Source organism: Bacteroides sp. L10-4 (genome assembly GCF_013373675.1).
GTDB classification, from domain to species: Bacteria; Bacteroidota; Bacteroidia; order Bacteroidales; family Bacteroidaceae; genus Bacteroides; species Bacteroides muris.
This window is the reverse complement of sequence record NZ_JABXJH010000013.1, coordinates 1-57,671: the sequence shown is the minus strand read 5'-3', so window position 1 is coordinate 57,671 and position 57,671 is coordinate 1. Positions and strand designations below refer to the sequence as shown.

Here is a 57,671-nt window from a genome sequence, read left to right as displayed (position 1 = left end):
CCGATGCCTACCGTGAGCAGATAGAAGCACTGCTCGAAGGTGGTGTGGATGCCTTGTTGATAGAAACTATTTTTGATACGCTGAATGCGAAGGCTGCTATTTTTGCCGCCGGTCAGGCAATGGAAACTGTAGGAGTTCATGTACCCTTGATGCTTTCTGTGACTGTTTCTGATATTGGAGGGCGTACTTTGTCGGGACAAACTTTGGATGCTTTTCTCGCCTCCGTGCAGCATGCCGATATTTTTTCCATTGGGCTGAACTGCTCTTTCGGAGCCCGCCAACTGAAGCCTTTCTTGGAGCAACTTGCCGCCCGTGCACCCTATTATATCAGTGCTTATCCCAATGCCGGACTGCCTAACAGTCTGGGAGAATACGACCAGACACCTGCCGACATGGCACTGGAAGTGAAAGAATACATTCACGAAGGACTGGTGAATATTATCGGTGGTTGTTGCGGAACGACAGATGCCTACATTGCCGAGTACTCCTCACTGATTGCCGGTGCAACGCCCCATCAGCCGGCTTCCCGGCCGGAAAATCTTTGGCTTTCCGGGCTTGAACTTCTGGAAGTGAAACCGGAAAATAACTTCGTGAATGTGGGTGAACGTTGCAATGTGGCGGGTTCGCGCAAATTCTTGCGTCTGATTAATGAAAAGAAATATGACGAGGCGCTTAGTATTGCCCGCCAGCAGGTGGAGGATGGTGCGCAGGTCATCGATATAAATATGGACGACGGACTGCTGGATGCTCAAGTGGAGATGACGACTTTTCTCCATCTGATAGCTTCGGAACCGGAGATTGCCCGCGTGCCTGTGATGATTGATTCTTCCAAATGGGGAGTTATCGTTGTCGGATTGAAATGTCTGCAAGGCAAGTCCATCGTCAACTCCATCTCTTTGAAGGAGGGAGAAGATAAATTCCTGGAGCATGCGCGTACCATCAAGCAATATGGTGCGGCAACTGTGGTGATGGCTTTTGATGAAAAAGGGCAGGCAGACACGTACGAACGTAAGATTGAGGTTTGTGAACGGGCATACCGTCTTTTGGTGGACAAGATAGGATTCAATCCCCATGATATAATTTTCGACCCCAATGTACTGGCTGTTGCCACGGGTATGGACGAGCACAATAACTATGCGGTGGACTTTATCCGTGCCACCGGATGGATACGCAAAAATCTGCCCGGTGCGCATGTCAGTGGGGGAGTGAGTAACCTTTCCTTCTCTTTCCGCGGCAATAATTACATTCGCGAGGCAATGCATGCCGTATTCCTTTACTATGCCATCCGCGAGGGCATGGATATGGGTATCGTCAATCCGGCTACTTCTGTTCTTTACACCGATATTCCCGCTGATATATTGGAACGCATAGAGGATGTGGTCTTGAACCGTCGTCCCGATGCTGCCGAGCGCCTGATAGAAACTGCCGAGCGCTTGAAAGCGGAAGCAGAGGCGGCAAAAACTTCCGGAGGAGAGCGGCAGGCTGCCGCTCATTCCCAACTTGCCTGGAGAGAGGGGACTTCTGTGGAAGAGCGGTTGAAGTATGCCTTGACAAAGGGTATTGGCGATTATCTGGAAGAAGACCTTGCCGAAGCGTTGAAACTGTATCCCAAAGCTGTTTCTATCATTGAAGGTCCGTTGATGGCGGGCATGAATCATGTCGGCGACTTGTTTGGGGCAGGCAAAATGTTCCTGCCGCAAGTAGTGAAGACGGCACGCACCATGAAGAAAGCGGTTGCCATCCTCCAGCCCGTAATCGAGTCGGAGAAAGAAGAGGGTACAACTGCTGCCGGGAAGGTGCTGTTGGCTACGGTAAAAGGTGATGTGCACGACATTGGCAAAAATATAGTCTCGGTAGTAATGGCCTGCAACGGGTACGATATAGTGGACCTTGGCGTCATGGTGTCTGCCGAAACCATTGTGCGGCATGCCATAGAGGAAAAGGTAGACATGATAGGATTGAGTGGTCTGATAACTCCTTCGCTGGATGAAATGGTGCATGTAGCCATTGAGCTGGAAAAGGCAGGTCTGGACATTCCTCTGCTGATAGGTGGTGCCACGACTTCACCGCTTCACACTGCTCTGAAGATTGCTCCGGTCTATCATGCTCCCGTAATCCATCTGAAGGACGCTTCGCAAAATGCTACAGTAGCAGCCAAACTGATGAATCCTAAGACAAAGGAGGAGCTGGAAGAAGAACTGCATGAGAAGTATCGGCAGTTGTGCGAGAAGAACTGGGGAACACAACTGCAAACAGTTTCTCTGGAAGAGGCGAGAAAAAATAAACTGAGGCTGTTTTAAGAATAAAAAATGAAGGATTAAGGATTAACCTGCGGTATATATTCCTAATATTATGCGCAATTCATTAATCCCTAATCCTTATTTTCTTCTTGTATTGTTCAAATCGTGAGGTAATATCCCTTACAAAATTATAAGTTTCGATGCCACGGAAATAACCGTTTTTGCAGACGGGGTCTGTGAAGTATTCCTCGTTGCTTTTTAGCAGAATGAAGTTTTCTACATTATCACGCCAGACATATTTGTTTTTGCCGTATTTTTCGGCCAGTGCCATGGCATCCAGCACATGGCCGATTCCGGAATTATAAGATGCCAGCACAAAGTTGATACGTTCTTCTTGGGGTATCTTGGAAAAACTTTTGGCTGTGGCGCCTATGTATTTCACGGCAGCCTTTATATTCTCTTCAGGATTCTGTTCCTTTCCTTCGGGCACCCCCATGGCTCTGGCTGTGGCGGGCATCAGCTGCATAAGTCCTTTGGCACCTGCCCAAGATACTGCGGTAGAGTCGAAGTTGGATTCTGTATATGCCAAGGATGCCAGCAGACGCCAGTCCCAATTTATCTCGGGAGCATATTTCTTGAACAAATCGTCGTAAAGGGAGATTTTCCCTTCTCGCAGGGAGAGGATGGGGGAGTGGGGAACGGCCTTGCCGATTTCAAAATATCGTTTCATGCTTGCCGTGTAGGCAGGCGAAGTCATATTCACCTCATGCCATTTGTTGGCGGCTGCTGCTAATTGCGGACAGTCTTTCCTGACTGCCCATGAGGCACGCTGGTCAAAGCTGATGGAAAGCTTGATATTCAGATTGGAATAATAAGTGGTATTGAGCTGTGCCACGTCATTGTCTGCTACGGTATAGGAGATTTTCCCTTGCGCCACTTGAGTGATGAGGTCTTCTGCACTGATACTGTCGTTGGTCACTTTATGAATGTGGATACCTCCTCCGAGTTCCTCGTCCAGATTGACTAGCCGTTCATAATATTTTCCGGGCTTCACATACACATCTTTCCCGATAAGTTCCGTCACGTCCTTCAGTGGTTTGGTACGTCCGCCGTTACGTTGCACGATGACTTGGTGGGTGATGACTTCCTCACCGCAATAAAGCAGGCTATCTTTCCACTCTTTGGTGATGGGCAGGTTGTAGGCAATGAGATCTCCTTTGCCTGCCAACAACTTCTCTATGAGCTCGTGTACATTCCGGGCCACCTCTATTCTCAGCTTCACTCCTAGGCTCCTGGCAAATTGTTCGCTGAGTTCGTACTGGAATCCCATGTCTTGGCCACGGTAGATGAAGTAGGAAGTGGAACTGTACAGTGTCAATACAACCAGTTCTCCGCTGTCCTTTATCTGTTGCAGGTCGTCCGCTTCTTCTTTTTCGGCAGGATGTCCTCCTCGGCATCCTGCCATGCAACACAACGACACCAGTAGAATCATTGATAACGGATTATTGATAATGGATAATGTATGCTTGGCGAGAGAAAATAGGTTGTTCATATTTCATAGGTTTAGTGCGTTCTTAATTATCCGTTATCAACTCTCCGTTATAAATTAATTCCCCAAATGCTTCTTGATATACATGGTCAATATATCAATAGCCACTTGGTTGTTTCCGCCTTCCGGTACAATGAGGTCGGCGTATCGTTTGCACGGCTCTATGAATTGCTGGTGCATGGGTTTCAGTATGCGAGTATAGCGCTCCATGACGGCTTCGGCTGTACGTCCGCGTTCCACCACATCGCGCTGGATTACACGAATCAGTCGTTCGTCGGGGTCAGCGTCTACAAATATCTTTAAATCCATCATGTTTCGTAGTTTCTTGTCGCACAAGGCAAGGATACCCTCGATGATGATGACTTCCCGAGGTTCGATATGGATGGTTTCGGGCTGGCGTGTACATGTCAGGTATGAATAGGTGGGCTGTTCTATACTTTTTCCTTCGCGCAGCATGGCGGCATGCCTGGAAAGAAGGCTCCACTCAAAAGCGTCGGGGTGATCAAAGTTAATGTTCTGCCGTTCTTCCACGGGCACATGGCTACTGTCCTTGTAGTAAGAGTCTTGTGGCAATAATACCACTTCACCAGCCGGTAGGCTTTCGATAATTTTACGTACGACGGTGGTCTTTCCCGAGCCGGTTCCACCTGCAATTCCTATTATTAACATCCGTTTAAGTGTATATTTGAAACAAAACCAGTATTTTTGCAGTTGTTAAGACAGCTGCTTAGGCTGACAAATATAAGGATAAATCATTTAAATAGCAAAGTTATGGTAAAGCACATTGTATTATTTAAGTTAAAAGATGAGGCACTGGCTGACGAGAAGTTAGCTGCAATGAACAGTTTCAAGTCGGCTATTGAAGCGCTTCCTGCTAAAATATCCGTTATCCGCAAGATTGAAGTCGGACTGAACGTCAATCCTGCCGAAACTTGGAGCATCGCTCTTTACAGTGAGTTTGATACGTTGGATGACGTGAAATACTATGCTACCCATCCCGATCATGTGGCTGCCGGTAAGCTCATCGCTGCTGTGAAAGAGAGCCGTGCCTGTGTGGATTATGAGATAATCGAAAATTAAAATCAGAGAACATGAAAAAATTACTGTTCCCTTTCGTTCTGTTGCTCTTCGCTGTGGCGGTGCAGGCACAGATACAAGACCCCGTCAAGTTCAATTCCGAACTGAAGATTTTGGCTGCCGATGAAGCGGAGGTCGTTTTTACGGCTGCTATTGACAAGGGCTGGCATGTCTATTCCACTAATCTGGGTGATGGTGGTCCTATCTCGGCGACTTTCAATGTGGAGAAAATTTCCGGAGCGGAAGTAGTGGGTAAACTAAAGCCCATGGGCAAGGAAATTTCTACTTTCGACAAGCTGTTCGAAATGAAGGTGCGTTATTTTGAGAATACAGCCCAATTTGTGCAGAAGCTGAAATTGACGGGTGGTGCCTATCAGCTGGAAGGGTATCTGGAATATGGTGCCTGCAACGATGAAAATTGTCTGCCGCCCACACAAGTGCCTTTCCAATTCTTTGGTAAGGCAGAAGGGGCTGCAAAAGAAGCTGTCGTTGCTGGGGCTGAAACGAAAGTCGAAGAGCAGCCAGCAAAGCAGGAAGCTGACACCGATGCAGCTTCTGGGGTTGCCATCGCCAGTGTGGACGGTCCGACAGAGATTAATGTAACGGACAAGGTAGACCTCTGGAAGCCGGTCGTCAATGAACTGCAATCTTTGGGCGAAACTACTTCGCAGGAAGATATGTCCTGGATTTATATCTTTATTACCGGATTTGTCGGTGGATTGCTGGCGCTCTTCACTCCTTGTGTATGGCCCATTATCCCGATGACTGTCAGCTTCTTCCTGAAGCGTAGTAAGGATAAGAAGAAGGGTATTCGTGATGCATGGACGTATGGTGCTTCCATCGTAGTGATTTATGTGACGCTCGGACTGGCCATTACGCTGATTTTCGGAGCCAGCGCACTGAACGCACTCTCTACGAATGCAGTATTCAATATTCTTTTCTGTTTGATGCTGGTTGTATTTGCGGCTTCTTTCTTCGGAGCGTTTGAAATAACATTGCCCTCCAAATGGAGTACGGCTGTAGACAGTAAAGCCGAGGCGACAAGTGGTTTGCTCAGTATCTTCTTGATGGCGTTTACCTTGTCGCTGGTATCTTTCTCCTGCACGGGACCTATTATCGGATTCTTGCTGGTACAGGTTTCCACAACGGGTAGTGTGGTGGCTCCCGCCATCGGCATGCTGGGCTTTGCCATAGCTTTGGCATTGCCTTTCACGCTGTTTGCTTTATTCCCGTCTTGGTTGAAGTCCATGCCCAAATCCGGCGGATGGATGAATATCATCAAGGTGACGCTTGGTTTCTTGGAGCTGGCCTTTGCCCTGAAGTTCCTTTCAGTAGCCGATTTGGCTTATGGTTGGCGTATCCTCGACCGTGAAACGTTCCTTGCCTTGTGGATTGTACTTTTTGCGCTGCTTGGTTTCTACTTGTTGGGCAAAATCAAGTTCCCGCACGATGATGACGATACGAAGGTCAGCGTACCCCGTTTCTTCATGGCGTTGGCCTCACTGGCATTTGCGGTGTATATGATTCCCGGTTTGTGGGGAGCTCCGTTGAAGGCAGTCAGTGCTTTTGCGCCGCCCATGCAGACGCAGGATTTCAATCTTTACAATAATGAGGTACATGCCAAGTTTGATGATTACGACCTCGGTATGGAGTATGCCCGCCAGCATGGCAAGCCCGTGATGCTCGACTTCACCGGCTACGGCTGCGTGAACTGCCGTAAGATGGAGCTTGCCGTATGGACCAACCCGAAGGTGAGCGATATTATCAATAACGACTATGTGCTTATCACGCTCTACGTGGACAACAAGACCCCGCTTCCTTCTCCCGTGAAGATTGTGGAGAACGGCACGGAACGCACGCTGCGCACCGTAGGCGACAAATGGAGCTATCTGCAGCGTGTCAAGTTCGGCGCCAATGCGCAGCCCTTCTACGTGCTGATTGACAACGAAGGCAAGCCGCTCAACAAGTCCTACTCCTACGACGAGGATATACCTAAGTATATCGAGTTCCTGCAGACCGGACTGGAGAATTATAAGAAAGAGAAATAAATAGAATTGGAAAAAGGATGCTTGTAAAAAGGCATCCTTTTTTCACTAAATCCCCTTTTTGTATGAAACACATTATAGACATTGATGCTTGGGAACGCCGGGATAACTACGGCTTTTTCCGTGGATTTGCAAACTCTTGGTATTCTGTCACCACTGAGATTGATTGCACAGAAGCCAGCGCTTCCGCCCGAGCGATGAAGCGTTCCTTTTTCCTTTATTATCTTTACGCAGTGTTGCGTTCGGCCAATGAAGTTGATGAGCTGCGTTACCGTACAGACAAGGAAGGCCGGGTAGTTTTTCACGACCGTGTGGACATCATCTCTCCGATAGCCGTTCCTGGAAAGACCTTCTATACTGTGCGCATTCCCTATCACGAGGATTTTGAGCGTTTTTATGCCGAGGCCTTTGCTCTGATAACGAATATACCTGAAGACGGTGATCCGTATGGAGCTGAAAAAGTGCTGGCAAGTCAGGGTGATTACGATGTAGTCCATCTGAGTGCGGTTCCAAAAATGTATTTCACCTCCATTAGTTACACGATTGCCGAAGTCGGTAATGGTTGCAGTTATCCTCTGATGACTGCCGGAAAAGTTGTGACTCGCGAAGGACGTCTGGTATTGCCGCTTTCCATCTACGTCAACCATGCTTTTGTAGACGGTTCGCATCTTACCTCCTTCTTCGGAAAGGTAGAGAAGTATTTGAAGGAAATTAATTCTCCTATGCCAAGATTATTTAATTAATTACTAACTTGTCCCGATTTTAGTGGGACACTAATGCCTATCGTGCCGTACATTGGGACACAAAACATCATCTGGGCCAGCTATAGGAATAGATAGAATAACGTTTTCTGTTTGAAGCGAGTAACGTGTTTTTTCTTCCTTGATTTATATCTGAAAAGTAAGCGTATATTAAATTCTTCATTGAAATTTAATATGCGCTTTTTGGTGTATGAGAAAAGAAAAATCTATCTTTGTCCATAGTCGTTAATTTGAATGCAAACAGAAGATTTTGTATAATTGAACAAACTTCGACAGCATTATAATCCAATTATCAGAGATATGGGAAAGAACCTCTTTGTGCACATAAAGGTATTTGTTTTGCCGGTTTTTCTGCTGTTTGTTTCGTCTTTTCTCCTACATGCACAGAAAAAAGATTTTACTACTTGGACGAATCTCGGTTTTGAATATAAATTGCGTTCGGCATTTGCTGTTTCCGCTGCTCTGGAGTGGCGCACGAAGGATGATTTTGGGAAAACAGACCGATGGGGATTGCAGGTGGGAGGAAGCTACAAGCCGCTGTCCTTCTTGAAGCTCGGAGCAGGATATGAGACACATTATCGTAACCGGGGAACGGATGGATGGAAGTTTCGGCATCGCTACCATGTAGACGGAACCTTGTCTGCTCGTGTGCAAAGGGTAAAACTGTCCTTGCGTGAGCGCTTTCAGCATACGTTCGATGGATATGAGGACGAGTTCCGCATGCGCTCGTGTGCGAAGGTGGCATATGACATTCCGAAGTGTAAGTTGGAGCCGTATGCTTCGGTCGAAATGTATAATGGTTTGAATAGGACAGAGCATTTTGGAGTAAAGCGGATGCGTTATCGCGGGGGAATCACGTTGCCTTTGTCCGAGCGCTGGGAGGCGGACCTCTTTTATTGCAGGCAGTGGGAGCAGGATAAGCGGAAGAATATAGTAGGAGTGGAGTGTGCTTATAGCTTCTGAGAGTGGAGCCTGTCAGTATCGACAGCCCATCCCAGGAATATCCAACGCCATCCGAAGTAAGCGCCTGTCTTGTTGTGCGGGTTGGGCGAGAAACGGAGCCGCTGGTCGTCATTACCTACGGAGTAGTATTCGTAATTGGTGAAATGGTCGAGCATCAGGGCGTAATTGTATTGGTTGGGGCTGATATAGGTGGTGTCGAAGTCGCTGAAATTGAGGAATTTCTTCAGTGATTTTCCGAAGGTGTTCTTATGCACGACGCTGTCGTACGCAATAGGATTGTTCTCCTTGTTTTGTGCAAACAATGAGAATGTAAATAATATCCATAAGCAGAAAAAGCCTCCTCTTTGCATCTTGTTGTTCTCTCTCATCTATACAAAGCTAAATAAAATAACCGGTTTTAAACAGTATCTCGCTAATTTTTCTCTGAAAAAGGTATTAATAATTTGTAGTTTTCAATCGGAATGACTAATATTGAACGTTTTATTAAGCGAATTTATGAGTCAGAACCAGATAAAGGAGAATACTATATGAAGAAGATTATCAATCCGTGGAAAGATATGGAGGGGTACAACTGTTTCGGTTGCTCTCCCGACAATGAAGCAGGTGTGAGAATGGAGTTTTATGAGGACGGCGACGAGGTGGTGAGTATCTGGAAGCCGCGTCCGGAGTATCAAGGATGGCTGAATACGTTGCATGGAGGCATTCAATCCGTATTGCTGGATGAAATCTGTGGCTGGGTAGTGTTCCGCAAGTTGCAGACCGGTGGGGTAACATCGAAAATGGAGACCCGATTCCGCAAATCCATATCAACCAACGACGCGCACGTGGTACTGCGGGCTTCGCTTCGGGAGCAGAAACGGAATATTGCCATTATAGAAGCGCATCTGTACAATAGCATGGGAGAGCTTTGTACGGAAGCTACATGCACCTACTTCACCTTTCCGAAGGAGAAAGCGGAAGCGGAAATGCATTTTCATAGCTGCGAAGTGGAGCAGGAGGAAATATTGCCGTTGATTTGATTGATTCACCACATATTATTCTTGTTTTAACCTGTGGCAATTGGTGTAATTCGTGGTGGATAAGATGAATTTGAAAGAGAAATCAAACTTTTTGTGATAAATCTTTTGGAGTTTCAAACTTTTAGTTTACTTTTGTCGCATTAAAATCCAAAAAATATGAAGAATATCGTTGCACATCATCACCATCATCATCCTAACGAATAACTCGGTGGGCGTATGAGTGTATATGTACAACAGATGACATAACAGACGAGGCTTGCCGAATATTGGTAAGCCTCGTTTTGTTTTCTGTCATCTCATTCAAAATAGTAAATCGTGAAATAGTAAATAACCTTATGTTAAGAATTGCAGTACAAGCTAAGGGTCGTCTGTATGACGAGACCATGTCGTTTTTGGGAGAATCGGATATAAAGTTGAGTGCCATGAAGCGCTCGTTGTTGGTTCAGTCGTCAAACTTTCCTCTTGAAGTGTTGTTTCTGAGGGATGACGACATTCCGCAGTCTGTGGCTACCGGAGTGGCTGATATAGGAATTGTGGGTGAGAATGAATTTGTTGAGAAGAATGAGGATGCAGAGATAATCAAGCGTCTGGGATTTAGTAAGTGTCGTTTGTCTCTCGCCATGCCGAAGGATATTGAGTATCCGGGGGTGAAGTGGTTTCACGGAAAGAAGATTGCGACATCTTATCCGGGTATCCTTTCCGGCTTTTTGAAAGAGAATGGGGTGAATGCGGAGATACACGTCATTACGGGGTCGGTAGAAGTGGCGCCGGGCATCGGTCTGGCAGATGCCATTTTCGATATTGTAAGTTCCGGTTCTACGCTGGTGAGCAACCGCCTGAAGGAAGTGGAGGTTGTGATGAAGTCCGAAGCCCTGCTGATTGGTAACAGGAACCTGAGCGAGGAAAAGCAAGAGATATTGAGGGAGCTGTTGTTCCGTATGGATGCTGTGAAGACAGCCGAAGATAAGAAGTATGTGCTGATGAATGCCCCGAAAGAGAAACTGGATGAGATTGTCTCTGTACTTCCGGGCATGAAGAGCCCCACGGTGATGCCTTTGGCACAAGAAGGCTGGTGCTCGGTACATACCGTACTCGACGAGAAGTGTTTCTGGGAGATTATCGGAAAGTTGAAGGCATTGGGGGCGGAAGGCATTCTGGTGCTGCCGATTGAGAAAATGATAATTTAAAGCCTCGAGGATGTGTCAAAAGTATATAAACGCTTTCTTTATGTTACGACATTAGGTACGAATTACGCGAAATAGCGCGGAATCGGTAAAATGAATCCGTGAAATCCGCGCCTAATAGAAAGTCTTCAGAGAGTTTTGACACACCTCCAATAATATCATGGTTTATGCATAAATCTTTAAAAACATGTCATTATGATATTGATTAGTAATCCCGATAAATCCCAGTGGCAAGAGATCCTGAAACGTCCGGTGATGAATACGGAGAATCTGTTTGATACGGTACGGAGCGTTATTGACCGTGTGAAGGCAGAGGGAGACCGTGCTGTACTGGATTATGAAGAAAAATTTGATAAAGTGGTACTGGCCTCGCTGGCAGTGTTGGAAGAGGAACAGCAGGAAGCGGAAAACCTGGTGAGTGAAGACTTGAAAGCGGCCATTCGCTTGGCAAAGCAGAACATCGAGACTTTCCACGCCGCACAACGTTTTGAGGGCAAGAAGGTGCAGACCCAACCGGGAGTGACCTGCTGGCAGAAAGCGGTTGCCATAGAAAAAGTGGGATTGTATATTCCCGGAGGAACTGCTCCGCTGTTCTCTACGGTACTGATGCTAGCTGTTCCTGCCAAGATTGCCGGATGCAAGGAGATTGTTCTCTGCACCCCTCCGGGACGTGACGGAAAGGTACATCCCGCTGTGCTGTTTGCCGCAAAAGTGGCAGGTGTCAACCGGATTTTCAAGGCTGGCGGCATACAAGCCATTGCCGCTATGGCATACGGAACGGAGAGTGTACCTAAGGTTTACAAGATATTCGGTCCGGGAAATCAGTATGTTACGGCTGCCAAACAGCTTGTGAGCTTGCGTGATGTGGCGATAGATATGCCGGCAGGACCTTCGGAAGTAGAAGTATTGGCTGACGAAACTGCTAATCCGGTTTTTGTTGCTGCCGACTTATTGAGCCAGGCGGAGCACGGAGTGGACAGCCAGGCTATATTAATCACTACCTCTGTCGAATTGCAACAAGCTGTAAAGGTGGAAGTAGAACGCCAACTAGCCTTACTGCCACGTAAAGAGATTGCCGAAAAGTCTCTTGCCAACAGCAAACTGATTGTTGTGGACAGTATGAAAGAAGCCATCGAACTGACCAACGCATATGCTCCCGAGCATCTTATCATAGAAACCAAAGATTACCTTTCCTTGGCAGAACGTATTGTGAATGCCGGTTCCGTATTCTTGGGTTCCCTCACTCCAGAGAGTGCGGGAGATTATGCTTCGGGCACAAACCACACCTTGCCGACAAACGGCTATGCCAAAGCATACAGCGGTGTCAGCCTCGACAGCTTTATCCGCAAGATAACCTTCCAGGAGATAAAGCCGGAAGGGCTGAATAGCATCGGTCCTGCTATTGAGTTGATGGCTGCCAATGAACAGCTGGATGCGCATAAGAATGCCGTGAGTGTGAGACTTCTTTAATTGATAGTTGATAATGGATAATTATTGTTGTCATTATCTATTATCAATCGTCAATTATCAATCGTTAATTATCCATTATCAACTAATAAAGTGAAAACATTACAAGAACTTACCCGTCCGAATATCTGGCGTCTGAAGCCTTATTCTTCAGCACGTGACGAATATAATGGTGTTGCAGCATCCGTTTTTCTTGATGCAAACGAGAATCCTTATAATATGCCGCACAACCGTTATCCCGATCCTATGCAGCGGGAACTAAAGACAGAATTGTCTAAAATTAAAAAGGTGAGTCCCGATTCCATCTTCTTGGGGAATGGCAGTGACGAAGCTATCGATTTGGTGTTTCGTGCTTTTTGTGAACCCCGTGTGGACAATGTAGTAGCTATAGACCCTACCTATGGCATGTATCAAGTCTGTGCAGATGTCAATGATGTGGAGTATCGTAAGGTGCTGCTTGATGAGGATTTCCAGTTCTCTGCCGACAAGCTTCTGACAGCTGTGGATGAGCATACCAAACTGATTTTTATCTGCTCCCCCAACAATCCCACCGGAAATGATTTGCTCCGTAGCGAGATTGAAACGCTAATCCGTCAGTTTGACGGGCTGGTGATACTGGATGAGGCATACAATGACTTCTCCGAGGCACCTTCCTTGCTCGAAGAATTGGTCAATTATCCAAACCTCATTGTGCTGCAAACCTTCTCCAAAGCATGGGGATGCGCTGCCATCCGTCTGGGTATGGCATTTGCTTCACCGGAGATTATCGGCATCCTCAATAAAATAAAGTATCCCTATAACGTGAACCAGTTGACGCAGAAGCAGGCGATGGAAATGCTTTACCGTTATTATGAAATAGAACGTTGGGTGAAGACGTTGAAGGAAGAACGGGAAATCTTGGAAGCGGAGTTTGCCGTATTGCCATGTACGGTGAAGATGTTCCCCTCTCATGCCAATTTTTTCTTGGCCCGTGTAACGGATGCTGTGAAAATTTACAATTATTTGGTAGGCAAGGGCATTATTGTCCGCAACCGTAATTCTGTTTCACTCTGTGGAAATTGCCTGCGGGTGACAGTAGGAACGAGAGGTGAGAATGAAAAGTTGATTGAAGCGCTGAAAGCATTTACGATTTGAGCATTTATCATTTATGAAGAAAAAAGTTCTTTTTATAGACCGTGACGGAACATTAGTCATTGAGCCGCCGATTGATTATCAGTTAGACTCTCTGGAAAAGTTGGAGTTTTATCCGAAAGTGATGCGTAATCTTGGTTTTATCCGCAGCAAGCTGGATTTTGATTTTGTGATGGTGACCAATCAAGACGGGCTCGGTACAGTTTCCTTTCCGGAAGAGACCTTTTGGCCGGCACACAACCTGATGATGAAGACATTGGAAGGCGAAGGCATCACCTTCGACGATATCTGCATAGATCGAAGCATGCCTGACGACAATGCACCGACCCGCAAGCCGCGTACCGGAATGCTTACCAAGTATCTCGATAACCCGGACTACGATTTGTCCCACAGCTTCGTCATCGGCGACCGATCTACGGATGTGGAACTGGCAAAGAATTTAGGCTGCCGCGCCATTCTTCTGCAAGATGACACGGCATCATTGAAACCCGTTTCCGAAGGTGATGGTGCTGCTTGTGACGGGCTTGAAGATTACTGTGCCCTCGCCACCAAGGATTGGGATAAGGTGGCCGAATTCCTCTTTGCCGGTGAGCGTACAGCGGAAGTACGTCGCGCTACCAAGGAGACAGATATATACGTATTCTTGAATCTGGATGGCGATGGGCATTGCGACATCGCGACCGGACTGGGATTCTTTGACCACATGCTGGAACAGATAGGCAAGCACGGTGGCATAGACCTTACTATCCGTGTGAAAGGTGACCTCGAAGTGGACGAGCATCACACCATTGAAGATACTGCCCTTGCTCTGGGTGAGTGTCTATACCAAGCCTTAGGCAATAAGCGGGGCATTGAACGCTATGGTTATGCCCTTCCTATGGACGACTGCCTTTGCCAGGTGTGTCTTGACTTTGGTGGACGCCCGTGGCTGGTATGGGATGCCGAGTTCAAGCGCGAGAAGGTAGGAGACATGCCTACAGAAATGTTCCTGCACTTCTTCAAATCCTTGAGCGATGCTGCCCGGATGAATCTTAATGTAAAAGCTGAAGGACAGAACGAACATCATAAGATAGAGGGTATTTTCAAGGCGCTGGCACGTGCATTGAAGATGGCGGTGAAGAGGGATATTTATCACTTTGAACTGCCAAGCTCGAAAGGAGTGCTGTAAAAAGGAGATAGAGGATGAACTGTTCCTCCATCTTCTACATCTTATTAAACTTTTCCGTATCTTTGCCAACGAAAAGGTATACAGACGAAGAATTATGTCACACTTGGCTCCCCTCATAGCTGATTTAGCTCTGATATTGATTTGTGCGGGGATTATGACCCTGCTTTTTAAGAAGTTGAAGCAACCGCTGGTATTAGGATATGTAGTTGCAGGATTCCTTGCCAGCCCTCACATGGCCTATACACCGTCGGTGATTGACACGGCTAATATACAGACTTGGGCGGATATAGGTGTTATTTTCCTGCTGTTTGCACTGGGATTGGAATTCAGTTTCAAGAAGATTGTGAAAGTGGGAGGGGCAGCGATTATTGCTGCGTGTACTATCATCTTTTGTATGATATTGTTGGGTGTGGCTGTAGGTACCGGTTTTGGCTGGAAACGGATGGACTGTATCTTTCTGGGTGGTATGATTGCCATGTCGTCCACCACCATTATCTATAAGGCGTTTGATGATTTAGGGATGCGCAAGAAGCAGTTCACGGGATTGGTGCTCAGTGTGCTTATTCTAGAGGATATTCTTGCCATCGTATTGATGGTGATGCTCTCCACGATGGCAGTCAGTCATAACTTCGAGGGTATGGAGATGTTGGAGAGTATTGCCAAATTGCTGTTCTTTTTGATACTTTGGTTCGTGGTGGGTATTTATCTCATTCCCGGATTGCTGAAGCGGTGCCGGAAGCTGATGAGTGAGGAAACCTTGCTGATTGTATCTCTCGGACTCTGTTTCGGTGTGGTGGTGATGGCTGCTCGTACGGGGTTCTCGGCTGCTTTCGGCGCATTTATTATGGGCTCCATTCTTGCCGAAACAGTAGAGGCGGAGAGCATAGAGCGGTTGGTGAAGCCGGTCAAGGACTTGTTCGGTGCCATCTTCTTCGTATCTGTCGGCATGATGGTAGATCCGGCTATGATTACAGAGTATGCTGGACCTATTATCGTGATTACTTTGGCGGTCATTCTCGGGCAATCCCTCTTCGGTACATTGGGTATGTTGCTGGCAGGGCAACCGCTGAAGACGGCCATGCAGTGCGGTTTCAGTCTGACGCAAATAGGTGAGTTTGCCTTTATCATAGCTTCCCTGGGTGTATCGTTGCGCGTCACCAGTCATTTCTTGTATCCTATCGTGGTGGCGGTGTCTGTCATCACTACTTTCCTAACTCCTTATATGATTCGTTTGGCAGATCCAGCTTCCAATCTTGTGGATACGCATTTACCGGAAAAATGGAGAAAGTTCTTGACCCGCTATGCTTCTGGTTCTCAGACCATGAATCATGAAAGTCTGTGGAGGAAGTTGATTTTTGCATTGGTCAGGATTACGGTTGTATATTCCATCATTTGTGTGGCGGTGATAGCTTTGGCATTCCGTTTTTTGGTGCCTTTTGTACATGAGGGTCTGCCCGGTGGATGGGGCTCTTTGCTGGCTGCCTTTATCATCATTCTGTGTATAGCTCCGTTTCTGCGTGCTATCATGCTTAAAAAGAATCACTCGGAAGAGTTCATGACTTTATGGAGGGATAACCGTGGGAATCGGGCACCGTTGGTGGCTACCATTGTACTGCGTTTACTGCTGGGTGTCTCGTTTGTCATGTTCGTTATAGCTGGTTTATTCAAGATGTCTGTGGGGTTGGTATTTGGAGTGGCGGTGTTATTGGTGACTTTGATGATACTCTCCCGTCAGTTGAAGAAGCAGTCTATCATGATAGAGAGGACATTCTTCCAGAATCTGCGGTACCGCGACATGCGTGCCGAGTATATGGGAGAGAAGAAACCGGAGTATGCGGGGCGTCTGCTTTCACGCGACCTGCACTTGACGGATTTTGAGATTTCCGGTGAGTCGGAATGGGCAGGCAGGACATTGGCAGAGCTGAATTTTGGAAAGAAATACGGCATCCATGTGGTCTCCATTCTTCGGGGCAAGAAACGGATTAATATTCCCGGGGCGTCTGTCCGTCTTTTCCCGCAGGACAAGATACAGGTTATTGCTACGGATGAGGAATTGAACACCTTCGGTCTAGAGATGGATAAAGTATCTGCCATGAATGCGGATGTGATAGAGAAGAGTGAAATGATTCTACGACAGTTCTATGTGGACGGGCAATCTCCTTTCTTGAACAAGACCTTGAAAGAGGCAGGAATACGGGAGAAATATCACTGCTTGATTGCCGGTGTGGAACGGGGAGGGGAGACCTTGCATGCTCCCGACCCGCATGAACCTTTTGTAGAGGGGGATGTGGTATGGATTGTAGGCGAGAGTGCCGATGTGTACAAACTGGTTGGCCTGAAATGTGAAGGTTTCGACATGGGGTAAGGTGTGCCTCATGAACACTAATCAGAGTTTGTTCAATATTTTGTCCATTACCCAGTTGGTAAGAGTAGCGCTTTCGCCGTCACAGTTGCAGATTGACTTGCCCAGTAGGTGGTCTACCACTGCTTGAATAAGCGGTTGTTGGACGTAGGTGGGATTTTCGACAATGATTTCTTCACGTCCTCTTTCTGTGTGTAGCGCAATGGGGGCATAAGTAAACACGGAGAAACAAATCATGCCTTTGTCTCCAATGATTTCTATACGATCTTCGCGGGCAGATTCGTGGGCGACAAAACACCAAGAACCGCTGCCCACCAGTCCGTTGTCAAACTGGAAACATGCGCTTAGGGTGTCCTCGGCAGGATATAGTCCGCCACGGTTGCTCTTGTATCCGCTGGCTTCGAGGATGCATCCGAAGATTTCCTGTAACAAATCTATCTGGTGGGGTGCAAGATCATAAAAGTATCCTCCACCGGCAATGTCCGGTTGCACACGCCACGGTAGGTTTTCCTTGTTATGGTCGAGGTCGCGGGGAGGCTGGGCAAAACGGATTTGAATGTTGATGACGTTGCCAATGTGCCCCTCCTCGACCAGTGACTTTACCTTTAGGAAGTAGGGCAGATAGCGGCGGTAATATGCAACAAAACATGGAACACCCGTTTCTTTGGAAATGCGGTTGATGCGGCAGCATTCTTCGTAGGTAACGGCCATCGGCTTCTCTATGTAGACTGGTTTTCCTGCCTTCATGGACATGATGGCGTACGTAGCATGTGAAGAAGGAGGAGTGGCAATGTACACAGCGTTCACCTCATCGTCATCAATCAGCTCCTGGGCATCGTCATACCATTTGGGAATTCCTCTTTCTTTGGCATAGGTCTTGGCCTTGTCGCCATTTCGGCTCATGACGGCTACTACTTCAGAGTTCTCTATTTTCTGAAATGCCGGTCCACTTTTGTATTTGGTCACTTCTCCGCAACCGATGAATCCCCATTTTATTATTCTCTCGCTCATAATCTTTCTCTTATTTTACTCTTCCTCAAAATCGAATTCAAAGTCGAAATCATCCAGAAATTCCGGCTCCGTAAATTCTTCCAGACTCCGGCGGTCTTTTTTCGTTGGCCGTCCAGTACCTTTGGCGCGGTTGACAAAACCGCTGACACGGCTCATCTCCAGCAGTTCATATTGTTCCGGAGTCGTTACATTCTCCATCATTTCGGCCACTAATTTTGCGCCGACACGCTTTTCGATGGGTTGCAGTACTTTGAAAGAGTAGGTGACGGGGGGCTTGCGCACCTGGATGATGTCTCCCGGTTTCACTGTACGGGCAGCCTTTGCCAGTGCGCCATTGATGCTGATGCGTCCTTTTTTGCAAGCTTCGGCGGCTATGGTACGCGTCTTGAAGATGCGTACGGCCCACATCCATTTGTCAATTCTGGCTTCGTTCATTTCTTGTTATATTGATTCATGGTGATATCTATGCCCGCCAAGCAGAAACTTTTGATGATTTCTCCGGCTGTTTCCAGTCTCTCGTCCATTGTTTTCCAATCTTCATCGGTAAAATGTCCCAACACATAGTCAATCTGTCCGCCACGGGGAAAGTCATTGCCGATGCCGAAACGCAGGCGTGCATAATTCTGGGTTCCCAGAGTTGCTGCAATATGTTTAAGGCCGTTATGTCCCGCATCGCTTCCCTTACTTTTTAGGCGCAGTGTGCCGAAAGGTAGTGCAAGGTCATCTACTACTATCAATACATTCTCCAATGGAATGTTTTCCTTTTGCATCCAGTAGCGTACGGCGTTGCCGCTGAGGTTCATAAAGGTAGAAGGCTTCAGCAGTAACAGTTGGCGTCCTTTGACTGACAGTGTTGCGGTGAAGCCATAACGTCCGTCGGTAAAAGTGGCACCTGCTGCTTTGGCTAGAGTATCTGCTACCATGAATCCGATGTTGTGGCGGGTCTCATGATATTCGGGGCCGATATTGCCCAATCCTACAATTAAATATTTCATTATCAGTGATTCAAGTCAATTATCTTTCTTCCTTAAGAGGGAAATGAGCAGTAAAAAAAGAACGCGGACTATCGCAACTTTCCGCGGAAATCAGTATGAAATCTGCGTTGGCTGCGTTAATCCGCGTTCCCGAATATTTAGTCTTTTTTGGAAAGAATCGATTAGTTACCTGCAGCAGCGGCGGCACCTCTTGCAGCACGAGTCAGCTTAACGGCGCATACAACAGCCTCTTTGGCATTCAGCAATTCCAATCCTTCGTATTGCAATTCGCCAACTTTGACAGTCTTACCAAGTCCCAAGTGAGCAACGTTAATAGTCAGTCTTTCAGGAATTACGTTATACAAAGCTTTTACTTTCAGCTTGCGCATCTGGAGTACCAGCTTACCACCGGCCTTAACACCTTCTGCCAAACCTTCCATCTGCACTGGAACTTCCATGACAATGGGCTTAGCCTCGTCGATTTGATAAAAGTCAACGTGCAGGATAGTGTCCTTTACGGGGTGGAATTGGATATCTTTCATAATGGCATTTACTTTTTTGCCATCAATCACCAAGTCTACTACGTAGATGTGCGGAGTGTAAACCAAGTTACGCAGACCTTCTGCAGGTACAGTAAAGTGAACATTTTCACCTGCACCATAAAGTACACAAGGTACACCGTTGTTTTTACGGATAGCTTTCAAAGCTCTTGCTTGTTCCGAAGAACGTTCTGCAATTGTTCTTGCAGTTCCTTTTACTTCAATTGATCTCATTTTTTAATTGTGTTACTCTAAATTAAGTATTATTTTTGCTTAATTCACCATCACACGATGTGGCTTGCCACACGATGTTGCAAAAAAGCGGTGCAAAATTACAGCTTCTTTTTGAATTTTCAAAAGTTTATAACTTAAAATTCAATGTCTATTTTGATTTCTTCGTCCAGAGGATAGGTTTTTTCTTCTTGCGGCACTTCTTCTTTGGACGTTTCGGGAGCTTCTATCTCGTCGTCAGCGGCATGTCTTGTGTAGCAACCCTGCTGTTCCTGGATAAAGCCGATGGCCTGCTGGAGTCCGTTCATGAACTTTTCAAAATCTTCTTTGTATAGAAAGATTTTGTGCTTTTCGAAACTTACTTGCGAGTCGTCTCCCTCGCCCATCACAATTTTTTTGCTTTCCGTAATGGCGAGAAACATTTCGTCTTTTCTGTTTTTCTTGACGTCTAAATAGTAGATGCGCTTACCTGCTTTGATGGATTGGGAGAATACGATCTCCTTGTCGTTCATGTCCGGTGCGTTTTTCTTCTTAAAGTCTTCCATATTATAATAGGTCTCAAATTTGATATTATCACCTTAAAACTTGTATCTCGTAGCTTTTAGCTCTTTATCGGGCTCAAAATTGACGATTTTTTTTAAACTGTCAAAAGAAAAAGGCCGGATATTCAATATCTGCATTAAAAAATGTGATTTATTTATGTAAACTCATTAAAATTGTCTACTTTTGCACCTTGTTAAAACACTAGTATTTACTTTAGAATTATGATCAACAGAGTTCTTATTCGTCTTAAGATTATACAGATTGTATATGCTTATTATCAGAATGGCAGTAAAAATTTAGACTCAGCGGAGAAAGAATTGTTCTTTAGCCTTTCAAAGGCATACGACCTCTACAACTACCTGCTGATGCTGATGATAGCTTTGACGAACTACGCACAAAAACGTATTGATGCGGCAAAAGCTAAGCTGGCTCCTACTGCCGAGGAGTTGTATCCCAACATGAAATTTGTGGAAAACAAGTTCATAGCCCAGTTGGAAGTGAACAAACAGTTGACGGAATTCATCGCCAACCAAAAACGTACATGGGCCAATGATGAGGATTTCGTTAAGGGATTGTATGAGAAAATTGTGGAATCTGATATATATAAGGAATATATGGCTTCTTCGGACGATTCTTACGAATGCGACCGTGAATTGTGGAGAAAGCTGTATAAGACTTTTGTCTTCAACAACGAAGCTTTGGACAATGTGCTCGAAGACCAGAGTCTCTACTGGAATGACGACAAGGAGATTGTGGATACTTTCGTGCTGAAAACTGTCAAGCGTTTCGAAGAGAAGAATGGTGCCAACCAGGAGCTTCTGCCAGAGTTCAAGGATGAGGAAGACCAGGAATTTGCACGTCGTTTGTTCCGCCGTACTATTTTGAACTGTGACTATTACCGTCACCTTATCAGCGAGAATACCCGTAATTGGGACTTGGACCGTGTAGCCTTTATGGATGTTGTAATCATGCAGAGTGCCTTGGCCGAAATATTAAGTTTCCCGAACATTCCGGTGAGTGTTTCGTTAAACGAATATGTGGATATTGCCAAAGTTTACAGCACGGCCAAAAGCGGTAGTTTTGTAAACGGTACATTGGACGGAATAGTTAATCAATTGAAAAAAGAAGGTAAGTTGACGAAAAACTAATACCTTTGTTTAATAATAGAAACCAAAACTGAGTATTTATGAACTTAATGACTGTATTTTTCCTGCAAGCTCCCGTTGCAGGCCCAGCTGCTAATGGTAGCATGATGTGGATTATGCTGATAGCCATGTTCGTTATAATGTATTTCTTTATGATTCGTCCTCAAAACAAGAAGCAAAAGGAAATAGCAAACTTCCGTAAATCGCTTCAAGTGAATCAGAAAGTAATCACAGCCGGTGGTATCCATGGTGTTATCAAGGAAATCAACGACAATGACGTGGTGCTTGAAATCGCTTCTAACGTTAAGATTCGTATAGACAAGAATTCTATTTTTGCTGCAGCTGCTGATGCGAACAGCAGTCAGGCATCTAAATAATGGAATGTGAGCCTATGTTTGAACGTAGGAACATACAACGTACATATCTGAGGATATCAAGAGAAGTGAAGGACTTTCTGCTTAGCGATAAAAGCAGAGAGTTCTTCATTTTTTTGTTTTTCTTCTTTGTAGCCGGTGGTTTCTGGCTTTTGCAGACCCTGAACAACGATTATGAGGCAGACTTTTCCATACCGGTGCGGCTGAAGGGAGTACCCAATAATGTAGTGATTACTTCTGAACCTGCTTCAGAACTCCGCATCAAGGTAAAAGATAAGGGAACGGTACTGCTCAACTACATGTTGGGAAAGAGCTTTTATCCCGTGATTCTCGATTATGCCGATTATAAGGGCGTGGATAATCAAGTAAGGATATATCCCCCGCAGTTTGAAAAGAAAGTGCTGAACCAGTTGAATGCCTCTACCCGCTTGCTTTCCATGAAGCCGGACACATTGGAGTACATCTACTCGACGGGAGCTTCCAAACTGGTTCCGGTGAAGTTGCGCGGCACATTGAGTGCTGGGCGTGAGTATTACCTTTCGGATACGATATTCAGTCCCGATTCCGTATTGGTGTATGCACCGCAAGGCGTGTTGGATACGATTACTGTTGCTTGTACGCAACCGGTGAAGCTGGAAGATATATCGGATACCTTGAGGCAGCAAGTCTCTCTGCGTATTCAGAAAGGTGTGAAGTTTGTGCCTTCTTCCATCGAGATGATGCTTCCGGTGGATATTTATACGGAAAAGACAGTGGAGGTGCCGTTGCGTGGCGTTAACTTTCCTGCCGACAAGGTGCTACGTGCTTTCCCTTCCAAGGTACAGGTTACGTTTCAGGTCGGTCTGAGTCATTTCAGGCAGATTAACGCTGATGATTTTCATATTTACGTGTCTTATGAGGAACTGCTTCACCTGGGGTCCGACAAGTATACGGTAAAGATTAAGAATCTGCCGAAAGGGGTGAGTCAGGTGCGCTTCAATCCGGCACAGGTGGATTTCCTGATAGAGCAAGTTTCTCCTGATTATGGCGATTAAAATAGGTATAACCGGTGGTATCGGTAGCGGAAAAAGTATGGTATCCCGGCTGCTGGAAGTACTGGGTGTTCCCGTCTATATCTCGGACTTGGAGACGAAAAGGCTGATGGCATCCGATTTATTTATCCGTGAGGAGTTATCTGCCTTGCTTGGTGCGGAAGTGTATGCCGGTGGCACGCTGAACAAGCCTTTGTTGGCGTCTTATCTTTTCAGCAGTCCGGAGCATGCCAAAGAAATCAACGGTATCGTTCATCCTCGTGTAAAGGAGGATTTCAGGCGGTGGGCACAATGCCACGCTGCTTCTGCCATTGTCGGCATAGAATCGGCCATCCTGGTTGAAGCGGGTTTTACGGGTGAAGTGGATGCCATTGTCATGGTCTATGCACCCGAAGAGGTGCGCATTTCACGCGCCGTCCGGCGGGATGCTTCCTCGCGTGAGTTGATAGAAAAGCGTGTCCGTAGCCAGATGGACGACGAAGAAAAGCGTAAATATGCAGATTTCGTCATTGTAAATGATGGTGAAACTCCATTGATTCCGCAAGTTTTAGAGCTAATCGGTTCTTTCTCTGAAAGAATGCACTACCTGTTACGAAAATAGGTATCTCCTTCATGATAAAAATAAGCACGCTTATTTTGTATTCTCTTCGGCTTACATTATCTTTGCCCCCCGAAAAAATAACTACTAATCATCAAAACAGAATATATTATGTTGAAGACAATTTTGACTATTTCCGGTAAACCGGGATTATATAAGCTTGTTTCCCAGGGAAAAAATATGTTGATTGTAGAGTCGCTTGCAGACAAGAAGCGTTTCCCTGCCTATGGTAATGAGAAGATTACTTCTTTGGGCGATATCGCCATGTATACAGATACGGAAGATGTTCCTTTGAAGGAAGTGTTTCTTTCCATGAAGAAAAAGGAAAACGGTGCTGCCGTAGCGATGGATTTGAAGAAAGCTACTGCCGACGACTTGCGTGCTTACCTGGCGGAGGTGTTGCCTACCTTCGATCGCGACCGCGTATATCCGTCCGACATCAAGAAACTGATTGCTTGGTATAATCTGCTGGTGGCAAGCGGTATGACAGATTTTGAAGGAACTCCTGCAGCAGAAACGAAAGAGGAAAGCAAGGCCGAGTAACCGGAGAAGGATTGAAATACAAAATAAAAGAGGCGATTCCCAATAGTCGGGAATCGCCTCTTTTATTTGAGGATACGGATTGTTTTCAATTTCTGAAAATCAGTCCGTCGTCAGTGGTATTGGCATCCACTGTAATAGGCTTGCTGCGGTCTACTTCCTGAGACAGTAGTTTCTTCGACAAATCGTTCAGTAAATAGTGCTGTATGGCACGCTTCACCGGACGGGCGCCGAATTCAGGGTCATAACCTGCATTGGCAAGGAAGTTTATGGCGGTATTTGTCAGAACCAGTTCCACACCGTTATCGGAAAGCATCTTCTGCACACTCTTGATTTGGAGTACCACAATCTGCTTGATTTCGGACTCTGTCAGCGGCAGAAACATGATGGTTTCGTCGATACGGTTCAGGAACTCCGGACGGATGGTCTTTTTCAGCATATTCATCACTTCCTTCTTGGTTTCCTCTACGATTTGCTCCTTATTGCTACTGTTGAGCTTCTCCATCTGGCTTTGGATATAGCCACTGCTCATGTTGGAGGTCATGATGATAATCGTATTTTTGAAGTTGACCGTACGTCCTTTGTTGTCCGTCAGACGTCCGTCATCCAGCACTTGCAGCAAGATGTTGAATACGTCCGGATGCGCTTTCTCGATTTCGTCAAACAGAACGACAGAATATGGTTTCCGCCTTACGGCTTCTGTCAGTTGTCCGCCTTCATCGTAGCCCACATATCCCGGAGGCGCTCCGACCAGACGGGAAACGCTGTGTTTCTCCTGATACTCGCTCATGTCGATGCGGGTCATCATTGTCTCGTCGTCAAAGAGGAACTCCGCCAGTGCCTTTGCCAATTCCGTCTTACCCACACCGGTGGTTCCCAGGAAAAGGAATGAGCCGATAGGACGTTTCGGGTCTTGCAGTCCGGCACGGCTGCGGCGTACGGCATCGGATACGGCCTCGATGGCTTCGTCTTGCCCGATAACCCGCTGGTGCAGTTCCGCTTCCAGATGCAACAGTTTCTCCTTTTCACTTTGCAGCATCTTGCTTACCGGTATGCCGGTCCAGCGGGATACTACGTCGGCGATGTCTTCAGCATCCACTTCCTCTTTAATCATGGCCTTGTCGCCCTGCATTTCGTGCAATTTTTGCTGTGTTTCCTCAATCTCCCGGTTCAGCGTTTGCAGTTTGCCGTAACGGATTTCGGCCACCCGGCCATAGTCGCCTTCCCGTTCTGCCTTGTCGGCCTCGAACTTCAGGTTCTCTATTTCCACCTTATTCTGCTGGATTTTGTTGACAAGGGTCTTTTCACTTTGCCATTTCGCCTTGTACGAATTTTCCTGCTCCTTCAGCTCGGCAAGTTCTTTGCCGATTTGTTCCAGCTTGGGCTTGTCGTTTTCGCGCTTGATGGCTTCACGTTCAATCTCCAGCTGCTTTATCTTACGCGAGATTTCGTCCAGTTCTTCCGGAACGGAATCGACCTCCATACGCAGCTTGGCAGCGGCTTCGTCCATCAGGTCGATAGCCTTGTCCGGCAAGAAACGGTCGGTGATGTAACGGTTGCTCAACTCTACGGCGGCGATGATGGCATCGTCTTTGATGCGGACGTGGTGATGGTTCTCATAACGTTCCTTCAGACCTCGCAGAATGGAAATGGTGCTCAGCGTGTCCGGCTCGTTCACCATGACAATCTGGAAGCGGCGTTCCAACGCTTTGTCCTTCTCGAAATACTTCTGATATTCATCAAGGGTAGTGGCCCCGATGCTTCTCAGTTCACCGCGTGCCAGGGCGGGTTTCAGGATGTTGGCAGCATCCATGGCGCCTTCGCCCTTACCTGCACCCACCAAGGTATGGATTTCATCAATGAAGAGGATAATCTCTCCTTCGGACTTCTTTACTTCGTTGATGACGGCTTTCAGGCGTTCTTCAAATTCGCCTTTGTACTTGGCGCCGGCTACCAGTGCACCCATATCCAGGGAGTAGACTTGTTTGTTCTTCAAGTTCTCGGGGACGTCTCCACGCAAGATACGGTGGGCAAGTCCTTCTACGATAGCAGTTTTACCGGTACCCGGTTCACCGATAAGAATCGGGTTGTTCTTGGTACGCCGGCTCAGAATCTGCAGGACACGCCGTATCTCTTCGTCACGACCGATGACGGGGTCCAGTTTGCCGCTGCGGGCTGCTTCGTTCAGATTGATGGCATACTTTTCCAATGACTGGTAAGTGTCTTCGCTGGATTGTGAAGTTACTTTTTCTCCTTTCCGCAGTTCGTTGATAGCTTCCCGCAGTTCGCGTTCCGTCATCCCGGCATCTTTCAGAATGGTGGATGCAGTGCTTTTCACGTTCAGCAAAGCCAGCAGCACCGGCTCCAGGGAGACGAATTCATCACCCATTTCCTTGGAATATTGGGTGGCTTTCTGGAACACTTCGTTCGTTTCACGGCTCAGGTACGGTGTTCCGCCGGACACCTTGGGCAGAGAATCAATTTGCTTGTCCAGTACAAGTGCTATCTGCTGACCGTTCATGCCCAGCTTCTGGAAGATGAAGTTGGTGACATTTTCGCCTACTTTCATCACACCTTGAAGCACATGCACGGGCTCGATGGTCTGCTGTCCACGGCCTTGTACCAGGTTCACAGCTTCCTGCACTGCTTCTTGCGCTTTAATGGTAAAGTTGTTAAAGTTCATATTTTTGTTCTCCTTTCTATTTTATCAGTTTCATAACGCTTTGGAAGGCGCAAAAGATTTGCCATTGGCATATTTCGGACAAATTGTCTGCATATAAGTCTTGTATTGTGACAAATTGTCTGTAAATCAGTCGTTTTGTTCCTTTCCTTTCTACTTCTTTAGAACAGGAGTTGGAGCAAAGTTCCTTTTCGCATTGAACTCTATTGGATAAGGAGAAGGACAATAGATGTGTTGTGCATGAGATGTACATCTCATGTGTGACGAGATGCACATATCGCGATACACGAGATGCATATCTCATGCAGTAAGGGACTTGTGCTTTAGTAGCTAAGTCTTCGTGTTCTCCCCTTCTCCGGGAAGGAGGGGTGCCCAACGGGCGGGGTGGTAGGGAGCACAAAACTTAGGAAAGAAGGCTTGAATGGAATTTGAAGCAGCTTCTAAAGTCTCATAATAGTTTCCAAAAGAATTGCGCATGTCATTGATTATTCCGATGTTTGTATCCGACAATTATTTACGCACTGTATGTCACTAAGTACGTATGGAGAATTTCAACACCTATCTGGCGAATATTGATACCGGTTTCTGGCGCAACATCTGCGCTGAGAATGGAATGTTGCGTCGTTATAAGAAAGGAGACTGTTTTTGCCGGGCTGGTGAGGCAAAGAGCCTGCTCGGTTTTATCACGAGCGGCATCTTCAAGTATGTTATCACTGATTCCAATGGAAATGAATGGGTTACCGGATTTGTATTTGCTGATACTCCGGTAGGTGATTTCTTGAATCTGGTTTCGGACGACCTTACCCGAACGGACATCATTGCCGTTACTGATGCCGATGTTTTTGTATGCGAGGGCTTTGTGGTAGGCTGTTTGTTTCGGGAAAATCGGGCATTGTTTGCCCGAACGGCCGAAGGGCTTCTCAGGCAGACTTACAACCGTTTTCTGAATTTATACGGCCAGTCACCGAAAGAACGTTATCTGGCTCTCGTTGCCCAATGCCCTGAGATTTTGCAACAAGTATCTTTGAAAGAGTTGGCGTCTTATCTGCAAATCACGCCGACATACCTGAGTCGTATCCGCAAAGAAATCACTTTCAACAGGGAATAGGGTATCCGGAACCTGCAACTCTCAACTTAGGTTGAGAACATTTTCGCTTCGTGTCCGTAGCTTTGCGGAAAAAGTTCTCGGTTATGAAAAGAATATTTGCGATGTTATTCGTTGGCATTCTTTGGTGGGGGTGCCTGAGTGAAAATGAAGATGAAAAGTTTGTGCCGGCCGGCCGCTACAAGTTGCCTTCGACCGCAACGTTCGGAAAAGTGCGTATGTACACATCCCAAGGGGCAGTGACTGATGAGGCAAAAATCAGGAAGTTCTTGTCCGGGGTGCCTAAGCCGGACTTGCAAGAGGGTGCCGTGGATTATGCGGAACTCTTTTCTTTTGATACCTTCTCACGCCCCGTCGGCGATGGAGAGCAGTTGGATGTTACATTCTATTCGGATAAAGCCGTTGTGCAGACAAACCTGCTGTCCGGTTTCGGGGTGGCTCCTGATGAACCTTACGAAGCATCTGTTTTTAATTCTGGCAACCTGTTTATAGTAAGTAAAGGGAAATCTGCTATGGATGTGCCTATAACGAGCATAACAGAATTCTTCGAGAAAGATGGTGTGAAGAAAATCAGTACGGAGTCCCACTACCTGCGTACTCCTGTCACCTATATGCCCGGCAGAATAAATTTTGCCTTGCTGGAGCAAAACGGACAGCTCATCTTGCCTTTCTTGCATTACGTGCATGGGCGGCATTTGCAGCACGATATCCGTAGCTACAGTGCAGAATCGACGTGCAACCTGCTTAATGCGGACTTTATAAAGCATATCCCTGTGGGTGATACAATCGTAGTTCGGGAAAGCTGGGTTGTCTTGCAGAAACAAAAGCACTGACAGGCCGGTCTGGTTCAGGAGCTGTCCTTATTTTGTTCCGGCTTTCTTCTGAGAGTTGTTTTTTAATAGAAGATAAACTTCATGGCCGGGACTGAAAGAATACTTCCTGTATATTGATACTTATGCCGACATTTTCACTATCTTTGGGCGCTTGAATTATTTATGGAGCAATATGGAAAATAATGTGAAGTTTTCAAAGAATGTGATATTGGTGGACGTTTCGTTTCTTGACGAAACGGTTTCGGACATAAAGTCTTTTTTAGGAGAACGCTTGGGGCGCACCCTGCCCGATGTGGACTTGCCTGCCTGGCTCAGCTATTTGGCTCTTGATGCCGGATTGCGCGAGGGAGACAACGAGATACAAGTACTGTTGGTACACGGTGGAGAAGTGTCCGCATTGCCTCACTGCCGGCCTGCGGATTTGAAAGAACTGGACGATGTGGCTTGTCGCACGCCGTTAGGCGAGTTTGCCTTTTCGCGCGTCAGCTCTGCCGGTATGGCCGCTTCCTCGGATTTGTTTATAGACCTGATGCATCTGGCCTTGGACTCGGCCGATGTGGAGTGCCTCGCACTGGTCCCTTTCCATCGCTTGTATGCCGGCAAGGTGGAAGAGGAGTTGCGGAAATGTTTGGGCAAGCAGGAAAAGCAGAAAGAAGCCGGACGGGTGGTTTACTTCATGATGGCTGCTCCGCAAGTTCCTATTCCCTGTGTGACGGACTCCGTACTCTATTCGCTGTCGCACGTATTGGGCATAAAACCGGAAGAGCTGGAATAACAGCAGCCCCCTTGCTCCCTTGGCAAGCTTGCTATTGATAAAAGTCGAATGAACAATAAAATAAAATATTATAAAGTATTATGGTTTCAAATCAAATGTCAACCAAAGGCTTGATGCCTTTTCTGCAATACCACCGAAAGACGATTTACGTATCTCTCTTGGCCTTGCTTTCTCTCTTCCTGTTGTTGGATTATCTACCCGGCATGCATGCCTATTCGGCGTGGGTCACTCCGCCGGTAGCCTTGTTCTTAGGCTTGGCTTTTGCCTTGCTGTGTGGGCAGGCACATCCGAAGTTCAATAAGAAGACTTCAAAGTACCTGTTGCAATACTCTGTCGTAGGGTTAGGATTCGGAATGAATCTGCAGGCTTCCCTGGCTTCGGGCAAGGAGGGAATGGAGTTCACGATTATTTCTGTAGTGGGGACATTGCTCATTGGCTGGCTCATTGGGCGTAAGTTCCTGAAAGTGGATCGTGACACTTCCTATCTTATCAGTTCCGGTACGGCTATCTGCGGAGGAAGTGCCATTGCGGCTGTGGGTCCGGTGTTGAAGGCAAAGGACAGTGAGATGTCTGTGGCATTGGGCACCATCTTTATATTGAATGCCATTGCATTGTTTGTTTTCCCGTTGATAGGCCACGCTTTGAACATGAGCCAGCATGAGTTCGGCACATGGGCGGCCATTGCCATACATGATACGAGTTCGGTAGTAGGAGCGGGTGCCGCATACGGCGAGGAGGCATTGCAGGTGGCAACGACCATAAAGCTGACGCGTGCCTTATGGATTATTCCTTTGGCTTTGGTAACTTCGTTCATCTTTAAGAGTAAGGGACAGAAAATCAGTATTCCCTGGTTTATCTTCTTCTTTGTGCTGGCTATGATTTTCAATACTTATGTGCTGGGTACTACCGAAACGGGTGCCATGATTGGGGAGGGAATCAATTCTTTGGCCCGCAAGATGCTGACCATCACTCTGTTCTTTATCGGTGCCTCTCTGTCACGTGATGTACTGAAGGCAGTAGGTATCAAGCCCTTGATACAAGGCACCTTGTTGTGGATAGTGATTAGTGTGGGCACGTTGGCATATATCTACTTGTTCTGATTGCATCGGTCTGGCAGTTCTTGAAGTATAACTTCCGGTTGAAGAGGTCGGTAAGATTTTTGCAACGTATTTCTTTCCTCATTGGATATGTAGACAAATACACATCTCGGGATAACCGGGGTGTGTATTTCTTTTAATATCCTTCTCCATCGACGCCGGACCGGAGCAAGTGGAAGCCAGGTTATGATACCTTTTGCTTCCAGCATTGCTTTTGTCCTCGGTTCGGCGTGCTGACCAGTTAATACAATGTTCCAGAAAAGTGGCTCTCCACAGCGAAGGTGTTGGTGGAGTTTGAGCTGAAGCCTGAAGACATTGCAAAATTGAACCTCAAAAAGCGGATTGCTGATGTCTTGAAATAAGCGTACTCTTGGACTGATGCTGTTGGTGTTTTCATTTTTTCCCATTTTTTCTTTCTGACCGTGTAACAAAATCCTTTCCTCCTACGTCTGAAGGGTATAAACAGAATCTACTATTGATAAATAGCCCATGGACGCTGAAAGTTTTAAAAAAGAGTTTCTGCCATATCATCGCAAGCTGTACTGCATAGCTTATAGGCTGTTGGAGAATGCTGCCGACGCTGAAGATTTGGTGCAGGAAGCTTATCTGAAGTTGTGGGACAAGCGGGAAGGACTGGCCATTATCAGTAATCCGGAAGCATTCAGCGTTACTCTGGTGAAAAATATGTGCTTTGATTTGCTTCGTTCAGGAAAGTATACTTTGAGCAGACAGAGCGTGGAGTTGGCCGAAGTGCATAATGTGTCTCAAGCAGATAACTTTGAAGCGCGGGATGAAGCGCAGCAGGTAAGGCACATCATTGCCCATTTGCCGATGCAACAACAGAGAATAGTAACGTTGCGTGATGTCAAGGGATGCTCTTATGAAGAGATAGAGCAGGTCACCGGATTGAACGCCACCAATGTTCGTGTACTGTTGTCCCGGGCAAGAAAAAAGATACGTGAGGAATTTAATAAATGGAGTAACTATGAAAGTCGAGGAAATTGAAAGGCTGCTCGCCGAATTTTATGAAGGGAATACCAACGAGCAGGAAGAAGAGTTGTTGAAGGAAGCTTTCAGAACCGAAGAAGTGCCCGAGCACTTGCAGAAGGACAAGAAACTCTTTCTCAGCTTTTTCCCGGGGAAGTGGTGGATAATGTTCCCACCGGATTGGAGGATAAACTGAGTCGGATGATTGATGAAAAGGCTGAAGAGGAACAACGTTTTTTCCACCGGAACAAGGCCAAACGTAATTGGCGCTGGATAGGAGGTATTGCTGCCACCATTCTGGTTCTTGTAGGTGTAGGTTATGGCATTACGAACATGGGAGAGGATATGCGTCCTCCTACACCTCAGGACACTTTCTCCGATCCGGAAGCTGCTTATAAGGCATTGCAGGCCACTTTAATCGAGGTGTCTGCGAATCTGAACAAGGGAATTGAACAGATAGAGGAAACGCGGATAGACGTAACGAAGGTGAACCAGGAAGTAAGAAAAGAAATTCAACGATAATCTGATATGAAAACAATGAAAATGATTTTGGCAGGTGTACTGCTGATGTTGCCTTTGCTTTGCCAGGCACAGAAGAACCTATTCAACAAGTATGGAGATATGAAAGGCGTGTCGTCCGTTTACATATCCAAGGCAATGATAGAAACGAATCCCAACTTGTTTACTAAAGATGTTTATATTGGGAAAGTGTCCGGACAGTTGAACTCGGTGCAGGTACTTTCTACGATGGATAATATTGTAAAGAAAGAAATGCGTAAGGATCTTCGTTCTTTGGTGCAGTCTTCCAGATATGAATTGCTGATGAAGCAGAAGGGAACAGTCTCCAGTTCTGAATTTTACATGAGCCGTAAAGGTGAAAAGGTGAAAGAGCTGATTATGATTGTAGATGGTGCAGCCGCTTTGAAATTTATTTATCTGGAAGGTGATATGACTTTGAAGGATATACAGAATATCATGATGTATCAGAATACCAGCTGGAATGGGAACAATGTGAATATACAGCTTCCGGATATAAACTGGGCGGAGATAGAGAAGCTGAAGAACCGCGATTGGCTTGGGGAACTGAAGCATTCGCAAGAACTGGCATTGAAAGGATTGGGAAATGTAGCCAAGCTGAAAGACAACAAGTACTTGAAAGAACAAATGGATGCCGATACATGGAGACGTTTTGAAAAAAACATGGAGGCTTTGGAAGAACGTTTGGAAAAAATGGAATAGGAAGCGGTAACCTTTTGGGGAAACTTGCCAATAGAATATTTGTTTTTTTCTATTGGCAAGTTTTTTGTTATTTGTCTTTTCTCAATTCTGCAAAGATAAGCCCTTCCAGCTCTTCTGCCAGTTCCGGATTGTCAAGGATGACCTGCTTGGCGGCGTCGCGTCCCTGGGCAATTTTCGTCTCGTTATAGCTGAACCATGAGCCGCTTTTCTTGATGATGCCAAGCTCTGCGCCCAAGTCAATGATTTCGCCTGCACGGGAGATGCCTTCGCCGAACATGATGTCGAATTCCGCTCTACGGAAAGGAGGAGCTACCTTATTCTTCACAACTTTCACTTTAGTTTGCTTGCCGATTACTTCATCACCGTTCTTGATGGCTTGGCTTCCACGAATGTCAAGGCGTACGGAGGCATAGAACTTCAGTGCATTACCGCCGGTGGTTGTTTCGGGATTACCGAACATGACACCGATTTTTTCGCGCAACTGGTTGATGAAGATGCAGGTGGTGCGTGTTTTGCTGACAGCTGCCGTCAGTTTGCGCAAGGCTTGTGACATGAGTCGGGCTTGCAGACCCACTTTGTTGTCACCCATATCGCCTTCGATTTCAGCTTTCGGGGTCAAGGCAGCCACAGAGTCCACTACAATGATGTCAATAGCGGAAGAACGGATTAGCTGCTCTGCTATTTCCAGCGCTTGTTCACCGTTGTCCGGCTGTGATATCAGCAGATTGTCCACATCCACACCTAATTTTGCCGCGTAGAAGCGGTCGAAGGCATGTTCTGCATCAATGAATGCGGCAATGCCTCCTGTCTTTTGCGTTTCGGCAATGGCATGAATGGCAAGGGTTGTCTTACCGGAAGATTCGGGGCCGTAAATCTCGATGATACGTCCGCGGGGATATCCTCCTACGCCAAGAGCCACATTCAGGCCGATGGAACCTGTGGGAATAACCTCTACTTGTTCGACACTCTCGTCGCCCATTTTCATGATAGAGCCTTTACCAAAGCTCTTTTCTATCTTGTCCATGGCAGCCTGTAGGGCTTTCAGCTTTTCGCCCGATGCCAGATTGCTGCCATTTTCAAAATTCAGTTCGTCTTTTTTTGCCACGTTGTTAATGTTTAATGATTATAAAATTTGTGCCGCATGGTCTTTGGTCTTCACTTCTTTCGGAGTGATGATGCGTTCTACAATACCTTCTTCATTAATGATGAAAGTCGTGCGGAACGTTCCCATATATTTGCGGCCATACATGCTTTTTTCGCCCCATACTCCGAATTGTTCTACCAGATTCTTGTCGGTGTCTGCAATCAGGGTAAAAGGTAGATTGTTTTTCTCAATAAATTTCTGGTGTGACTTTTCGCTGTCCACACTGACGCCGATGACTTCATAGCCGGCTTTGCATAGGTCGGCATAATTATCCCGCAGGTTGCAGGCTTGTGCCGTGCAGCCGGACGTCATGTCTTTGGGATAGAAGTAGAGTACAATCTTTTTTCCCTTATAGTCGCTCAAACGGATTTCTTCACCTTTTTCGTTGATGCCCAATACTTCGGGTGCTTTATCTCCTATATTCACTTTGTCAATGATTAATGTTTAATATCAAACTTCCAAGTCTCCGTCGATAATCTCATGCCAAGGCAGGCCTTGCTTGTTGAGCTGTTCCATAAACGGGTCCGGATTGAATTCCTCGACATTCCATACCCCCGGTTTTTTCCACAGTCCCTTGAGGAACATCATGGCACCAATCATGGCAGGTACACCGGTGGTATAGCTTACGCCCTGCATGCCGGTTTCCTTGTAGGCTTCCTGGTGGCTACAGTTGTTGTATACATAGTAGGTACGCTCTTTGCCATCCTTTAGTCCGCGGATGCGACAGCCAATGGATGTTTCACCTTCGTAGTTTTCGCCCAGGTCTTGCGGGTTGGGGAGGACGGCTTTCAGGAATTGCAGCGGAACAATCTTCATGCCGTTGTATTCCACTTCGTCTATGCGCGCCATACCAATGTTCTGGATAACGCGCAGGTGGGTTAGGTACTCTTGTCCAAACGTCATCCAGAAGCGTGCACGCTTGATGGTGGGGAAATTCTTCACCAGAGATTCCAGTTCTTCGTGATAAAGCAGATAGGAGTCGCGCGGACCGATGTTCGGATAAGTCAGGTCTTTGTGGATTTCCAGCGGCTTGGTTGTCACCCATTCTCCGTTTTCATAATAGCGACCGTTCTGTGTAATCTCACGGATGTTGATTTCCGGATTGAAGTTGGTGGCGAATGCTTTATGGTGATTTCCGGCATTGCAGTCTACGATGTCCAGGTACTGTATTTCGTCAAAATGATGTTTGGCGGCGTATGCAGTATATATGCCGCTTACTCCCGGGTCGAAACCGCAACCGAGGATGGCGGTCAGTCCGGCATCTTCAAAGCGTTTCTTGTAGGCCCATTGCCAACTGTATTCAAAGTGGGCAACATCTTTCGGCTCATAATTGGCGGTATCCAGATAGTTGACTCCACTTTGCAGACAGGCCTCCATGATGGTGAGGTCTTGGTAGGGGAGGGCTACGTTGATGACGATTTCGGGTTTGAAACTATTGAAGAGTGCTACCAGTTCGTCCACGTTGTCGGCGTCTACCTGGGCGGTTTTGATGTTCGGGTTACCGATTGCCTTGACAACAGCGTCACATTTGGACTTGGTGCGGCTGGCTATCATGATTTCTGTAAACACATCAGGATTTTGAGCCACTTTGTGCGCAACAACGGTACCTACACCGCCTGCACCGATAATAAGAACTTTACCCATTTCTTTGTACTATTGTTATTATATTAGGTTTATAAAAAATACGGAGAGCAAATATAAGAGTTAATTCTTAGATAAACATTAAAATCCTGCTAAATACTTTGGGGTAGATGCTTCAAATATTAAACAAATTACTTGCATTTGGGTTATTTTCGTATATTTGTCCCTTGAATAAATTAACTTAAACAACGAAGAACAATGAAAAAAGTATTTGTTTCCCTATGCATGGCAAGCGCATTGATGGGCTTGTCTTCTTGTGCATCAACCAAAAATGCCGCTATTCTTTCTTCCATCAGCGGTGAGTGGAATATCATTGAAGTGAACGGTACTGCCGTAGTTCCTGCTCCGGGACAGGAATTTCCCTATATCGGTTTTGACACAAAGACCGGAAAAGTATTTGGCAACAGTGGTTGCAACCGTATGATGGGTTCGTTTGACGTGAATGCCAAGCCCGGTACGATTGAGCTCGGTGCTTTGGCAAGTACCCGTATGGCTTGTCCGGATATGACTGTGGAAAATAATGTATTGTCGGCTTTGAACAAAGTGAAAAAGTATAAGAAGCTGGGAAAGGAAAATATCGCTTTATGCGGTGCTTCCAATCGTCCCATAGTCGTGTTGCAGAAGAAAGAATCCGTTTCCAAGGTGTCTGATTTGGAAGGAAAGTGGATAATTAGTGAGGCTGCGGGCGAGGCCATTCCCGACGGAATGGAGAAGCAGCCGTTCATTGAGTTTAATATGGCAGAAAAGCGCTTGCACGGTAATGCGGGTTGCAATCTGATTAACGGCGCTTTCCAGGTTGACGATGAAAATCCGTCGGCAATCTCTTTCCCGCAAGTTATCAGTACCATGATGGCGTGCCCTGATATGGAGGTGGAAGACCGTGTGTTGAAAGCCTTGAATTCCGTTCGGTCTTTTGGCAAGCTGGCAGGCGGAGGCGTCGGGCTATACGATGCTGACAATAATCTGGTGATGGTGTTGGTGAAGAACTGAAAGATGGATTGAAATAAAAAAGGCTCTTGCAGGAATAATCTGCCAAGAGCCTTTTTTGTATCTTGATATAAAATGGTCTTTTACTTTTTCTTTAATCCTGCGCGTATCCGGCTCAGGGATTGCGGAGTGATGTAGAGATAAGAAGCCAGATACTTGAGCGGTACATCCTGCAGCAGTTCCGGATTCTCTTCCATCAGCGTCATGTACCTTTCTTTGGCAGTGGGAGGGGTGCCGTAGGCTACTGTGGAACTGTCCACCGACAGAATTTCCCGTTCAAAGATTCTTCTGCCGAAGTTGGCCATATCTATGGAATGCGAAAAAAGGGCTTCCAGCTCAGGCTTACTGATACAATAGGCGATGCTTTCATTTATCGATTCGATGTTGATGGGGGAAACTTCGCTGTCTACATATCCCCACGATGAGCAAGCTGTGTCGCCCGGTGCGGCAAACCAAAGGGAATTTTCCGTGCCGTCTGTCAGGTAGTAGGCACGCCAGATGCCTTTCTTCAAAAGATAGAAGTTGCTGTTCCTTTCCCCTTCGCTGATAATGAGTTCTCTCTTGCCGAAACGGACTTCTGTCATGTGTGACAGAAGTTCGTGCAAAGTGCTTTCCGGTAGTTTATACTTCTTGCAGAATTTCTTTATCATAGTTTCCATACAGCAAAGATAGTGCAAACCGAAGACAGGACTTTTATGCTTGCATGAAAAAGTTATGTTGGGGTACAGCCTGTCTTGTCTAAAGATACGGATTTTTCTTTATGCCCCTTTTTCCCGGATATGTAAATCACGAGGATAAAGAGGGTTGTCAGCATTTCTGCAAGAGGAGTGGCAAGCCAGATTCCCCGGTCTCCCAATAGTAGGGGCAGTCCGAAAAAGCAGGCTATCAGCAGGATAAAACCACGCAGCAGGGTGATAACTGTGGCATACTTGGCACGCTCCACACTCTGGAAATAGCCGATGGACACGATGTTGACGGCAAAGAACACGAAGCCGATGGCATACAGAGGCAATCCTTTGGCTGCTATGTCATAGGCCGGATAGCTGCGGTCTATGAACATACCGACAATTTCAGGGCTGCAGAATATTGTGGTCAGGGCAAAACATACACCGCAGCCTATGGCGGTTTTCAGTGCCAGCAAGTAGGCGCGGCGGACACGTTGGCTCTCGTTCAGGCCGTAGTTATAACTGATAATCGGCTGCGCCGACTGCGCAATGGCATTATATACCATAAATATAATAGGAAAGAAATAGCAGGCAATGCTGAATGCCGCCACTCCGTCTTCCTTCAGATAATGGATGAACACTTGGTTGCCTACAAACATCATGCTGGCAATCGCCACCTCGCACAAGAAGGCAGAAGAACCCAAGCGGCACATATAGCCAATGTTGCGACGCATCAGTTGCATGCTTTTCCGGCTCATCTTGACGGGGTGGAAGCGCAGTGCGCACCGGCGGCGCAGCAGATAGGATACTGTCATCAATGCGCCTACCGTAGTACCTATGGCACTTGCCAATGCGGCACCGAACATTCCCCAGCCCAAGGGGAAGATGAACAGATAATCCAATAGGATGTTCAGAACGGCAGCCACCACATTGCACATCATGGCAAAACTGGGCGAACCGTCCAGCCTCAAGAAAAACATACCCGAATTGAGCAATGCGGTGAACAGAGAGAACGGCACAAACCAAAGCATGTATTCCACAGCCAATGGCGTGAGCCGTTCGGACCCTCCGAGCAGCTTTACCACCTGCGGGGCAAATGAACAGAATAGGGTGGAGGTGCACATCAGTAACAAGGAAGATATGACTACCGACTGTATGATATTGATACGTGCCACCTTGACCTTCCCGTGTGACAGATGAATGGAAGCTACCACAGAGGCGCCGACCCCAAACATAAGTCCTACACCCGTAGAGAACAACCATAGTGGTGACACAATATTGACGGCAGCCAAAGCATCACTGCCAATCCCTTTCCCTACGAAGATGCCGTCAGTGATAATGAATAGTGCGGAGAAAATCATCCCCAGTACAGTAGGGAGCAATAGTTTGCGGAACAATGTCTTGATGTCCGTGTTCTTGAAGTCGATGCTGTCTCTCATCTTTTCCATACCCATCTTGTTTATTTCTTTTATATGTGAAAACCAATCATTCCCGTTACTATGGTTAAGCAGAATGTTAACTAATCCTTAATCGTTCCACCATGGTGGAACGATATTTCCCTCGTGGTGGAACGATATTTTCACCACGGTGGAACAATTTTTCCTTCATGGAGGAACGATTAAAGGTATGCAAGGAAAAAGATTGATGTCGTTCATGTTTTATTATATCTGATTCGGGCGACAAAAGTAGAGCTTTTGAATGGAATGGAAATTAACAAATGGTAATTTCCGACAGAAAAAATGATTTTAATTCTGCCAAACTGACAGATAAACTGCCACAAGTATAAATCTACAGCTGCTCTGAACAATTTGGCACAACGTTTGTCTTTTTATTGGCGTCTGCCACTGAGGCGGACGTCGAAACAGAATAATAACAAATAAAAAAATAACGATCATGGGAAAAATTATTGGTATTGACTTAGGAACAACAAACTCTTGCGTTGCAGTATTCGAAGGTAACGAACCTGTAGTAATTGCAAACAGTGAAGGTAAGCGCACCACTCCTTCAGTGGTAGCATTTGTTGATGGTGGCGAACGTAAAATCGGTGATCCTGCCAAGCGTCAGGCTATCACAAACCCCACCCGTACGGTTTTCTCCATCAAACGTTTCATGGGCGAAAACTGGGACCAGGTGCAGAAAGAAATCGGCCGTATGCCCTATAAAGTAGTAAAGGGTGACAACAACACTCCGCGTGTGGACATTGACGGACGTCTTTATACTCCGCAGGAAATCTCTGCAATGATTCTGCAGAAGATGAAAAAAACTGCCGAGGACTATCTGGGACAAGAAGTGACAGAAGCCGTAATTACCGTCCCCGCATACTTCTCAGACTCCCAACGCCAGGCTACAAAGGAAGCCGGACAGATTGCAGGTCTTGAAGTGAAGCGTATTGTGAACGAGCCGACTGCCGCAGCTCTTGCCTACGGTATTGACAAGTCTCACAAGGACATGAAGGTTGCCGTATTCGACCTTGGTGGTGGTACATTCGATATCTCTATCCTCGAATTCGGTGGCGGTGTGTTCGAAGTATTGTCAACCAACGGTGACACTCACTTGGGTGGTGACGACTTCGACCAAGTAATCATCGACTGGCTGGTTCAGGAGTTCAAGAACGACGAAGGTGCTGACTTGACTCAAGACCCGATGGCTATGCAACGTCTGAAGGAAGCTGCCGAGAAGGCTAAGATAGAGCTGTCCTCTTCTACAAGCACTGAAATTAACTTGCCGTACATCATGCCCGTAGGCGGTGTGCCCAAGCACTTGGTGAAGACGTTGACCCGTGCCAAATTCGAGGCTCTGGCTCACAACTTGATTCAGGCTTGTTTGGAACCCTGTAAGAAGGCTATGAGCGATGCTGGCTTGAACAATGCGGACATCGATGAAGTAATCCTCGTAGGTGGTTCTTCACGTATCCCGGCTGTACAGAAGTTGGTAGAAGACTTCTTTGGTAAAGTTCCTTCCAAGGGTGTGAATCCGGATGAGGTAGTAGCCGTAGGTGCTGCCGTGCAAGGTGCCGTTTTGACGGATGAAATCAAGGGCGTTGTGTTGCTGGATGTTACTCCGCTGTCTATGGGTATCGAGACTATGGGTGGTGTGATGACGAAGCTGATTGATGCCAACACTACCATCCCCTGCAAGAAGAGCGAAACATTCTCCACAGCTGCCGACAACCAAACGGAGGTTACCATCCATGTATTGCAGGGTGAGCGTCCGATGGCTGCACAGAACAAGTCAATCGGTCAGTTCAACCTGACAGGTATTGCTCCGGCACGTCGCGGTATTCCTCAGATTGAGGTGACATTCGATATCGACGCCAACGGTATCTTGAAGGTGTCTGCCAAAGATAAGGCTACCGGTAAGGAACAGGCTATCCGTATCGAAGCTTCCAGCGGTTTGAGCAAGGAAGAAATCGAAAAAATGAAAGCCGAAGCCGAAGCCAATGCCGAAGCCGACAAGAAAGAGCGTGAGAAAGTAGACAAGCTGAACCAGGCTGACTCTATGATTTTCCAAACAGAAAATCAGTTGAAGGAACTCGGCGACAAGCTCCCTGCCGACAAGAAGGCTCCGATTGAAGCTGCTTTGCAGAAGCTGAAAGATGCCCATAAGGCTCAAGACCTGGCTACCGTAGATTCTGCCATGGCCGAACTGAATACGGCATTCCAGGCTGCCAGTGCTGAAATGTATGCCCAGAGCGGTGCTCAGGGTGGTGCACAAGCTGGTCCTGATATGAATGCAGGGCAACAAGGCGGTGCTCAGGATAATACAAAGCATGGCGATAATGTGCAGGATGCTGACTTTGAGGAAGTGAAATGATTCCGATAAGGAAACAGATAATAATCAATAAGCAAAAGCGTGCAGCTCAATGAGTTGCACGCTTTTTGCGTTTATGGGGGCATGGTTGCTATGATTCACCGATAAAATCATGTGGGCTTCTCAACAATTAGTATCTTTTCCCTAAAAAACTTTTATGACTAGTTACGATACTCTTTTAGTTCTTGCTCGCTTAATTCTTCCGGTTGAGCTATTGGATTGTTTTGACATTGTTGAAATAGAGAACGATGCTAAAATATTAACCATTCATTTAGATGAGCAGAATCTTCCTCCCTTGTCTCCTACGGTTCACTCTTTAGAGTCCAAAGGTTTTCTTCCTGCGGTGTATATCCGTGATTTTCCTATCCGTGACCGTAAGGTAACCTTATGTGTACGGCGGCGTAAATGGCTCGACAAGGAAGCCGGTTCTATCATCTGTAACACTTTTGAGCTTACTGCCCAAGGAACGCGACATTCAAAAGAATTCGCGTCTTTTTTAAAAGAACTACTTGGAGAAATACCCGATTACGGCCCGCTCTCTTGAACGTTATTATCATATTGACGGTGATCAGTTTGAGCGGCAATATAAAGAGTATTTAAGTGACTACCGCATGTGGGATCAATTGCCCCATGCTGAAAACTGGTTGCTGTTTCCTGAGAACCCGGGTCCGTACTTGAGTATTGATGAGACTTCCCTCTCCAATGGGGAGTTATATACTATAATCATCAATAGAGAGGCCCACGGCGGCAAAGGTGCTATCGTAGCTATTGTCAAGGGGACTAAAGCCGACGATGTCATTGCTGTGGTAGAACAAATCCCTGAGGAGGCGCTCCAGATGGTGCAGGAAGTCACTCTTGACTTGTCAGAAAGCATGCGCAAGATCGTTCGCAGATGCTTCACTTCAGCCATCCGTGTGATAGACCGCTTCCACATTCAAAAGTTAGCCTGTGATGCTGTACAAGAAATCAGAATCGGACATCGCTGGGAAGCTATACAAGAAGAAACAGATGCCAGACAGGAAGCGAAAGGATTAAAGAAGAAATATCTTTCTCCTACTTTTGAGAATGGCGACACACGTAAGGAGCTATTGGCGAGGAGCCGATATCTGCTTTTCAAATCTGCTGAAAAATGGACTGAATCACAGAAACGCAGAGCTGCAATATTATTCAGAGAATATCCGGATATTAAACGGGCATATTCCCTTAGTCATTCCTTAAGGATGATTTTTAATAAACAATTGATAAAGGCAGGAGCAAGAACCAATTTGGCGAAATGGTATCAGGAAGTAGAGCAATCTGGATTTGATTCGTTTAACACCATAGCAGCTACATTATATGACAGAAGCGAGGAAATATTAAACTTCTATATTCATAGGGCATCAAATGCGGCAGCAGAATCGTTTAACGCGAAAATAAAACAGTTCAGAGCACAACTTAGAGGAGTTATAGATATACCGTTTTTTCTTGTATAGACTAACTAAAATTTATGCATAACCCCACTAGAATTTACGGGTGACCCTGTATTCTGCGTAAAAAAGGGAGGTGGGTAGAAACTAAAAATCCCCGATAACTGTTGGTTATCAGGGATTTTCTTCGATTTTCATCTTTGATTGGTGATCCGCCTGGGTCTTGAACCATGCGGCTCACAAGTCTTAAAATCAATATTTTAGCGTACCTCTATCTTTTAAGGGGTACGAATTAGGCACTTTTTTCAAAGAACATTTGGCTTCCCTTGTCGGGATTGTGTCTGCCTTTATCTTCGGTTCAAAGATACAACTTTATTTTTAAATACACAAATTATTGAAAATAAATCTTTTACGATTAGTGCAAGGTGCAAGCTATATATAGATATATACTTGCACCTTGCAGTGTGCCGTGAGAATGTGGTATGGCTGTCACATTCGTAACTGCGATACAGATGAGAGTAGGTCTCTCGCAATCGCTTTGCAGGAAGAGGTTGCAAACCGGTGTATGCTGCTTTCTCCCGAAAGGGTTAAGGTAGTGAACGATACATTTAAAAGGCAGTGATGAACTGTCAGGTAACCATACAGGAGATGACCGTAAGGGAACCATTGATGATGCGTCGAAATGCAATGGGTGATGTCAAAACCATGCTTATGCAAGGAGTATGGGATAAGTTCAGAGGTTACCTGCTTACTGTCTGAACGGCATCCGGCGTAGAGGTGGCATGACCTGTATGGAGGCTGTGTTGTGGGAACACGGGAACTCACCATAGGATGTTAAGGGAGCGACCAAGAACGGCAAACCCGTAAGGTCTGAGTACCGATGCCTATGGTGGGGGCGGACTGCCTCGTAGTAGCGTTGATGTTGCTGTAATGGCAATGGAGCAAAGGGGGCAGCTTGTCCGGTGTATTTGTTTTTTGTACAACTAATTGATTAATGTTATTAGGATGATGCAACATCAAGTCACAAAACCGTTTACAATCGACAAGTATTTGATAATGAATGCTTGGAAACGGGTAAAAGAAAACAAGGGGAGTGCCGGTATCGACAATGTCAGTACAGAGGACTATGAGAGTAATCTGGGAAAGAATCTGTACAAGTTGTGGAACCGCATGAGTTCGGGAAGTTATTTTCCCGAAGCTGTAAAGTTGGTAGATATACCTAAACCCTCCGGAGGAACTCGTCCCTTGGGCATTCCTACGGTTGGTGACCGCATAGCCCAAATGTCGGTCGTATTGCTGATTGAGGAAAGATTGGAGGCGATATTTCATGCAGACTCGTATGGTTATCGTCCTAATCGTAGTGCCCATGATGCAATAGAAAAAGCCCGTGAGCGTTGCTGGCATTATAATTGGGTATTGGATATGGATATAAGCAAGTTCTTTGATACCATTGACCATGACCTGCTAATGAAAGCTGTCGAGCGTCACGTGCAAGAAAAGTGGATACTACTTTACATCCGGCGTTGGTTGAAAGTGCCCTACGCAACATTAACAGGCGAACGGACAGAACGGAAAATGGGAGTTCCGCAAGGGTCGGTGATAGGACCGGTTCTTGCAAACTTGTATCTCCACTATACGTTTGACAAATGGATGTCGCTTTATCATCCGACCATTCCTTTTGAACGCTATGCTGATGATACTATTTGTCATTGTAATAGCCTTAAAGAGGCCCAAATGCTAAAAGCATCCATAGTGGAACGCTTCGCTGCGTGTAAATTGAGACTGAATGAAGAGAAGACGCGTGTTGTTTATTGCAAAGACGGTAAACGGAGGGGAGAGTATAAGGAAATCACTTTTGATTTCTTGGGTTATACCTTTCAGCCACGAGGTCAGAGGAATAAGCAAGGACAAGTCTTTAATGGTTATGCCCCGGCAATCAGTAGAAAGTCAAAGAAGCGCATCACAGAAAAGATGCGTGGTTGGCACTTAAACAGGCGGGTTCAGCTAAAACTCTCTGATATTGCAGTTGAAATAAATGCAGAAGTACGTGGGTGGATGAATTACTATGGTAAGTTTTACGGTAGTCAGTTAAAGGCTTTTCTACAATGTATCAATTTGAAATTGGCTCGGTGGGCAGAAAGAAAATATAAGCGGTTCAGGCGAAAGCCTAATGATGCTTATAAATGGTTGGTAAGAGTGGCTTCCAAAAATCCTGCCTTGTTTTACCATTGGCAACATGGTGTTAAACCCAATCGATTGAAACCGTTTGGATGAGAGGAGCCGTATGAGGGGAGACTTTCACGTACGGTTCTGTGAGAGGTTTGGGCTGAAATGCCCAGACCTACTCGACCTAAATTTCAATACTTATTTTTCCGTCTATTCTCCATTATCGTTTCAAAATTTTCTTGTCCCCATTGTTTCAACTGCTTTAAATGAGGGATTAACGTTTCTCCAAATTCTGATACATAATATTCTACTTTGGGTGGAACTGAGGGATATATTTTTCTATTTACCAATCCGTCCGTTACCAATGACCGCAAAACAGAAGATAGCATCTTTTCCGATATAGAGGGAATTGTTTTATATAGTTCGTTGAAACGTATTACTCCATTCTCGTGTAGCTTCAATAAAACGACCAAAGTCCATTTGTCTCCCAACCATTCCAGTATAGGGGAAGCCGAACAATAATCATAATCTAACTTTTTTCGCATTTTTTCCGTCCTTGAATACATTGATATTGAGAAAAACTAACTCAAACGTAAGTGGCTGACAGATAGTATAGTTCTTCTTTATTCAAAAAGAACGTCCTAACTTCGCAGCACAAAAATACGGAAAATAACGAATTCCAAGTGCTTAATTTATAATTATATGGAACTATTACATTTTACGGGACAAGTATGGCGACCACCATACGAAGCAAGTTCTCAACTCTTACAGGTAACAGCCGGATGTACTCACAACAAGTGTAAATTTTGTAGTTTATATCACGGAACAAAGTTTCGTCTATCTCCCATTACGGAAGTCGAAGAAGATTTGAAAGTGATACAAAGTTACCAGCCCAAAGCCCGGCGAGTATTTTTAACGGGGGCTAATCCATTTGTGCTAAGTTATAACAGGCTACTGGATTTAGGTCTTCTAATCAGGAAATATCTTCGTCATTGTGAAAGCATCGGTATGTTTGCCCGTATTTCGGACATTAAATCGAAAACAGTAGAGGAATTGAAGAACCTGCGTCATTTAGGTTTCGACAGCATCAGTATCGGAACAGAATCGGGCGATGATGATACATTGGCCGTAATGAACAAGGGATATACGGCTAATGATATTATCGAGCAATGCAAGAAGTTGGAAGAAGCAAATATCAGATATAACCTCGTGTATCTGACAGGACTTGCAGGAAAAGGTCAGGGTGAGCGGAACGCTATCAATACTGCCAATATATTCAATCAGTTGCACCCCTTTACCATAAACTTTGTATCGCTGACCGTATTTCCCGAATCAGAACTATACGAAGAAATACAGCGTGGTAATTTTATAGAAGCGACCGAACACGAACGGTTGTTAGAATTACGGACTTTCATTTCAAAGCTCTGTATAGAAACAACTTTGTTGGGAAATACGGTGTCAAACACAGTCCCGTTTATCGGAATGATACCTAATGATAAAGCTCGGCTACTTAATGAATTAGATTTGGCAATAAAGAATATTGGAGAGGGAGAATTAAGACAATATAGAGATAGCATTAAATCACTGTAACAGTTCATTACATAAAAGAATTATACAAATCATTTAAATAGCTATCTTTCCATTTAGAAAATAGCTATTTATGGTAACTAACTTCGTAACATATTGATTAATTTTGCTCTCAATAATAGAAATGACAATGGAAACAGATATAGAAACCAAATATTGCCAAACCTGCGGAATACCCTTAGATATTGACTACAATAATCTTGGGGTAAATACGAGTGCAGAATATTGCGACTATTGTTTGAAGCATGGTGTCAAGGGTTACGATTTCTCGATGGACTATCTGATTTACCTTTGGGGGCTTTTTCCCGAAGAGTATTATAAAGAAACAGGCATATCCTATACTTCGCCGGAAATCAGAGAGGTGATGTCAAGACGACTTCCTGAAATAAAAAGGTGGAAACAAAAAATCAATACAGCCCACGTGTTATATGAGCTGATTGTAAGGGTACAAGAATACATTAACCGCCATTTGTTCGATGAACTTAGTTTAGATGCACTATCGCAAACGGCAGGTATTTCCAAATACCATTTCCGGCGTATCTTCAAAGCTGTATGTGGTGAAAATATCGGGCTTTACATTCAGCGGTTAAGATTGGAATATATCGCATTCAAGTTAATATCAACCAATATAAGCGTTACTGAATTGTTATGTCAAATAAACTACCAAAACAAACATACACTTTCAAGGGCATTCAAAAGTTATTTTAAGTGTACGATACCGGAATTTCGTAAACTACATTCCAATGCTAACCCCGCAGGAATGTATCCGATGCAAATTGTTCCTTGCATTGAGAAAGTTCCGCCTGTTCGTATTGCCTGTTTGAAACTGGAATGGACGGAACATATAAACCATGATTTTACGGTATTATGGAAACAGATTCTACGTCTTTCTGAAAATTGCGGTTTACAGTCAAGTGGCTGTAAATTTATAAGCCTTACATTGGATTGTCCGCTAATTTCTTCAGAAAAACAAACCCGTTTCATGGTGGGTATAACCGTTCCGGAATCATTTAACGTTCCCAATGGCTTTTCTGTTCATGAAATAGAAGCCGGAGAATATGCAGTGTTTCAATTCAAGGGGTTATATCACGAGTTGAACAGAGTATATCGTTACATATACCTTGATTGGTTGCCGACAAGTGGATATGCGCTACGGGAGCCTTACACATTTGAAACCTACCTCAATACTCCTGAAAAGACCCCTGTTTCGGAGTTGAGAACGGATATTTATATTCCTATTGTGCGAAAGAACAAATGAATGGCTTAAATAAGGAAATCGAACAACAGCTAAGAAATGAAAATGCCGATTTTGTTCACTTCGTGGATATTTCCATGCTGGATATACGACAAAACCGGGGTTTTCCCTATGCTTTACTGATAGGAATTGCCATAAATCCACATTTTATCAAAACTGTACATGATAGTCCCGATTATGTGCATACCCTCAGCGATGAATATGCACAGGCAGAAAAACGGGTGGGAATGATTGCAGACAAACTGGCTGGGCGGCTTATCAGCAAAGGTTACAAAGCATTGTCACAGTCCGACAATGCTTTGATAACAGAGAATACATTTGACTTCACAACAAAAACGTCCGTTTTACCACATAAGACCATTGCCGTACTTAGTGGTACTGGTTATATTGGCAAAAACAACCTGTTCATCACGGCTGAATATGGAGCGGCACAATGTCTTGGCTCTGTCCTGACAAATGCCCCTTTATCAATAATGGAACACGAAATCAAGTCGTCGCAATGCGGTAATTGTAATATATGCAGGGATGTATGCCCACAAAAAGCGTTAAACGGGGTTGTATGGGACATGAATGTTTCAAGGGATGAGATAGTAAATGTTTATGACTGTGTTACGTGCTTGAAATGTTTGGTTTATTGCCCGAAAACAAAGGCATACATGAAACGACATATCACTATGAAGTAAGATGAAAGGGTATATAGGTAATATATTGCAGGAAATAGACATAGAGATTGACGAAATCGATCTCTACGGCTATGATATTATCGAAACCTCTCTTTCAATGGTACATAAGCTGCAAACGGTTCTTGATGAATTGAGGGCAAAAATACAAACCTATATATTTCCAACCAAAGAGGATGAAATCTTATTTTTCAAGACACAGAAACCGGAAATACTCGGTAGATTACTATTCTTCTATAAGATATACAAGATTGAAACGCAATTTCCTAACGGTAGCGATGAAGTGATTAGAAATTATATCAATCGGGAACTGGATAATCTGACCTATTTCTTCAATCGCAATTTGGACTTTTACCAATATTACCGTTCACACTCCACAGTGTACGATGAATATTATTTTGTTCGTGGAAAAGCTGATTTACGGTTATGTACCGATAGCGCACAGTTTGACAAAGACCCTAATTTCTCAACCGGATATGACTATAAAGTGGCAAAGATTATCGCCAATGAAATGCTGCGCATTTATCTGAATAAGCGATTGGTGAAACTGGTAACGAATAATCAGATAGAAGATAATCTACAAAGATGCTTCAAATACCCGTTCCGCTTTACAGGCAAAAAGGCATATCTTATCGAATTGGGATATTCTCTTGTATCTTCGGGGGACATAAACAATGGCAACGTGGAAATAAAAGAAATGATGAATTTCCTTAGCACGATATTCCATATTGATTTAGGGGATTATTACGCATCATATATAGCCATGAAAGAGAGAAAAGACCGGACGGCATATCTTCATCATCTGATAGATAATCTTGTTAAGCGGATGAATGAGGATGATATGAAGTGTTAGTAAGAATTTAATTGATAATCCGATTGTATAAGTTCAGAGAAAAACGCTATCTTTGCAGAACTAACAGAAAAATAAATAGTTGTTCAACAATATGAAATGGCAGTTGTGCATATAGCTACGCCGGGCGAATAGCACTTCCAATTATTGCTATTCAGTAATAGACAGGCTTATGTTTTAAGTTTGCCTGTTATTGTTTTGTCATTATCCCTTATTATAAATCTATAAGATTGTCGTGCTGCTTAAAGCGGCAGGATGTATTGTATCATATTGGTTTGAACAAATGAATTATACCTATAAGAAAATCTGGCTCATCGCTTTCCCTGTAATGATGAGCATCCTTATCGAACAACTGATAAATATTACCGATGCTTTGTTTTTAGGGCACGTAGGTGATGTGGAACTGGGCGCATCTGCCCTTGCCGGAATATGGTTCTTGGCAATTTATATGCTCGGCTTCGGGTTCAGTTTGGGGTTGCAAGTGGTAATTGCCCGCCGTAACGGAGAACAGCAGTATGCAGAAACGGGAAAAACGTTCTTTCAGGGATTGTTTTTCTTGCAAATACTGGCGGTACTCCTCTGTCTGCTATCCAAGATATTTTCTCCCGTTCTGTTGAAACATCTGATAACTTCGGATGATGTCTATAATGCGGTTATCCGCTATTTGGATTGGCGTATTTGGGGATTGTTGTTCTCTTTCCCGTTTCTTGCCTTACGCTCGTTTTTGGTAGGCATTACACAGACAAAAGCTCTGAACATGGCAGCTTTCACTGCCGTACTGGTGAACATTCCGCTGAACTGGCTCCTGATATTCGGCTTCGATATGGGTATATCGGGAGCGGCTATCGCATCTTCATTTGCCGAAATGTGTTCGCTGGCTGTATTGGCTGCATATATGTTTCGGCACATTGATAAAAAAGCGTATGGCTTATACTGGCGTATTGATATAACGGTATTGAAAGAGGTGTTTTCTATCTCGGTATGGAGTATGCTCCAGTTCTTTACAAGTGTAGCCATTTGGTTTCTGTTCTTCGTGGCTATCGAACGCTTGGGAGAAACGGAATTGGCTGTATCGAACATTGTAAGAAGTGTTTCCGCCCTGTTTTCCGTTATCGTCAATGCGTTGGCAGGTGTCACCGGTTCTTTGGTGAGTAACCTGATTGGAGCAGGTGAAAAGAAACAAGTTTTTCCGCTTTGCCATAAGATTATCCGTTTAGGATATGCGACAGGCATTCCACTGATTGCTTTTGCGTTGTTCTTTCACCAGCACATTATAGGGGCTTATACGGAAAATTCCGCTATCATACAGCTTGCATGGCCGCCTTTTCTTGTCATGCTATTGAATTACTTCTTTGCACTACCCGGTTACGTCTATCTGAATGCTGCCACCGGAACGGGAGCGACACGGACGGTATTCATTTTTCAGGTGATAACTACTATTGCTTATCTGTTCTGCTTATGGGGATTAGGTTATTGTAATGTCCCGTTAGCGGCATATTGGGCAGTGGAATACTTATATGTAATGCTGCTTGGTACACAATCCGTCATTTATCTTAAATATAAACAATACTAAGAACTGAAAGTTATGATGAACAAGATATATCCCCGTAAAGGTGACACGCAAACCGTTTATTTGAATGCTGTCGTAAAAGACCCGTCTATCGAAATAGGCGACTATACCATTTACAATGATTTTGTTTCAGACCCGTGTCTGTTTGAGCAAAACAATGTATTGTATCATTATCCCATTAACCATGAACGGCTGATAATTGGAAAGTTCTGTTCTATTGCTTGCGGTGCAAAATTTCTGTTCAACTGCGCCAATCATACCCTGAAATCACTATCGACTTACACGTTCCCACTGTTCTATGAAGATTGGGAATTGGATAAGGCAAATGTGGCTTCCGCTTGGGACAACAAAGGCGACATCGTAATAGGCAATGACGTATGGATAGGCTATGAAGCCGTTATTATGGCTGGTGTCCATATCGGTGATGGTGCTATTGTTGGTACAAGGGCGGTTGTGACGAAAGATGTTCCGCCCTATACCATTGTAGGTGGTATCCCCGCAAAGGAGATACGAAAGCGGTTCAGTCCTGATATAATAGAACAAATGCAGACTTTGAAATGGTGGGACTGGTCGGTAGATAAGATACAGGAGTTTTTGCCTTATCTGATGAATGGCGATTTAGAAAAAAATAGTGGCAATGAAAAATAGGTAGCTATGAGAACAATAGCGGAAGAAATGTTGTCCCGGATAAATGCTGAAATAAAATTGCTCAATTATGACAATGATATTACAGCAGATGATGCTTTGCACATGGTAAAGTTCATTACTCCGCTATACAGCCAATTAAGAAAGCTTGTATCAGACTATGTATTTCCAACAAATGAAGACGAAATTCTCTTTTTCAAGGAAATCAAGCCTAATATACTCGACAAATATCTGTATTTCAGTAAGGTTTACAGTATCGAAATGAAATGTCCCATTGGTAACAATGAGATTATCAAAGAATATTTGAACCAAGAATTAGAGGAATTAACCCGTTTCTTCCGTGACAATTTGGATTTTTACCAATACTATCGGTCAAAATCCACTTATATGGATAGCTTGTATTTCGTTCGCAAGAAAACGGATATTCAGTTATTGCTTGACAGTTTCCAATATGACCGTGACCCGTTGTTTTCAACGGAATACGATTATAAGATAGCGAAGATATTATGTAACGAAATGTTGCGTATATACTTAAATCAACGGTTGTTAAAACTTGGAAATACTAATCAGTTAGAACACAAGCTGCAACAACTGGATAAGTATATTTTCCGTTTCACAGGCAAAAAGTCATATCTTATCGAACTGGGATATTCTCTTGTATCTTCGGGCGACATAAACAATGGCAACGTGGAAATAAAAGAAATGATGAATTTCCTTAGCACGATATTCCACATTGATTTAGGGGATTATTACGCTTCATACATAGCCATGAAAGAGAGAAAAGACCGAACGGCGTATCTTCATCATCTGATAGATAATCTTGTTAAGCGGATGAACGAAGATGACATAAAATAACACTTTGTATTTCAGTATGTAAAAGTACCATGTTCACCCCAACATGGTACTTTCTTTTTACGGTGAAATATACTTTGAAAAATAACATTTTGGGGAGCTTTTACGCCGATATTTCCCTAAAATAGCCTGAAAAAAGTAATACCATGATAGATATAACCATGACTTTTAGGTTATTTCTTCTCCCGAACTTTGCGGTAAATCAATAAGTTAGCAATATGGAGATAATAACATTTGAGTCAAAAGCCTATAAGGAACTTGACAACAAGATTACCACCATAGCAAACTTTATCTTTAACCGTTTGGACGAAAACAAAACGAATGAAGATGAAATTTGGGTGGATAGTTACGAGGTCTGCACATTTCTTCAAATCAGTGACCGTACATTACAACGCTTACGGGCAAATGGCACTATTGCCTATTCCAACATTGGGGGACGTTGTTACTATAAAATAGGCGAATTAAAACGCCTGTTGGAAGAACGGCTGATAAAAAGTAATGATGAATGTATGCGTAATTTGGTTGCAAATCATGAGGCTTATGCTAAAGAAAGACGAAATTCTAAGCAGGACAAATAACGGATTGTCTGTTTTCAAACACTATCTGCCCGGCAACTGGCGCATTGGTCGGAACTTCCTTAACCCATTGTACGAGGACAGCAAGGCTTCCTGTAATATCTACTTCGACCGCCATAGCGGTATGTACAAGATGAAAGACTTCGGTAACGACAATTATAGCGGCGATTGTTTCTTCTTCGTGGGGCAGTTAAAGGGGCTGGACTGCAATAGGGCGGCTGACTTCGTGGAGATACTGAAAATCATCGACCGGGATTTGGGCTTGGGGCTGGCTTCCGGCACTCCGGTTTCCATTCCCCCGGCAACCGTCTGCCGGGCAGTGCCGGACAAACCCGAAGAAACACCCGAAAAGCCCGTCAAGCCCTACCAGTTCCGGGAACAGAAGTTCACCCCCTCCGAGTTGGAATACTGGCAGCAATATGGCATCATGTCCGAACTGCTGGAACGTTACAAGGTATGTTCGCTCCGGGAATACAGCAGCGAAACGGCAGAGGGCAAACCATACACCTACACTTCATCAGTGGCAGAACCCATGTATGGCTACAAGGGCAAACAGCACATCAAGCTGTACCGCCCGTTCTCCACGCCCCGCTTCCTCTACGGCGGCAGCTTCGGCGAAAACTACTGTTTCGGACTGGAGCAACTGCCCGCCAAAGGCGATACGCTCTTTATCACGGGCGGCGAAAAAGACGTGCTTTCGCTGGCGGCACACGGTTTTCACGCTATCTGCTTCAACAGCGAAACGGTGACTATCCCGCCCACGCTGGTTTATCGGCTGACGTTCCGATTCAAACACATCATCCTGCTTTTCGATATGGATAAAACGGGCAAGGAAAGTTCACGCAAGCAGGAAAAACTATTGGAAGAATTTGGAGTGAAACGCCTGCTGCTGCCGCTTCCGGGAACGAAAGAGGAAAAGGACATATCCGACTACTTTAAAGCCGGGAACACCCGTGAAGATTTCCTGAAACTGTTTATCGAATTTTTAGACAACCTGTATAGCGACACATTGATTATGCTAAAATCGTGCGAAATAGATTTCAACAACCCGCCCGCCAAAGCGCAAGAGATTATTTCGGCGGGTGACGTTCCGCTGGGGACACAAGGCAACCTGTTCGGTATCACCGGAGGCGAGGGAACGGGCAAGAGCAATTATGTAGCCGCAATTGTAGCGGGCTGCATCTGTCCGGCTGGTGCGGAAGTAGATACGCTGGGCGTACAGATAACCGCCAACGGCAGGCACAAGGCGGTTTTGCTCTATGATACCGAACAGTCGGAAGTACAACTGTTTAAGAATGTAAGCAACCTGCTGATACGCGCCAAACAGCCGGATAAACCCGATGAGCTGAAAGCATTCTGTCTGACGGGTATGTCACGTAAGGAACGTTTACACGCCATAGTACAAAGCATGGATAAATTCTACTACCAGTACGGCGGCATCCAGTTGGTCGTCATCGACGGCATCGCAGACCTTGTAAAGAGTGCCAACGATGAAGCGGAAAGCGTGGCGGTGATAGATGAACTTTATCGGCTGGCGGGTATCTATAACACCTGTATTCTTTGTGTGCTGCACTTCGTTCCGAACGGCTTGAAGTTACGGGGACATTTGGGTAGTGAGTTGCAGCGTAAGGCGGCTACAATCCTTTCGATAGAGAAAGACGAAGAACCCGCCCAGTCGGTGGTAAAAGCTTTGAAAGTAAGGGACGGTAGCCCGTTGGACGTTCCTTTGATGCTCTTTGCATGGGACAAGGAAGCGGGGATGCACGTGTACAAAGGGGAGAAAACCCGTGAGGAAAAGGAGAAGCGTAAGGAAAGGGAACTGGTGAATGTCGCACGTGACATCTTCGGTCGGCAGACACGCATCACCTATATAGACCTTTGCGAGCAGTTGCAGCAGGTCTTGGACATCAAGGAACGCACCGCAAAGAGTTATATTCGCTTTATGCGTGAACGGGAGATTATCATTAAAGACCCGGTGAACCAAAGCTATTTTATGATAGGTCTTATTTAATCCGGTAGCCTTATGTATATAGATAAAGAAAATTTTGTGGCTTGGATGGAGCGTATCATGGATAGGCTCGATATGCAGGACAAAAAGATAGACCGTCTGTTAAGCGGTCACAATTACCTGAACGGTGAAAAACTCCTTGACAATCAGGATTTGTGCTTTATGCTGAAAGTGAGTACCAAAACCTTGCAACGTTACCGGAAGAAAGGAATACTGCCTTACTTGACGTTAGACGGAAAATATTTCTACCGTGCAAGTGACATACACAAGTTAATCCGTGAACGCATGGATTGAGTGATAATCAATATCATATATTTTCTTCTTTAAAATCCTGTCTTGTTATGATAATAAGGCAGGATTTCTATTATTTGCAAGGTTATTTCGGTGATTTTCGCTACTTTTGCAAAAGTAACATAAGAGAATAACGGCGATTGAACAGTTTCGGCTGCAATATCGTCATTATATATAACATATTCGTTCGCCGAATATCTCACTACGAAAACTGGCACTTTTCAAAAGAAACGGGATTTTCAGCGCAATGTCTATGCTATGCTTTGTCATAGCGTGGACTTGCCTGTTTCGTTTCTTTGGGTATGCCAGTACCTCGTAGTGGAGCAGTGTAAGTTCACGCTTCTTTTTTGAGGTATCAACGAATAGGTTGAAGAAGATTATCAACTGTTTAATACCTGATAGGATGAAACAAATTAAAGCGCATATCGCCGTATCTCTTGACGGACATACAGCCACCTTAGACAAAGAACTGGATTGGTTACCCGATGAAGTAAAAACTATCGTTGGAAAATACTATTTGGATGCAGATTGCCTGCTTATGGGAGCGAACACCTACAACTACATCTTTGAACATTGGGGCGGGTGGCCGCACAAAAGCAAACGGTCTTTTGTGGTGTCACACTACGATACCAACGTAACGCCGGACTGCGGTGTGGAGTTCCTGACCGAAGAACCGCTGCAAAGGGTCTATGAACTGAAACAGGAAACCGACATGCTAGTGGTGGGCGGCGGCAAGCTGCTTACTTCATTGATTAAAGCCGGGTTGCTGGACAGCCTGACAATCTACACCGTCCCGGTCATGGCGGGCAAAGGCATCGGCTTTATCGGGGAAACATTCGGCTCGCTGTGGAAACTCTCGGAAAGCAGGGTGCTGGATAACGGGGTGGTCTGTTCGACCTACCTGTTTGGCGGGAGCGTATAAAAAAATGCGCCCGGTTCCCGCCGGGCGCAACCACTAAAATCTCAATTATCATAAGTGGCAAAACCTATCACAATGAAATTTCAGCGGCAAAGATAGGCTATTTCTTCGGTTTCGCTTTCTTTTCGGGGAATGAAAAACCGACATTGAACTGTTCGTCCAGCACAAGCGAAGCATCGAAAGCCTTGCCGTTCTTGCCCTTGAAGCCCTTGATTAGCCCGGTCTTGCGTTTCGTCACCAGTTCGACAATCTGCTTGTCAGTCAGTTGCTTGTCGCACTTGTTGCGGAATATGGTAAGCGTGCAGTCCACGTTGGAACACTTCGCCACTTTCGGGTAGAACAGGATGCGCCCGCTGCCACATTTCGGGCAGGGACAGGTTTCACCAGTAGCGACAGATAGCTGCACCGATAGCAGTTCTGCGGTAATTTGCGTTGCGTACACCTCGATACCCTTTCGGAACGTGTTGGCATCCATGCTGCCCGCTTCTATCTTGGCAAGGGCGGTTTCCCACATGCCCGTCATTTCGACATCGGCAATCTTCTTGTCCTTGACTATCTTGTAAACGGCAAGCCCCTTGTCGGTAGGCACAAGGTTCTTCTTCTCACGCACGATGTACTGGCGGGCGAACAGCGTTTCGATAATCGCCGCACGGGTAGCGGGCGTGCCTATCCCGGCATCTTTCAGGCTGGCTTTTAGTTCGGCATCCTCCAGTTCCTTTCCGGCGTTCTCCATTGCGGCAAGCAGGCTGCTTTCCGTGTGCAGCGGTTTCGGCTTGGTCTGCTTCTCCAACAGTTCCACGTTGGAAATCGGCAGGCTTTCGCCCTTTTGAAGCGGCGGCAGGCTGGCGGCTTCTTCATCCCCAAACGTTTCCTGCTCGCCGAACACGGCACGCCAACCTGCTATTTTCATCACCGTACCTTTCACCGTGAAGTCGGTATCTCCCGCTGACAGTACGGCAGTGGTAACGTTTTTCACGCACTTGCCCGAAAAGGCTTCCAGCATACGCCCGGCTACCAGTTCGTAAACCGCCCGCTCATCTTTGGTGAGTTCACTGGGCAGGTTCTCGGTAATGATTAAGGCGTGGTGGTCGGCCACTTTGCCGTCATTCACGCTGCGGCGGTTCAGTGCTGCCCCGTCCAGCCCGGCGGCATACCCGGCAAAGCGAGGGTATTGCCCCAGCAGGGCGACACGCTCCGGCATTTCATCGAAAACGTCCTCCAATATATAGCGGCTGCCGGTTCTTGGGTAGGACATCACTTTCTTTTCATACAGGCTTTGCGCTACGGAAAGCGTCTTGTCAGCCGAAAAGTCCAGCTTCGTGTTCGCTTCCTTTTGCAGCGTGGTAAGGTCGTACAAAAGCGGTGGTTCTTGGCTGGCTTCTTTCCTCTCAACGGATTTCACGGAAAGCCGCCCGGCACCCTTTACCCGTTGCAGGGCGGCTATCGCTTCGGGCTGTTGCTCCCACTTGGCAGTGGATTGGACAGTGAAAATTATTCCCCCGCTGGCGGTATGGGCTTTGAGTTGCCAAAACTTGGCGGGTACGAAATGCTTGTTCTCCAAATAGCGGCTGCATATCATTACTAAGGTGGGTGTCTGCACCCTGCCCAGCGAGAACACGCCCTGCCCGGCGGCTACGCTCAACGCTTGGGTGGCGTTTATCCCTATCAGCCAGTCCGCTTCGCTGCGGGATTTGGCAGAGAGGTAAAGGTTATCGTAACGCTCTCCCGGCTGCAAGTTATCCAGCCCCTCACGGATTGCCTTGTCGGTAAGGCTGCTTATCCACAGGCGCACAAAGGGCTTGGTACAGCCCAAATAGTTATAGATGGTAGGCTCGGCACTCGGCGCCTTGTCGTCTTGCGACGGTAGGTTTCCGAGAGCCTGCCCCCGAACCGTACGTACAAGTCTCCCTGTATACGGCTCTCCGTTGGTTTTCCTCATTTTAACGAACATG

At 45.6% G+C, this 57,671-nt stretch carries 53 protein-coding genes and 4 pseudogenes (1 of these 57 running past the window's edge); 41 read left to right on the top strand and 16 right to left on the bottom strand.

What is annotated here, in order from left to right:
* On the top strand, window positions 1-2,300 hold the 3' portion of the coding sequence (gene metH, locus HU824_RS06340) for a methionine synthase (RefSeq protein ID WP_176468396.1). 466 nt of this gene lie to the left of the window's left edge; only the last 2,300 of its 2,766 coding nucleotides appear in the window; the start codon falls outside the window, past its left edge; its stop codon occupies window positions 2,298-2,300.
* A 64-nt stretch (window positions 2,301-2,364) separates the two neighbouring features.
* Here the strand turns inward: metH and HU824_RS06335 are convergent, their stop codons facing one another.
* Both HU824_RS06335 and udk read right to left on the bottom strand, forming a co-directional pair.
* Window positions 2,365-3,792, bottom strand: a complete 1,428-nt coding sequence (locus HU824_RS06335) for a transglycosylase SLT domain-containing protein (protein WP_255260479.1) — start codon at window positions 3,790-3,792, stop codon at window positions 2,365-2,367.
* 54 nt (window positions 3,793-3,846) lie between these two features.
* Window positions 3,847-4,458, bottom strand: a complete 612-nt coding sequence (udk, locus tag HU824_RS06330) for a uridine kinase (RefSeq protein WP_136010557.1) — start codon at window positions 4,456-4,458, stop codon at window positions 3,847-3,849.
* Between the two features lie 102 nt (window positions 4,459-4,560).
* On the opposite strand from udk, the gene HU824_RS06325 reads away from it, so the two are divergent.
* From HU824_RS06325 to HU824_RS06310, 4 genes are all read left to right on the top strand, one after another.
* Entirely contained in the window at window positions 4,561-4,869 is a 309-nt protein-coding gene (locus HU824_RS06325) for a Dabb family protein (protein ID WP_176468395.1), read from the top strand.
* A gap of 11 nt (window positions 4,870-4,880) precedes the next feature.
* Complete coding sequence (locus HU824_RS06320; RefSeq protein WP_176468394.1) at window positions 4,881-6,914, top strand: cytochrome c biogenesis protein CcdA; 2,034 nt, start codon at window positions 4,881-4,883, stop codon at window positions 6,912-6,914.
* A 62-nt stretch (window positions 6,915-6,976) separates the two neighbouring features.
* Entirely contained in the window at window positions 6,977-7,654 is a 678-nt protein-coding gene (locus tag HU824_RS06315) for a chloramphenicol acetyltransferase (protein ID WP_176468393.1), read from the top strand.
* A gap of 318 nt (window positions 7,655-7,972) precedes the next feature.
* On the top strand, window positions 7,973-8,635 hold the full coding sequence (locus tag HU824_RS06310; protein ID WP_176468392.1) for a DUF2490 domain-containing protein: 663 nt from the start codon (window positions 7,973-7,975) through the stop codon (window positions 8,633-8,635).
* On the opposite strand, the pseudogene HU824_RS06305 reads toward HU824_RS06310, so the two are convergent.
* Window positions 8,629-8,985: pseudogene (locus tag HU824_RS06305) on the bottom strand (DUF4421 family protein); the annotation flags it as partial. The gene HU824_RS06310 and the pseudogene HU824_RS06305 overlap by 7 nt on opposite strands.
* 177 nt (window positions 8,986-9,162) lie before the next feature.
* Here HU824_RS06305 and HU824_RS06300 point away from each other — a divergent pair.
* The 6 genes from HU824_RS06300 to HU824_RS06275 all read left to right on the top strand — a co-directional run bounded on the left by HU824_RS06300 (window position 9,163) and on the right by HU824_RS06275 (window position 16,969).
* Window positions 9,163-9,654 (top strand): PaaI family thioesterase, encoded by a 492-nt coding sequence (locus HU824_RS06300; RefSeq protein ID WP_136010562.1) that lies wholly within the window; start codon window positions 9,163-9,165, stop codon window positions 9,652-9,654.
* 335 nt (window positions 9,655-9,989) lie between these two features.
* Window positions 9,990-10,841, top strand: coding sequence for an ATP phosphoribosyltransferase (hisG, locus tag HU824_RS06295; protein ID WP_005832724.1), 852 nt, complete (start codon window positions 9,990-9,992; stop codon window positions 10,839-10,841).
* Between the two features lie 192 nt (window positions 10,842-11,033).
* Window positions 11,034-12,308 (top strand): histidinol dehydrogenase, encoded by a 1,275-nt coding sequence (hisD, locus tag HU824_RS06290; RefSeq protein ID WP_176468391.1) that lies wholly within the window; start codon window positions 11,034-11,036, stop codon window positions 12,306-12,308.
* A gap of 90 nt (window positions 12,309-12,398) precedes the next feature.
* Complete coding sequence (gene hisC / locus HU824_RS06285) at window positions 12,399-13,439, top strand: histidinol-phosphate transaminase (RefSeq protein ID WP_136010564.1); 1,041 nt, start codon at window positions 12,399-12,401, stop codon at window positions 13,437-13,439.
* Window positions 13,440-13,452: 13 nt separating this feature from the next.
* Window positions 13,453-14,604, top strand: a complete 1,152-nt coding sequence (gene hisB / locus HU824_RS06280; protein WP_176468390.1) for a bifunctional histidinol-phosphatase/imidazoleglycerol-phosphate dehydratase HisB — start codon at window positions 13,453-13,455, stop codon at window positions 14,602-14,604.
* A gap of 94 nt (window positions 14,605-14,698) precedes the next feature.
* On the top strand, window positions 14,699-16,969 hold the full coding sequence (locus HU824_RS06275) for a cation:proton antiporter (protein WP_136010566.1): 2,271 nt from the start codon (window positions 14,699-14,701) through the stop codon (window positions 16,967-16,969).
* A 21-nt stretch (window positions 16,970-16,990) separates the two neighbouring features.
* Here the strand turns inward: HU824_RS06275 and HU824_RS06270 are convergent, their stop codons facing one another.
* The 5 genes from HU824_RS06270 to HU824_RS06250 form a co-directional block, all read right to left on the bottom strand.
* The gene (locus tag HU824_RS06270; protein WP_016272843.1) at window positions 16,991-17,977 is read right to left on the bottom strand and encodes a Gfo/Idh/MocA family protein; all 987 of its coding nucleotides are present in this window, start codon (window positions 17,975-17,977) and stop codon (window positions 16,991-16,993) included.
* A 15-nt stretch (window positions 17,978-17,992) separates the two neighbouring features.
* Window positions 17,993-18,412, bottom strand: coding sequence for an RNA-binding S4 domain-containing protein (locus tag HU824_RS06265; protein ID WP_016272842.1), 420 nt, complete (start codon window positions 18,410-18,412; stop codon window positions 17,993-17,995).
* Window positions 18,409-18,972 (bottom strand): aminoacyl-tRNA hydrolase, encoded by a 564-nt coding sequence (gene pth / locus HU824_RS06260; RefSeq protein ID WP_016272841.1) that lies wholly within the window; start codon window positions 18,970-18,972, stop codon window positions 18,409-18,411. Before pth ends, HU824_RS06265 begins: the two co-directional genes overlap by 4 nt.
* 161 nt (window positions 18,973-19,133) lie before the next feature.
* Window positions 19,134-19,724: a 50S ribosomal protein L25/general stress protein Ctc gene (locus HU824_RS06255; RefSeq protein WP_016272840.1), complete on the bottom strand. Its 591-nt coding sequence runs from the start codon at window positions 19,722-19,724 to the stop codon at window positions 19,134-19,136.
* A gap of 134 nt (window positions 19,725-19,858) precedes the next feature.
* Window positions 19,859-20,266: a PUR family DNA/RNA-binding protein gene (locus HU824_RS06250; protein WP_016272839.1), complete on the bottom strand. Its 408-nt coding sequence runs from the start codon at window positions 20,264-20,266 to the stop codon at window positions 19,859-19,861.
* A 219-nt stretch (window positions 20,267-20,485) separates the two neighbouring features.
* On the opposite strand from HU824_RS06250, the gene nusB reads away from it, so the two are divergent.
* From nusB to HU824_RS06225, 5 genes are all read left to right on the top strand, one after another.
* A complete protein-coding gene (gene nusB / locus HU824_RS06245; protein ID WP_016272837.1) occupies window positions 20,486-21,412 on the top strand; it encodes a transcription antitermination factor NusB in 927 nt (308 codons plus the stop codon).
* A gap of 38 nt (window positions 21,413-21,450) precedes the next feature.
* Window positions 21,451-21,786, top strand: coding sequence for a preprotein translocase subunit YajC (gene yajC / locus HU824_RS06240; protein ID WP_016272836.1), 336 nt, complete (start codon window positions 21,451-21,453; stop codon window positions 21,784-21,786).
* Between the two features lie 14 nt (window positions 21,787-21,800).
* The gene (locus HU824_RS06235) at window positions 21,801-22,817 is read left to right on the top strand and encodes a YbbR-like domain-containing protein (protein WP_176468389.1); all 1,017 of its coding nucleotides are present in this window, start codon (window positions 21,801-21,803) and stop codon (window positions 22,815-22,817) included.
* Complete coding sequence (coaE, locus tag HU824_RS06230) at window positions 22,807-23,415, top strand: dephospho-CoA kinase (RefSeq protein ID WP_176468388.1); 609 nt, start codon at window positions 22,807-22,809, stop codon at window positions 23,413-23,415. The genes HU824_RS06235 and coaE overlap by 11 nt, the downstream gene beginning before the upstream one ends.
* A 108-nt stretch (window positions 23,416-23,523) precedes the next feature.
* Window positions 23,524-23,955, top strand: a complete 432-nt coding sequence (locus HU824_RS06225) for a DUF5606 domain-containing protein (RefSeq protein WP_016272833.1) — start codon at window positions 23,524-23,526, stop codon at window positions 23,953-23,955.
* An 85-nt stretch (window positions 23,956-24,040) separates the two neighbouring features.
* Here HU824_RS06225 and clpB read toward each other — a convergent pair whose 3' ends face one another.
* Window positions 24,041-26,635, bottom strand: a complete 2,595-nt coding sequence (gene clpB, locus HU824_RS06220) for an ATP-dependent chaperone ClpB (protein WP_176468387.1) — start codon at window positions 26,633-26,635, stop codon at window positions 24,041-24,043.
* A 538-nt stretch (window positions 26,636-27,173) separates the two neighbouring features.
* Between clpB and HU824_RS06215 the strand changes: the two genes are divergently transcribed.
* The 8 genes and pseudogenes from HU824_RS06215 to HU824_RS06185 all read left to right on the top strand — a co-directional run bounded on the left by HU824_RS06215 (window position 27,174) and on the right by HU824_RS06185 (window position 32,668).
* A complete protein-coding gene (locus tag HU824_RS06215) occupies window positions 27,174-27,740 on the top strand; it encodes a Crp/Fnr family transcriptional regulator (RefSeq protein ID WP_176468386.1) in 567 nt (188 codons plus the stop codon).
* Between the two features lie 83 nt (window positions 27,741-27,823).
* Window positions 27,824-28,570: a hypothetical protein gene (locus HU824_RS06210; protein ID WP_155238461.1), complete on the top strand. Its 747-nt coding sequence runs from the start codon at window positions 27,824-27,826 to the stop codon at window positions 28,568-28,570.
* A 184-nt stretch (window positions 28,571-28,754) separates the two neighbouring features.
* The gene (locus HU824_RS06205; protein WP_289222468.1) at window positions 28,755-29,345 is read left to right on the top strand and encodes a DUF6621 family protein; all 591 of its coding nucleotides are present in this window, start codon (window positions 28,755-28,757) and stop codon (window positions 29,343-29,345) included.
* Between the two features lie 80 nt (window positions 29,346-29,425).
* A complete protein-coding gene (locus HU824_RS06200; protein ID WP_176468384.1) occupies window positions 29,426-30,445 on the top strand; it encodes a YeiH family protein in 1,020 nt (339 codons plus the stop codon).
* A gap of 263 nt (window positions 30,446-30,708) precedes the next feature.
* A pseudogene (locus HU824_RS19700) lies at window positions 30,709-30,804 on the top strand (XRE family transcriptional regulator); the annotation flags it as partial.
* A gap of 127 nt (window positions 30,805-30,931) precedes the next feature.
* Window positions 30,932-31,447: an RNA polymerase sigma factor gene (locus tag HU824_RS06195; RefSeq protein ID WP_176468383.1), complete on the top strand. Its 516-nt coding sequence runs from the start codon at window positions 30,932-30,934 to the stop codon at window positions 31,445-31,447.
* Window positions 31,428-31,951: pseudogene (locus HU824_RS06190) on the top strand (hypothetical protein). Before HU824_RS06195 ends, HU824_RS06190 begins: the two are co-directional and overlap by 20 nt.
* Window positions 31,952-31,957: 6 nt before the next feature.
* A complete protein-coding gene (locus HU824_RS06185) occupies window positions 31,958-32,668 on the top strand; it encodes a DUF4252 domain-containing protein (protein ID WP_176468382.1) in 711 nt (236 codons plus the stop codon).
* 67 nt (window positions 32,669-32,735) lie between these two features.
* Here the strand turns inward: HU824_RS06185 and recA are convergent, their stop codons facing one another.
* The 3 genes from recA to HU824_RS06170 are packed head-to-tail and all read right to left on the bottom strand — an operon-like array spanning window position 32,736 to window position 35,456.
* Window positions 32,736-33,773 carry a recombinase RecA gene (recA, locus tag HU824_RS06180; RefSeq protein WP_016272824.1) on the bottom strand — a complete coding sequence of 346 codons (1,038 nt, stop codon included), beginning with the start codon at window positions 33,771-33,773 and terminating at the stop codon, window positions 32,736-32,738.
* An 18-nt stretch (window positions 33,774-33,791) separates the two neighbouring features.
* Complete coding sequence (bcp, locus tag HU824_RS06175; RefSeq protein ID WP_176468381.1) at window positions 33,792-34,238, bottom strand: thioredoxin-dependent thiol peroxidase; 447 nt, start codon at window positions 34,236-34,238, stop codon at window positions 33,792-33,794.
* Window positions 34,239-34,262: 24 nt separating this feature from the next.
* Complete coding sequence (locus HU824_RS06170; RefSeq protein WP_016272822.1) at window positions 34,263-35,456, bottom strand: saccharopine dehydrogenase family protein; 1,194 nt, start codon at window positions 35,454-35,456, stop codon at window positions 34,263-34,265.
* Between the two features lie 195 nt (window positions 35,457-35,651).
* On the opposite strand from HU824_RS06170, the gene HU824_RS06165 reads away from it, so the two are divergent.
* Complete coding sequence (locus HU824_RS06165; RefSeq protein WP_176468380.1) at window positions 35,652-36,443, top strand: META domain-containing protein; 792 nt, start codon at window positions 35,652-35,654, stop codon at window positions 36,441-36,443.
* 80 nt (window positions 36,444-36,523) lie between these two features.
* Here HU824_RS06165 and HU824_RS06160 read toward each other — a convergent pair whose 3' ends face one another.
* The gene (locus HU824_RS06160) at window positions 36,524-37,099 is read right to left on the bottom strand and encodes a Crp/Fnr family transcriptional regulator (RefSeq protein WP_176468379.1); all 576 of its coding nucleotides are present in this window, start codon (window positions 37,097-37,099) and stop codon (window positions 36,524-36,526) included.
* A 53-nt stretch (window positions 37,100-37,152) separates the two neighbouring features.
* Window positions 37,153-38,553 carry an MATE family efflux transporter gene (locus HU824_RS06155; protein ID WP_176468378.1) on the bottom strand — a complete coding sequence of 467 codons (1,401 nt, stop codon included), beginning with the start codon at window positions 38,551-38,553 and terminating at the stop codon, window positions 37,153-37,155.
* A 445-nt stretch (window positions 38,554-38,998) separates the two neighbouring features.
* On the opposite strand from HU824_RS06155, the gene dnaK reads away from it, so the two are divergent.
* The 5 genes and pseudogenes from dnaK (at window position 38,999) to ltrA (ending at window position 44,595) form a co-directional block, all read left to right on the top strand.
* Window positions 38,999-40,918, top strand: a complete 1,920-nt coding sequence (gene dnaK, locus HU824_RS06150) for a molecular chaperone DnaK (RefSeq protein WP_005831748.1) — start codon at window positions 38,999-39,001, stop codon at window positions 40,916-40,918.
* Between the two features lie 154 nt (window positions 40,919-41,072).
* Window positions 41,073-41,459 carry a hypothetical protein gene (locus HU824_RS06145; protein WP_176468377.1) on the top strand — a complete coding sequence of 129 codons (387 nt, stop codon included), beginning with the start codon at window positions 41,073-41,075 and terminating at the stop codon, window positions 41,457-41,459.
* Window positions 41,425-42,409: pseudogene (locus HU824_RS06140) on the top strand (transposase). The gene HU824_RS06145 and the pseudogene HU824_RS06140 overlap by 35 nt, the downstream one beginning before the upstream one ends.
* Before the next feature lie 533 nt (window positions 42,410-42,942).
* Complete coding sequence (locus tag HU824_RS06135) at window positions 42,943-43,080, top strand: hypothetical protein (protein WP_162222281.1); 138 nt, start codon at window positions 42,943-42,945, stop codon at window positions 43,078-43,080.
* Between the two features lie 246 nt (window positions 43,081-43,326).
* Window positions 43,327-44,595, top strand: a complete 1,269-nt coding sequence (gene ltrA, locus HU824_RS06130; RefSeq protein WP_255260478.1) for a group II intron reverse transcriptase/maturase — start codon at window positions 43,327-43,329, stop codon at window positions 44,593-44,595.
* 83 nt (window positions 44,596-44,678) lie between these two features.
* On the opposite strand, the gene HU824_RS06125 is transcribed toward ltrA, so the two are convergent.
* Window positions 44,679-45,032: a helix-turn-helix domain-containing protein gene (locus HU824_RS06125; protein WP_176468376.1), complete on the bottom strand. Its 354-nt coding sequence runs from the start codon at window positions 45,030-45,032 to the stop codon at window positions 44,679-44,681.
* A 157-nt stretch (window positions 45,033-45,189) separates the two neighbouring features.
* Between HU824_RS06125 and HU824_RS06120 the strand changes: the two genes are divergently transcribed.
* The 11 genes from HU824_RS06120 to HU824_RS06070 all read left to right on the top strand — a co-directional run bounded on the left by HU824_RS06120 (window position 45,190) and on the right by HU824_RS06070 (window position 55,722).
* Window positions 45,190-46,077, top strand: coding sequence for a radical SAM protein (locus HU824_RS06120; RefSeq protein ID WP_176468375.1), 888 nt, complete (start codon window positions 45,190-45,192; stop codon window positions 46,075-46,077).
* A gap of 127 nt (window positions 46,078-46,204) precedes the next feature.
* Window positions 46,205-47,332, top strand: coding sequence for a GyrI-like domain-containing protein (locus HU824_RS06115; protein WP_176468374.1), 1,128 nt, complete (start codon window positions 46,205-46,207; stop codon window positions 47,330-47,332).
* A complete protein-coding gene (locus tag HU824_RS06110; protein WP_176468373.1) occupies window positions 47,329-48,012 on the top strand; it encodes a ferredoxin family protein in 684 nt (227 codons plus the stop codon). The genes HU824_RS06115 and HU824_RS06110 overlap by 4 nt, the downstream gene beginning before the upstream one ends.
* Window position 48,013: 1 nt before the next feature.
* Window positions 48,014-48,862 carry an RteC domain-containing protein gene (locus HU824_RS06105; protein ID WP_176468372.1) on the top strand — a complete coding sequence of 283 codons (849 nt, stop codon included), beginning with the start codon at window positions 48,014-48,016 and terminating at the stop codon, window positions 48,860-48,862.
* 280 nt (window positions 48,863-49,142) lie between these two features.
* Window positions 49,143-50,432 carry an MATE family efflux transporter gene (locus HU824_RS06100; protein WP_176468371.1) on the top strand — a complete coding sequence of 430 codons (1,290 nt, stop codon included), beginning with the start codon at window positions 49,143-49,145 and terminating at the stop codon, window positions 50,430-50,432.
* A 12-nt stretch (window positions 50,433-50,444) separates the two neighbouring features.
* A complete protein-coding gene (locus HU824_RS06095) occupies window positions 50,445-51,077 on the top strand; it encodes a CatB-related O-acetyltransferase (protein WP_176468370.1) in 633 nt (210 codons plus the stop codon).
* A gap of 6 nt (window positions 51,078-51,083) precedes the next feature.
* Window positions 51,084-51,929: an RteC domain-containing protein gene (locus HU824_RS06090; protein WP_176468369.1), complete on the top strand. Its 846-nt coding sequence runs from the start codon at window positions 51,084-51,086 to the stop codon at window positions 51,927-51,929.
* A 215-nt stretch (window positions 51,930-52,144) separates the two neighbouring features.
* Window positions 52,145-52,504: a helix-turn-helix domain-containing protein gene (locus HU824_RS06085; protein ID WP_124316178.1), complete on the top strand. Its 360-nt coding sequence runs from the start codon at window positions 52,145-52,147 to the stop codon at window positions 52,502-52,504.
* Window positions 52,467-54,512 (top strand): bifunctional DNA primase/helicase, encoded by a 2,046-nt coding sequence (locus HU824_RS06080; RefSeq protein ID WP_176468368.1) that lies wholly within the window; start codon window positions 52,467-52,469, stop codon window positions 54,510-54,512. Before HU824_RS06085 ends, HU824_RS06080 begins: the two co-directional genes overlap by 38 nt.
* 12 nt (window positions 54,513-54,524) lie before the next feature.
* Window positions 54,525-54,803, top strand: coding sequence for a helix-turn-helix domain-containing protein (locus HU824_RS06075; protein WP_016276694.1), 279 nt, complete (start codon window positions 54,525-54,527; stop codon window positions 54,801-54,803).
* A 400-nt stretch (window positions 54,804-55,203) separates the two neighbouring features.
* On the top strand, window positions 55,204-55,722 hold the full coding sequence (locus tag HU824_RS06070) for a dihydrofolate reductase family protein (RefSeq protein ID WP_176468367.1): 519 nt from the start codon (window positions 55,204-55,206) through the stop codon (window positions 55,720-55,722).
* Between the two features lie 97 nt (window positions 55,723-55,819).
* Here HU824_RS06070 and HU824_RS06065 read toward each other — a convergent pair.
* On the bottom strand, window positions 55,820-57,671 hold a 1,852-nt coding region (locus tag HU824_RS06065), incomplete at its 5' end, for a type IA DNA topoisomerase (protein WP_255260477.1).

Bases quoted from the DNA above. Each gene is read 5' to 3' on its own strand.
- HU824_RS06335 (WP_255260479.1), bottom strand. From the start codon at position 3,792: ATGAACAACCTATTTTCTCTCGCCAAGCATACATTATCCATTATCAAT.
- udk (WP_136010557.1), bottom strand. From the start codon at position 4,458: ATGTTAATAATAGGAATTGCAGGTGGAACCGGCTCGGGAAAGACCACC.
- HU824_RS06325 (WP_176468395.1), top strand. From the start codon at position 4,561: ATGGTAAAGCACATTGTATTATTTAAGTTAAAAGATGAGGCACTGGCT.
- HU824_RS06320 (WP_176468394.1), top strand. From the start codon at position 4,881: ATGAAAAAATTACTGTTCCCTTTCGTTCTGTTGCTCTTCGCTGTGGCG.
- HU824_RS06315 (WP_176468393.1), top strand. From the start codon at position 6,977: ATGAAACACATTATAGACATTGATGCTTGGGAACGCCGGGATAACTAC.
- HU824_RS06310 (WP_176468392.1), top strand. From the start codon at position 7,973: ATGGGAAAGAACCTCTTTGTGCACATAAAGGTATTTGTTTTGCCGGTT.
- HU824_RS06300 (WP_136010562.1), top strand. From the start codon at position 9,163: ATGAAGAAGATTATCAATCCGTGGAAAGATATGGAGGGGTACAACTGT.
- hisG (WP_005832724.1), top strand. From the start codon at position 9,990: ATGTTAAGAATTGCAGTACAAGCTAAGGGTCGTCTGTATGACGAGACC.
- hisD (WP_176468391.1), top strand. From the start codon at position 11,034: ATGATATTGATTAGTAATCCCGATAAATCCCAGTGGCAAGAGATCCTG.
- hisB (WP_176468390.1), top strand. From the start codon at position 13,453: ATGAAGAAAAAAGTTCTTTTTATAGACCGTGACGGAACATTAGTCATT.
- HU824_RS06275 (WP_136010566.1), top strand. From the start codon at position 14,699: ATGTCACACTTGGCTCCCCTCATAGCTGATTTAGCTCTGATATTGATT.
- HU824_RS06270 (WP_016272843.1), bottom strand. From the start codon at position 17,977: ATGAGCGAGAGAATAATAAAATGGGGATTCATCGGTTGCGGAGAAGTG.
- HU824_RS06265 (WP_016272842.1), bottom strand. From the start codon at position 18,412: ATGAACGAAGCCAGAATTGACAAATGGATGTGGGCCGTACGCATCTTC.
- pth (WP_016272841.1), bottom strand. From the start codon at position 18,972: ATGAAATATTTAATTGTAGGATTGGGCAATATCGGCCCCGAATATCAT.
- HU824_RS06255 (WP_016272840.1), bottom strand. From the start codon at position 19,724: ATGAGATCAATTGAAGTAAAAGGAACTGCAAGAACAATTGCAGAACGT.
- HU824_RS06250 (WP_016272839.1), bottom strand. From the start codon at position 20,266: ATGGAAGACTTTAAGAAGAAAAACGCACCGGACATGAACGACAAGGAG.
- nusB (WP_016272837.1), top strand. From the start codon at position 20,486: ATGATCAACAGAGTTCTTATTCGTCTTAAGATTATACAGATTGTATAT.
- yajC (WP_016272836.1), top strand. From the start codon at position 21,451: ATGAACTTAATGACTGTATTTTTCCTGCAAGCTCCCGTTGCAGGCCCA.
- HU824_RS06235 (WP_176468389.1), top strand. From the start codon at position 21,801: ATGTTTGAACGTAGGAACATACAACGTACATATCTGAGGATATCAAGA.
- coaE (WP_176468388.1), top strand. From the start codon at position 22,807: ATGGCGATTAAAATAGGTATAACCGGTGGTATCGGTAGCGGAAAAAGT.
- HU824_RS06225 (WP_016272833.1), top strand. From the start codon at position 23,524: ATGTTGAAGACAATTTTGACTATTTCCGGTAAACCGGGATTATATAAG.
- clpB (WP_176468387.1), bottom strand. From the start codon at position 26,635: ATGAACTTTAACAACTTTACCATTAAAGCGCAAGAAGCAGTGCAGGAA.
- HU824_RS06215 (WP_176468386.1), top strand. From the start codon at position 27,174: ATGGAGAATTTCAACACCTATCTGGCGAATATTGATACCGGTTTCTGG.
- HU824_RS06210 (WP_155238461.1), top strand. From the start codon at position 27,824: ATGAAAAGAATATTTGCGATGTTATTCGTTGGCATTCTTTGGTGGGGG.
- HU824_RS06200 (WP_176468384.1), top strand. From the start codon at position 29,426: ATGGTTTCAAATCAAATGTCAACCAAAGGCTTGATGCCTTTTCTGCAA.
- HU824_RS06195 (WP_176468383.1), top strand. From the start codon at position 30,932: ATGGACGCTGAAAGTTTTAAAAAAGAGTTTCTGCCATATCATCGCAAG.
- HU824_RS06185 (WP_176468382.1), top strand. From the start codon at position 31,958: ATGAAAACAATGAAAATGATTTTGGCAGGTGTACTGCTGATGTTGCCT.
- HU824_RS06170 (WP_016272822.1), bottom strand. From the start codon at position 35,456: ATGGGTAAAGTTCTTATTATCGGTGCAGGCGGTGTAGGTACCGTTGTT.
- HU824_RS06165 (WP_176468380.1), top strand. From the start codon at position 35,652: ATGAAAAAAGTATTTGTTTCCCTATGCATGGCAAGCGCATTGATGGGC.
- HU824_RS06160 (WP_176468379.1), bottom strand. From the start codon at position 37,099: ATGGAAACTATGATAAAGAAATTCTGCAAGAAGTATAAACTACCGGAA.
- HU824_RS06155 (WP_176468378.1), bottom strand. From the start codon at position 38,553: ATGGAAAAGATGAGAGACAGCATCGACTTCAAGAACACGGACATCAAG.
- dnaK (WP_005831748.1), top strand. From the start codon at position 38,999: ATGGGAAAAATTATTGGTATTGACTTAGGAACAACAAACTCTTGCGTT.
- HU824_RS06145 (WP_176468377.1), top strand. From the start codon at position 41,073: ATGACTAGTTACGATACTCTTTTAGTTCTTGCTCGCTTAATTCTTCCG.
- HU824_RS06135 (WP_162222281.1), top strand. From the start codon at position 42,943: ATGAACTGTCAGGTAACCATACAGGAGATGACCGTAAGGGAACCATTG.
- ltrA (WP_255260478.1), top strand. From the start codon at position 43,327: ATGATGCAACATCAAGTCACAAAACCGTTTACAATCGACAAGTATTTG.
- HU824_RS06125 (WP_176468376.1), bottom strand. From the start codon at position 45,032: ATGCGAAAAAAGTTAGATTATGATTATTGTTCGGCTTCCCCTATACTG.
- HU824_RS06120 (WP_176468375.1), top strand. From the start codon at position 45,190: ATGGAACTATTACATTTTACGGGACAAGTATGGCGACCACCATACGAA.
- HU824_RS06115 (WP_176468374.1), top strand. From the start codon at position 46,205: ATGGAAACAGATATAGAAACCAAATATTGCCAAACCTGCGGAATACCC.
- HU824_RS06110 (WP_176468373.1), top strand. From the start codon at position 47,329: ATGAATGGCTTAAATAAGGAAATCGAACAACAGCTAAGAAATGAAAAT.
- HU824_RS06105 (WP_176468372.1), top strand. From the start codon at position 48,014: ATGAAAGGGTATATAGGTAATATATTGCAGGAAATAGACATAGAGATT.
- HU824_RS06100 (WP_176468371.1), top strand. From the start codon at position 49,143: ATGAATTATACCTATAAGAAAATCTGGCTCATCGCTTTCCCTGTAATG.
- HU824_RS06095 (WP_176468370.1), top strand. From the start codon at position 50,445: ATGATGAACAAGATATATCCCCGTAAAGGTGACACGCAAACCGTTTAT.
- HU824_RS06090 (WP_176468369.1), top strand. From the start codon at position 51,084: ATGAGAACAATAGCGGAAGAAATGTTGTCCCGGATAAATGCTGAAATA.
- HU824_RS06085 (WP_124316178.1), top strand. From the start codon at position 52,145: ATGGAGATAATAACATTTGAGTCAAAAGCCTATAAGGAACTTGACAAC.
- HU824_RS06080 (WP_176468368.1), top strand. From the start codon at position 52,467: ATGCTAAAGAAAGACGAAATTCTAAGCAGGACAAATAACGGATTGTCT.
- HU824_RS06075 (WP_016276694.1), top strand. From the start codon at position 54,525: ATGTATATAGATAAAGAAAATTTTGTGGCTTGGATGGAGCGTATCATG.
- HU824_RS06070 (WP_176468367.1), top strand. From the start codon at position 55,204: ATGAAACAAATTAAAGCGCATATCGCCGTATCTCTTGACGGACATACA.